The following is a 57,671-nucleotide window of genomic DNA, read 5'->3' on the forward strand; positions in this document are numbered from 1 at the left end:
TCCTGGCCATAAATGGAGACTTCACCAATGCGTCCTTTGTGCGCTTCGATGAAACTGTCAGTTTGCACAAAAAAACCACCCGAACCCATGGCTGGGTCATAGACACGGCCTTTGAAAGGCTCCAGCATTTGGACGATTAAACTAACTATTGATTTAGGCGTGTAGTACTGTCCGCCTTTTTTACCTTCTGCCAGAGCAAACTGGCCCAAAAAGTATTCATACACATGACCGAGAATGTCTTTGGAATCCAAAGACTTATGTTCAAAAGGAATGGTCGCGATCAAGTCGATCAATTCACCCAGCTTGGTTTGATCGATTTGTAAGCGTGTATAAAGTTTGTTGAGAACCCCTTTCAGTTTTGGGTTGACCACTTCGATGGCATCCAAGGCATTGTCGATTAAATGACCGATTGAACTGAATTTCTTCTTTGTACCATCTTCTAGGGTTAATTCAGCACCGCCAATAACCGTTTTGTTGTTATCTTGAAGAAACTTCCAACGGGCTTGTTGTGGGACCCAGAAGACATTGGCTTCGGTGTAGTAATCGCGTTCTTCCAGCTCTGCATTGAGCTCTTCTTCGTACTCATCAGAACCAGCCCCACCGTAATCATCAGGATCAAGGTAATAATCATGATCAGGATCCTGAAATTGTTTTTTTAATTCTTCATGCCTAATATTGAATGAATCAGACACATATTTCAAAAACACCAGGCCCAACACAGTGTGTTTGTATTGCGCCGCATCGAGTGTGGATCGTAATTTATCAGCTGCATTCCACAGCTTTTTTTCTAAGTCAGTTAAGAATTGTTGGTCTTCCAATGTTTCAGTCACACTTGCTCCCGGACTATTCTATATTTAATGAGAAAGGATGTTGTGTGCGGGAATAGAGATAATTTTACTTTTAGCTCCCTTAAAGACAAGACGAACCCAAAGCTGCGTCTCGAGGTTTTTCTTTTGATCTTCGGTCATTGAATCCCTTGTTCCTTTGTTGGTACACACGTTTGTGTATTGATGATACCTGCTCACCGGCTTTTATTCAATGGGTACATGGATGAACATCAAAGTCACATTCAGATTAATCCTAACGAATCATTAAACCTGGAACTGACTTATTTTTTTAAAGCTGATCATGCTTTTTTTTGTCCACAAGACTTTTGATCGTTGCCAATTCACCTTTCAGCAAGTCACTTTGGGCTCTGTCGGGCATTCTGTCGATCATTGGTTCATATTGAAGGATATTCAATTCTTGTTTTACCCGCTCACCTTGATGTGGGTATTCCATCATCATATCTTCTATCAATTTCCGGGTGTCATCTAAGTCCAGCTGGACAGCTCTGGTCATTTCATTTGACGAGATTTGTGCTGTATTTAAATCATTGAGAGCGTCTGCCCTTTGGTTCATAATTGATATTGGGGTCTCTGCTATGTGATTGTATATTTCAGCTGAATCACTTTCGCTGTTGATTGAGTCAGAATAATGAGCCAGTAACTGATGTTTCTTTAAAGGATCATTCAAGGCATCGATTTGCTTCAAGGTCTTTAAATAAAGGGTGTTCAGTTCTTGTCTTGCCTGCTCAGCTTGTTCTGGGGATTCCATCATTTTTTCTTTAATTAATTCCCGGTTGTCATCAAAATCAAGCTGAACAGCCTTTGATATGTCATTCGCTGATGCCTGTGCTGTTTGTAAAACATTGAGAGCCTTTGCCCTTAGATTCATGATGGATTCAAGAGTCTGTCCAATGTGATTGAGTAGCTCAGGTGAATCACTCTCGCTGTCGATTGAGTCATAAAAATGTACCAGTAACTGATGCTTTTTCAAAGGATCATTAAAAGCACTGATCTGATTCCAGGTTTTTAAGTAGTAGATTTTCTGATACAGCACACGACTGGCTAAACGCTTTCCTTGCTCTTCTATTTCACTGAGGTTGTGTCTGCTGATGGCTCTGTTATCAAGCTGTCGCAATAGTTTATTGGCGAACATCCTTAATTGTTGACTCAATGCCAGTGGGGTTTTACTCATTTCTGCGTATTGCTCGAATGATTTGAGGACCATATAGGTGGATATCAGGTCGTACTGATGTTGGCCGTTTGGCCTTACATGATGTCTCTCCAGTGCTGAACTCAGGGCTTTGGCGAAGGACAAAGCAGCAGCATTCACGTCTTCCGGGTTATTCATGGAGTCACTGTTCCACAAACTTCTGACCTCACTGGCGCTGCCCGTGCTGTTCTTGAGTTTATGTAGCACCGTGGAGGTCTGGTCACAGGGCCAGACATAGAGGAATGTCAGCTCACTGTCTGTGTCTGAACCTGTGTTGTGAATCACCACATCAATGGTTTTTAACAACTGATCAGGAATCGTTGTTGTGATCGATTGGTTAGCCTGGACTTCTGCACTGTTGATCAAGGGATTTGGATTCCCCCTCTCTAAAACAGTTATCAGCCCTCTTTTATAATGGTGATCCAATTGTTCAATGTGGATGTCGGCTACACACTCTGCAAAAGATGACCATGGATGCATAATGATCAGTAAGGCCATCGCTTTATGATTGAGGTTCATCCCGTTCTCCTGATTGTTTTGAATTGAGCTGAATACCGAGTGCAGCAGCCAGGATGACAATGGCGGTGTTGGTGGTTTTTTTCAGGGTTTCAACCAATGTGGGTATCAAGGTGTCACCATTTACCAGAACCATTTCATACTTTAATTCGGGTTGATTGGGAAACATCATCAAAACAAGAATCTGCAACAACAAACAAACCATCAGAATTATCACGATGACCATTTCAAACTGATGTTTCTGGCGGCCACACTGGCGCAGAAAATAACCCATGTAAATGGCCGCCAAAGCCGTCAGAAAAGAAGTAATGAAGCTGTATTCTGCAAGCTCAGCAGCTTTTAACACATCAGCCAGGGGAGATAACATAGCAGGTATGTGCCTGAACCAGTCAGGTTCCATCAGGTCCAATGACTGATAAATTTTAATACTGACTGCTAAAAATGAAATGGCAATCATGAAGAAGATATAACAATAGACTCCAGGCTTGTAAGTCAAGCGAAGAAAGTTTTGCATAAAAACACCACCGTTGACAGGCATTAATTGACTCCTTTTGATTGGGTTCAATCAGTAAGTGATGCCGAAAGAAACTTTCTCTCAGTTCGAATGAATGTTTTTTTTCAACTTGTCGTGTCACCTTGCTGAATCAAAGGTGTCAGGAATCAATGGGGTCAGAGTCGTTGATTTTCTGGCCTTTTGACTACTGTCATTTGTTTTTTGACTTTGCAGGTATACATCGACTGAAGTCGCCGCCCCGGGATGATGGCAGGTGCCTGGCAAATTCCTATAGTGACAACAATTTCAATCAATGAATTAATTGTGAATCAATGGGTCAGTGCTGATTGATTATTTGTTCCTGGTTTTTGGCGGGCTGAGCGAATGGATGTACTTATTGACCAGTCTGGCGCATCATGCGGGACATTGACATCAGCCGACGGTTGGTTCTATTGCTGAGATTTTGGATGGATTTGGAGCCTGGTTAGGAGATTCCTCCACTCGTTTTACTCGGTCGGTATGACACGTATTTTATGCAGGCTTCTAAACTCGTTATTCTCGGTCGGAATGATACGTATTGTATGTTGATTTCTCTACTTGTTGCACTCGGTCGGAATATCTGGGTGTTTTGGGAGATTGCTCTGCTTGTTTGGTTCAGTCGGGGTGGTCGTTTGAGTATGAGAGCTCGAATATAAAAATATTTCAATTTTCCATGTCATAAGTTCTGAGGGTTTAACGAACCATAAGTATTGGCATTTCGGAGTTCAGGCGATAACTCCTGGCCATCGTTGCTTTGACTGACTTGGATCAAGTTCGGTTTTGAAGATTTTAAAACTACCATACAATAATTGAGGTAAACATGAATGACACAATGAGACATTTACTTAACATACCCGTCCGGGTATTGGCTATTGGGGGGTTCATGTTTATGGCGGCCTGTTCTGATGCAGATCAGTCCAGTCAGACCTCCACCGCTGTTCCAGCCAAGGCCATTGCTGAATCGGCCATTGTGGCTGCTCAACTCGACTTATCGACCACAGCGATTAATCAGCCGATGTTTTTAGGGCAAGTCGTACCGGAAGTTCAAGCAGCAATGCCTTGTCCTTTTCTGTCTGATGAACAGGCGATGGCGATCATCAAATCAAAACGTGAGTTAAAACGCAGGAACACGTCAAATACACAATGTTATTGGTCTATGAATGCTGGGTTTTCAGTCAAATTAACCCTGGAACCCTTGGCCACAGCTAAACCAGTGCAACAACGCAGCTATAACATGGACAGTCCACCGGTGTTGAAGCCTCAGGCTGGCCCAGGCAACAACGCCACGATTCTATATGACACGGTTTGGGATAAAGAACGGGCTTATGCCATGTCTTTTGAACAAGGACAACAGTTGGTGATGATTTATGTCACGGGCATGGCCACCGATGCTGAACTTTTGACCACTGCCGCTGAAACAGTTTCAGCTCAAATGCAAGCTGGTGCATCCCTTGAGCCACAAGCAGAACGTACGGATGAATTTAATATGTGTTCAATATGGAGCGAAACTGAAATCGCGGCCATCATTGGATCACCCGTTTCCGCATCTTCAGGCAAACTCGAGTGCAAATGGTCATCAGAATCAGGCGATGAGTTAACACAAATCAGGGTAAATGTGTCATACGGCAAGAACCACACCTGGGATTATTTACGTGAGATTGGTGGAGTGGACGTTCCCGGGATCGGCGAAGGTGCCATGTTGAATAAAATGCGCAAGAAAGGCAACAGGCCTGGTCATGTGGTGGTCACAACCTTGTATGCAGACAGTTTGGTTAATGTGAGCGTCACAGATAACATTGCGGACTTTAATGGTGTGGCGGTGGCTTTGGCTGAAAATATTGGTAGTCGGTTTTAATTCAAGAGGTAACGTCATGAATCAATGGGGTCAGAGTCGTTGATTTTCTGGCCGTTTGGCTGCTGCCGTTTGTTATTCTACTCTGTGGGTATACGTCCATTGAGATCGACGCCCCAGGTAAAGGAGCACCGGCTTCAGCCAGTGTTGCTATTGTAATGGTCAATCCGCCAGCTGTACCCGCATCAATGGGCTCATGATCATGTGCATGAGGTATTTGGTGTTGAGGTGGATGGAACTGGCCATGTCGATGGTGTATTGTTCCAGGGCCATCAGGGCCTGGTGGTCATAGAGGTGGCCGTTGAGCAGAACGGCCTCGATGGTTTGGGTGTTTTTGATGTCATCCAATGGGTTGGCGCGGAGGAGGATGAGGTCTGCGCGTTTGCCAGGATCGACGCTGCCTGTTGAGTCACCGACGCCGCTGACTTGGGCGGGCCACAAGGTGGCGGCTTTTAACGCATCGGATGTCGGCATGCCGGCATCGACCAGGTGTTGCAGTTCGTGGTGGACGCTCAGGCCGCTGTATACGTGGGTGTCTATGTTGTCGGTACCGACCAGGATCTTCACTCCCTGCTGATGGGCTTGTTGGATTTGGGTTTCGACCAGTTGGTAATAATCCTGGTGCACGAAGCGCCCCTCATGATCCTCACCTGTGGCGGCTCGTTGGCGGTCCGGTTGCCAGATCAGTTTTTGTACCACCGATGGGATGTACCGCAGGTGGTTGTCATCAGGCTTGTCTTCTTTTCTGGCATCCGCACTCATCTTCAGGGTGGTCAGGGTTGGTACCCAGGCAGTGTGGCTGTTGGCCATGGCCTGCATCAGTTGATTACATTTCTGTTTGTCCTGTTGGTTGATGATGGCTCTGATTTTGTCTGCGTTGTAGGCGGCGATGGGGTCAGGCAGCGCCCTGAAGTCGTCAATGTCTGCATAACACTCGAAAGCAAACAACCGGCCATGTTCAATGCTCAACATTTGACTTTCCAGGGCCTCTCGCAGGGGAATTTTGAGGGGCTTGTGGCCAGCCAGTGCCATGCCCTGCTCCGCTGCCTTTTCTGCCAGCCAACTGAATTGTTCCGTGCTGAGTTCGCTGTAGGTCTTGATGAAGTCAATGTCCTGTTCCATATAAAAATCAATCATTTGTGAAGCATTATTTATGCTATTTATTCGAAAAAAGTCAGCAAATCCATCTGGCACTTCATTGCCTCCGTTGGTTTGGTAGCTGCTTTGTTGGTGGTACATCGGCGACACCACTTCGCCGGCATCGGCCAGCGCTGACCATTGTTGTCTGTCTTTGGGACACGCCCAATACGGATCGTCCTGCTCCAGACAACCGGACATATCTCGCACGGAGGTCACACCATAGCGGATGAACAGGGGGTGATGGATGTGGGGCGAGATTTTCAAACTGTGGGTGTGCATGTCCCACAAGCCCGGCATCAGATAACGACCACTGCCTTCGATCAGTCGGTGGTCACTGAAATCGACGTGCCTGAGTGTCGGTGATATGGCAGCAATCCGCCCATCGGTGATGACCACGTTCTGCTGTTCCCTGATGCGCGCATTGACCACATCGACCACGTGGATGTTGGTGATGAACACATCACCTTTCGCTGGACGCACCTCCGGACCTTTCAATGGCAGTTCGTACAGCAAAAAGGCCGCTGCGATGAGGAGCACGATCATTGCCAAAAACAGCAAGCCCGGCTTTTTAATCATTTTCTTCATAATTTCAGAGTCAACGCTCAAAGCACAAAGTCAGGTATGGGCAGAACACATCTACCCACACCTTTAACCTATGGCAGTATATCGGGTCTTTGCCAACGCACCAAGTCATTGCAGTTGTGCCAACAACTCCTTCGCTTCACTTAAATCAGGGTGGCTGGAACTGAGCTCGGTGAGCAGCGCCCTGGCTTGGGTGTTTTGATCCAGTTTCAGATGGGCTTTGGCGATTTGCAGGTTCAGTTTGGGGTGGTTCACATCTCCTTGGGTCAATTGCATCAGGGTCAGGGCCTGTTGGTAAGCTTCACTGGAGTCAGCAGCTTCAAAATACATGTAACCATACATGCCCATCAACATCGGTTCATAACTGCTTTTGTTGTTCTGAAATTCCTCAATGGCCTGCTCATCTCCCTGCAGGATCCGGGCAACCAGTTTCAAGGTTAAATCATCGCTGTATTGATTGTCTCCGTTCGGAATAACACCCATGGCAACCAGCAGAGCCTCTGCGGTGTCGACCGTTGAGGCGGGGTTTTGGCCGGTCACCAGGCGCTGATCAACTGCCACATGGCTGAGCATCATGGGACTGCTCTGAAAGTGGGCCTGTCGTTCATTGAATTTATCTTCCAGTAAAAAGTCAAAATGCTTGACCCACTTTTTACCAAACACCTGTTCTTCGATGTTGGTGAAGGCGTTGATTTTTTTGCCGGTCACCAGGTAACTGCCGTTATTCAGCTTCACATCCACCAGTGCGGCCGGTCCATGACACACCGCCCCCACAGCTCCGCCTGCCTGATAAACGGAGGCAATGATCTGTTGCAGGGCTTGATCATACGGCAGATCAAACATCGCGCCTTTACCGCCAACGACAAACACCGCTGCATATTTCTCACTGTCCACATCGGACAAGGCCAGGGTATCGGCCAGCTTGTTCATGGCCTGCCCGTCTGCCATGAAGGTTTGGTTATAACTCTTGTCAGGGTCGTACTGGTCGGCTTCAACCGCACCACCCTGCGGGCTGGCGATGTCCACCAGCACGCCGTTGTCACGGAAGGTCAGATAGGCTTTAGACAGTTCATCAAATTCATAACCAGGTTGGTCTTGGCCCTGGTTGACGCCGTAACCACTGAGCACCATCAAAATTTTCTGCGGTTGATCTGTCTGATCCACGAGCGGTCCGGCTTCGGCCTGATCAGCGGGGCTGAACATCACCACCCATAACGCGGCAAGCCACAGGGTTGTGCTTTTGTTTTTACTGAATGTGCATTTCATGTGTGTACCCTTGAGTTAAAAACAATGACTTTATGCCGTCACTTGTGAAATGACTGTTGTCTGGATTTCACATTCATTTCACGAAACCGAGGGTGAACTGACGTTCTGAGTGTTGATGACTGATTGGCCATGAATTATCCGGACCAGGGGTTATAATTGATACCATTGAATCGAGTAACCGCTAGCGCCTGCACAATGAGCCTGGCATAACATCAATAAAATTCCATGCAAGCTGAAGACAACATATCGGTACTGGTCATTGAAGACCAAAGAGAACTGGCGCACAACATCAGCCGCTATTTTGAGCCGCTGGGCTACCTGACGGATTTTGCCTACACCGGCACCCAGGGCCTGAACTTGGCTCTGGAGAATTATTATGATGTGATCATTCTGGATGTTATGTTGCCGGGCCTGGATGGCTTGATGGTGTGTTCTGTGATTCGGCAAAAATCCAAACGCCACATCCCCATCATCATGCTGACGGCCAGGGACACCCTGGATGACAAGGTTCAAGGCTTTGAAAACGGTGCCGATGATTACCTGACCAAACCATTTGAGCTCAAGGAGCTGCACATGCGTTGTCTGGCCCTGGCCAAGCGTAACGGGTTCAGTAAAAACAGTGTGCTCACCATTGGTGATTTGTCAGTGGATTTGAAACAGCAAACAGCCCATCGGGCTGGCACCTTACTTGAACTGCATGCCATGAGTTTTAAACTCCTGGCATTATTGGCTGAAGCTTATCCCCGGGAAGTGACCCGATCAGAAATCAGGCAAAAACTGTGGGGGGATGAACCCACGGAATCAGATGCCATTCGCAGCCACATCTATCAACTGAGAACGGTGGTGGACAAACCCTTTGAATTTGCCATGATTAAAACCCACCACGGTGTGGGCTTTTCGCTGCAGGCAGATCCATAAACCATGGCCAAAGGAAGCAACACAACCAGTCTGCGCGGCCTGATCGTCCGTAACTTCATTGGCTTTGCGGTGTTCAGCGCAGTGATGTTCAGTGCAGTAAACTTTATGATCGCTTATGTGATTGAAGATAAATATTTTAACTTGCACCTGCAGGCTGAGGCCGATTATTTAGCCAGCCAGCACAGCACCCATGGCAGCTGGCCGGAGCCACGCTTTTCCTACATGAAGTTTTACCCAAAGGCTGATGAATTACCTGCTGAAATAAGCCTGGTTTTGGCCACTGAACCTGATCGGGTTGAATTTCCAGGCACTGGAGAAAAATACTTCCACATCCATCGGTTTAACCGCAACCAGGGGCCTTTTTTGGTCTCCGAAGTCAGCGACATGCTGATGGTGCGTTCACACACCCGGTTCATTGTATTGGTCTTATCGATCATCGCAGCCCTGGTGACTTTACTGGCTGTTTATTTTGCATTCAAGCTGGCCAACAGAACGGCCAGGCCGATGAGTCAACTGGCCGATTCTGTGAGTTCTCTGAAACCCGACAGCCTGCCGGCACACTTTCCAGCCAATCAACCGGAAGACGAAGTGAGGGAGCTGGCCGGAGCCATCGATCAAATGATCAGTCGGGTGAACCATTTCATCAACAGGGAACAACATTTTACCCGCGATGTCAGTCATGAGCTCAGAACCCCCATTTCGGTCATCAAAAGTTCCGTGGAAGTCTTGTTACAACATACTGAACAACTGGACAATGAACAACTTAAGACCCTCAAACAGATTGACTTTGCCTGTGTACAAATGGAACAAACCGTGGTGACTTTGTTGTCCCTGGCCAGGGAAAAAAACCACCATCAGACTCCAGGCACCAAACTGTTGCCACTGGTTGAAAAAAGCGTTTTACAGCAAGCAAATTTGCTGCGGGATAAAACCGTTGAGGTGGAGATCGAGGTGGCTAAGGGCGTGCAATTGTTGATGCAGGAAGCTGAAATTTTGATCCTGTTATCAAACCTGATTGGCAATGCCTTTCAATACACCACCCAGGGAACCGTCCGCATTGCCTTTCATGCCAGAGAACTGACCGTCACTGACACTGGTACCGGCATTGAAGACGCCATCCAGAACCGGGTGACTGAGCCATTAATGAAAGGCAAAGCCAGCCCGGGATTCGGGATTGGGTTATCACTGGTCGCCCGGCTCTGTGAACACCACAACCTGACCTTGAAGATCGTCAGCACTGATCAGGGCACCACCGTCAGCATAGGTGATTTACCGATCAGGTAATTGTCTCAGCACAACTGATGAAGGACTGATCAACACCATCTTGGCCCAAAATCATTGGGCACCTTGTGGCTTGCTTCGAAAAGCTCAGCCAACAACTGTTTCTATATGCTGAGTTTTTAACAGATATGGAGCACTTGTCAGAAAATTTCTCCGCTCGTTTAACTCGGTCAAAATGATCAGTTTTCTTTTGGAGATTGCTCTGTTTATTAGACTCAATCGAGATGACCTGCAGAACACAATGACCTGACTAACCCGCTCATTGAACATTTACTTCGGTCAATGTCATCTGTATGACTGATCATTAGCTTTACATGTGCCCCTTATACAAAAACATCAAATCAAGCAAAACCGGATTCATATCAGTTGTCCTTATACCCATTGACAACGAAATTGTGTTGAATTATTTTGGATATCATGAATGAGCGGCTATCATCAATAACCTGAACCCATTTGATCATGACTGAAAACCACGAATCAACAGCAACTTTATTGGCCCGTGTAAGGCGAGGAGATGAAGGTGCGCGGGACCACTTGTGCGCTGTTTATTTACCCTTGCTGCAAAAATGGGCCCATGGCCGACTGCCAGAATATGCCAGGGACCTGGCTGAGACGGATGACATGGTGCAAGCCTCACTGCTCAAAGCGCTGGATAAGCTGGATTCGTTCAGCCCCATGCATGAAGGGGCCTTTTTGGCCTATTTAAGAAAGATCTTATTAAATAAAATTCGCGACGAAATTCGTCGCTTCAGTCTCCATGGCAATCAATACCAGTCCATATCAGATTCAGTTACTGTTCAAAATGAATCGGCTTTGGATCAAGCCGTTGGTGCTGAAATCATTGATAAATATGAGCAAGCCTTATTAAAAATGAATGAACAAGCCAGAGAAGCCGTGATACTGCGTGTGGAATTTGGTTTTTCATACCCTGAAATCGCCACAGCGATGAACTTCGCCACCGCCAATACAGCCCGCATGAAAGTATCCCGAGCACTGCAAAATCTGGCAGAAATGATGTGACTGGTGACGAAAAAAACAAATGGGACCGTCTGGCATCAGACATTGTCGATGGGCACACCACGGCCGATGAAATCAGCGATGAACGTATTGAACTGGTTGATAAACTCAAGCAAATAGCGAGCATCGCCAACGCTTTCAAAACCCAAAATCAGGGCCATCAAGTCGGTGTTCAAACTGAACCCAAATCGATACTGTTCACCTGGGGCCACCTACAGGTCAAAGAAAAGGTTGGCGAAGGCAGTTACGGTGAGGTCTTCCGTGCCTATGACGCAGTATTGGACCGTGATGTGGCGCTGAAATTGCTGAAACATGACAAACTGGCACCCTATCAATCCAGGGCATTCCTGCAAGAAGCCAGACACTTGGGCAAAGTCAGAAACCGCCATGTGCTGGCAGTGCATGGCGCCAGTGTCAATGATGGCCGTGCAGGCTTATGGTCTGACCTGATAGAAGGCCACACCATCAAAACCAAACAGTTCACCCATACTGACGACTTGTTACACCTGCTGAAATCAATCAGTCATGCCTTGGTTGCCATCCACGAGATTGGCTTGATACATGGCGATATCAAACCCAATAATGTGATGCAAGATGCCAAGGGAAGAATTATTTTGATGGATTTTGGAGCAGGACTTCAAAGCCAACCAGAGCAAAAGTCCAGTGGATTCCTGAAAGGCACCCCACTGTTCATGGCACCAGAATTATTCAATGATCAGCCATTAAGTGCAGCCAGTGATGTCTATGCACTGGGAACCATGATGTTGGTGTTGATGGCAGATCGGTATCCGATCGATGCCAGTAACCTGGCTGATATTAAATATGCACATAAAAACCACCAGCAACACCTCCTCAAACCCTCAGAACACGGCCACCCCAAAGCATTAAACTCTTTGGTCAATCAAATGATTGACACAAACCCCAATAAAAGGCCCACCGCTGTTGAAATTTCTGAACAAATTGATTGGATCAGCAACGCGCCACAAAGACGACAAAAGAACATGGCTTTAGCCGTCATTTTTTCTTTGTTGATTTTGGGCATCACTTTTACCAGCTTGGGTTTTTATCGGGCAGACAAAGCGCAAAAATTAATTGCAACAGAAAAACAAAAAACCGATGCCGTCAATGAATTCCTCGGCAACATGTTGAATTTAACGTCAGCTTTAGGCAGAGGAAGAGATGCCAAAGTGGTAGACATGCTGGCCATCGCGGAAAACCAAGTCAATGAACAATACACCGACCACCCCCTGGCCAAAGCGGCCATTCTCGATGCCTTGGGTAGTTCATACAACAGCCTGGAGATGTCCGAAAAGAGCCTGGAGCAACTGAACGAAAGCCATCTGATCAAAAGTCAGTTGCTGAATGAAAATCACCCCGAATTGTTGGAAACCCAATTGATGTTGGCCTTATCACACCACAAGCTTCGTGATTTCGATCAGAGTACCCAATTAAACCGACAAGTCATCGAACGGGCCGGCAGTCATCGAAAAATCAATGAACTGGCTAACATCAGGTTGGCTGGCAACCACAATGAAATGGGACAATATGATGATGCTTTACAATTGTTGTTACCCATAATAGAACTGAATCCAGACCCTTATACAGCCACCAACAACAACCACTTTTTGGCCTTGATGGTGTTAACCAATGTATACACAAAACAAAGTAATTACTCTGCCGCAGAGCACACCGCCAAGCAGATGATCGCATGGTTGAACGACTATCCTGATGCTTTGTTGTTAAACATCAACATTGCCAACACCTGGCTGGCAGAAATATTATCAAAACAAGGCAGGAACCAGGAAGCTGAAGTCATCTCAAAACAGGCATTGGCCGTATCAGAAAAGATCTATGGCAAACAAAACCATGGCTTTATAATCAGCCTGGTAAACCATTCAGCCATTCTCTATGAATTAGGCCGCTCCGAAGAAGCCAACACCATCCAACAAGAATCCTTGGTACTGGCAAAATCTATCATAGGACCCAATGACATCATTACCCTGACCATTGCTTCGAATCTGGCTAACAGCCATGTCAGCTTAGGGCAATTCGATGCCGGAGAACAATTGATGCGAGACACATTGATTAAAGCGAAACAATCATTGGGTGAAAATGAAATACTGACCTTTCAGCTCGAATACAACCTGGCAGAACTGTTGAACAACCTGGGCCGGCCTGATGAAGCAGAGGAATTGGCAAGAGTCACCAATCAGAAAATGGCCGCCACTTTGGGTGAGACTCATTTATATACCTTGTTATCCAATGACAACCTGGCTGTCAGTTTAAGTCAGCAAAAACAATTTGCTGCAGCCATTGAAATACACCAATACCTGCTTCCAATCATTCAAAAACACCACACCCCACTGAGCCCTTATGCCATTTTGGCCCACCAACACTATGTGGACACCTTGCTGTCAGCAGCTCAAACCAACATTGCCAAACAAGAATTGGAGTCATTAATTAAATACCAAACCGAAACCCTGGGAGCAGATCACAATGACACCCGGCAAAACATCAATGTCCTCAAAAAGCTCAGCCTCAACACAGGCAACTAGTTCTGTTGTGGCTCTGCCCCATCCATAAAGATGATGTCCAGCCATGCTGACTCAACCGCCCCGATATCGACCCTGCCCTTCTGTACCCTGGTATCGCCCTCCAGGTCAGCTGCACCCACACTCCAGTTTTCACCAAAAACAGGAATTGGAAATGACAAAGGCTCGATACCGGCATTGATCATCAATGAACCTTCAGCAGGGGTGAAATTCAGGACCCCTGGTTCGAAATCAGGGTCCACTGAAAAATTTTTGGCAGAGAGACTTGCTGTTCCGACCACGTCTCCAATGTTGTTGTTTTTCAAACTGGTCACCCCATCTCCAATGAGTTCAAGGTCGGCGAAATCATTACCCCAAAGGATGTTATTCGCAACCAGTGCCTGGGATGTGCCCAATACAGCTATCCAAAGACCTTCAGTGGCACCAGAACCAGATCCCTGGTGGGTGTTTTGATACACGGTATTATTGATGACATAAATACCTTCGGCATCTTCACTGAGTAATTCCAGGCTGCAGCACTGGAATGATTTGTTTTGGGTAAACAAGTTGTTTCTTATGGTAATCAAATCGCCAATACCCACACTCAGCGCAGCACCAAAATCTGCGGTGTTATTCACAAATGCATTGTTTTCAATCAAAACATGACCCGCATAATTGGGGCTGGAAAATATTCGTAAACCGCCACCTCTTGCGGCTATGACATCATCGGTGATGAAGGCATTGGTAAAAAACAAAGCTGATATACGGATGTCACCGAAGTTGTTTAATGTGATCCTCAGTATCTGTTCGGTACCACCACCATCCAATACAGTATTGAATGCATTTTCACTCAACTGAATTCCACAAGGTATATCAATTAATTCAATCCAATTACCACTGATAGAAACATCAAAGTCTTCTGCATGAGTCAGCAAAAACCCGCCTGTTGGCACGCTGTAAAATCCTTGTGCTATTTTGATGTCATCGGCTTCACCGTTGTTTCCTGCAGCGATAAGTGCAGCGCTTAAATCCTGGCTGCTTTGAACACAAAATGTCTCCGCAAATGCTGGACCCGTCAGTATCAATAATACCCCCAATAATGTTTGCATGTTCATTCTCATAAATAACTCCTAACAGCATTTCAGGCAATCCAGAAATGGGAGGTTCATACGCAGCCAATCACAATATAATTTCAAACCCACTGGCAAAGATCACATCCATTTGAGCTGACTCAACAGCCCCAATATCCACTGCACCCATTTTTACCCGGGTATCCCCGATCAAGTCACTGGAACCCACATCCCAGTTTTGATCAAAAATTGGCAATGGAAATGGTGGAGAATCTAATCCCGCATTGATCATCAGTGATCCAGCCGCAGGGGTGTAATTAAAAATCCCCACTTCGAAATTTGGATCGGCTGAAATGTTGCTGTCAAACAGGTTGACAGTACCCTCTAACTCCTCTATGTTGTTGTTTTTAAAATATTTAAACCCATCACCGTTGAAGCTGATGTCAACAAAATCATTCTCCCAGAAAATGTTGTTGGCAACAAATGCCTGAGCTGTACTGCTCGCTGATAGCCAAAGGCCACTGATGTATCCTGCATCATTTCCAACATGGTAGTTTTGGTAAAAGGTATTGTTGATGATATAAATACCATCCGCTTGATCACTTACCAAAACTTCAACCGCACAACACTGGTTGGTTTTGTTGATGGTGAATAAATTGTTTTTGAGCGTCACCAGGCGACCTGCAATTAAACTGATGGCAGCTCCATAATCGGCTGTGTTGTTGATAAAAGCATTGTTTTCAATCAATATTTCACCACCGTAATTGGGCGCAGGAAAAAAACCAATGGCACCTCCTCGGCCACCACCGTTGGTAGTGGTGTAATGCGCATTGGCAAAAAACAAGTTGGAAATGATTAAATCTCCAGAGAAGTTCATAAAAAAATTGATGATGCGCTCCACACCATCACCATCCAACACTGTATTGAAGGCATTGCCATTGAGTTGTTGGCCACAAGGATTATCAAAGAATTCAGTCCAGTCACCACTGATGGTGACATCCATGTTATCTGAATTGTTCAGACTAAACCCGCCAGAAGGTACGGTGTAAAGACCTTGTTTGATTTTAATGAGGTCAGTCTGTCCATTGCTGCCAGCTGATGACAGTGCAGCTGTCAAGTCACTGCTGCTTTGCACACAAAACTCGGCAGCCCAGGAAGGAGATGCAATCAGCAATAACCCCATTAATGTCAGTAGTTTAGTTTTCATCATTTGCTCCAATAATCATTTTATGAATGGCTTGTATCTGTAACAACGATGGCTTCTGCAAAAACAACACAGGTTTTTTTCACTGATTCAAAGTCATCATCAACAATAGACAATTCAAGTGTTTAATGAGCAATCAAAGTGATGGTGGCGTCATTCAATGCCATGATTCTGCAGCAGAAAGTCAATACACCGCAGCAAAAAGTTGAACCGTAACTGAGTTCAGCAATGAGACATCGAACATCGAATCAATGGGACTGAGACCCATTCGTTCCTGACCATATAGACTCATTTGCATTGCTCAACCTGGCGAATGGTACCTGTAGAATAATCATCACATCTGATTCATCAATTGAAAAGGGCTTCAACAGGCCCAACCAACGGCTATTCAGTATTTTTATTTTTCATTGTATTGGCGCCTATTCAGGAGATTTGTCCACTCAGTGAACATGGTTGGCTGGACATGACTGTGAAGTGAAACTTTGGCGATTGCTTTATTCAGGTTTTTTGCGCTATGATGTTATTCATTATTTCACAGTCTGCCTGTTTACCAATGTGCATATGGCTGTATTGATTTCATCATAAAAGAGAGGGGAAAATCCATGAAAGTATCGTCTGTATCCGGTTATTTTAAGCCAGTATTTTTAATCATTCTGTTGTGTGGGGTGATGTTGCCAATGTCATTGTGGGCCGATGAAGCCAACAAGAAAGCCAAAACCACACCTGCCGAATGCACCACATCACAATACAACGGGCTGAACAAAGCCAAGGCATTTTGTGCCGCCGACAGTTACGCTTGTGTATCCACACCTTACGGTGGTTGTTCACCCAAAAACAAACCCTGGAAAAGCAGCCAGTGCACCACCCAGTGCAAAGTAACAGATAAGTCGCCCTGGCTGGATCCATCCATCCCCAAACCGACTGGCAGCACCGATCGCACCATTACCTACACCAACAGTTGTGGTTTTGATGTCTGGGCAGGATATACCGGTGGAGCAATTGATGGCGCGCCTTCCTGCAAGAAAAATTCAGATTGTGGGATCACTGGCGCGGTGTGTGACACCAAAAACAAGCAGTGTTTCTGGGGCATTCCGTCAATGACCAATACGGACAACACCATCAAGCGCTTACACCTGCCCAAGGGTGGATCCAGTAAAAACATCACCCTCAACAGTCCCATTCACCAAAAGGATGCAGCGAATGCCTGGGTGAAATGGAGCGGAAACAGTTGGGCATCAACCAACTGTACCGGCACCGGGGCTGCCATGGTTTGTGAAACCGCGGCTTGTCCATCAGGTGGCTGTACCCCATTCACCGGACCCAAAGGGGTGCTGAGCCTGGCCGAATTCACTTTGCAGGCCAGTGCTCAGGATTATTATGATGTCTCTATCATTGGCGGCTTCAATGTACCGGTGTCCATGCAGCCCACAGCTGGCCAGAGCTATGCAACCACGCCAGCCGGTCCTACCCAGCAAAAAGATGGGCTGGGTAACACAGTCACCGTTAATCCATCGGCCTACTGGTGTGGTGAACCAGGTTCGGCATCAGCCTCCACTGCCCTGACTGCCTGTAACTGGGCCCCGGATGCCAAAGCCACTTACGGCAATGCCAACCTGCGTTCGGTGTATCCACCCAATACGACCACCACCACTGCCTGTAAAAAGGACAGCGACTGTAAAGCAGTCACCGGCGGCAAGTCATGTGGTTTATGGGAAAACAGCAAGAACAAAATAGAACGGGTTTGTGGATCACCACGCGGCTGGTGGTCAGCCAATCAGGTCTGTGCCATTGATCCCAAAGGCACCATAGGTAGCACGGTGTTTGGCTGTGAAACCGCGGTTACCGGTCAGGGAACTCAGGAAAACCTGTATGCCTGTAACGGGGTAAACAATACCTCAGGATATGCCGCAGCATCTGGTATCACTTCAACCTTATGCGGCTGTGATGACTGGGATTTACCGGTGAATGGCCATGGCTGTAATGGCAGCAACGCCCAATGGGTGAACATCGCGCAACCAGCGGCCAAAATCAAAAAGGACGCCTGCCCGACGGCCTACAGTTTCCCGTTTGATGATGAAACCTCGACCTTCAACTGTCAAACCGACCCTAAACCGATCGCAACATCAGGTGCCATCACTGCCAATGCCGTTGATTACACCATCACCTTTTGTCCGGGTAACCTGACCGGACGTTGAAGTTTTTGACGATCAATGCGGTCAGCTTCATTGATTGATGACCCCTCATATTGACCCAGAAGCCCGGCAAGGATGCCGGGTAACTGTGATCCTGAAGGGTGAAGGCAATCACCACATCCTTGTGGTGTGCTCATGTGAATCCTGTTCAGTTGCTGCTGGACATCTGTTTAATGACCTCCAGTGCAGTGGTCAGGTACTCATCATTGCCATTGAGGATGCCGGCTTTACTGACTTCGACCGGGTGGTCAGGTTCATAGCCAATCAGGTGGAGTTGGCTGCCATCGTGTTTTTCTACTTTCATACCGGTGAACATGGCACGGTAGCCATTAAGCATATAGATGTAATTGATGTTGCCGTTGCAACCGGCGGTGGGTTCACCAACAAATTCAGCCAAATCGTAGTGGTCAACCATGCCTGAGAAAGTCTCACCTGAGCTGACCACGGACGGAAGATTGATGAACACTTTCTGGCCCTTGAAATAGGGAGTTTTGGGGGCCACATCCCAATTATTGATGCTGAATGTCACGTCTTTTTGGTCCGGCTGATGGATTTGTGGAATCTGCCAGTTACCAGAGGTGATGGTGGTGTCTGTCAAATGAGGCAACAGGTCGCTGATGACTGAGAGGGGCTGTCCTTCATTGTTGCGTTTACCATCCCACCGCTGGTCAAAAATAATGCCTTGTGCACTGGCCAGTTGGTCTAGGTGATCAGCAAACTGTTGTTTGGTGATTTTTTTCAGGTTGACATAAAAGATGCCTGGCTCCAGTTCATCAATACTCATAAAGTCCTGCTCACTGACGGCATTGAAAAACAGATTTGACCAGCCTGATTGCTCAGGAGTCCGGGTATAGACATGATCAAACAGGTCAGTCCCACGTTGTACAGAGAGCGTCACATTGTCATTCATTTCACCCAAACCCAATTGGTTAAGTGCACGGAATTGAACCAGTTGAGGTGAGCCGGACACCCGCAGTTTCTGTTCGTGAAAATAACTCATGGCAGCCGTACCATCAACTGCGGTAATGACGTCTCCCCTTTGAATGGCTTCAAGGCGGCTACCGGTCACCACCAGCTCATCACCAACCAGTTGCACAGCCACCGGAACGCCTGTGAGCTGAACTGACTCCGGTGCAAAAACCACCCCATGACCGTCCTGGATTCTGGCCATCAAGCGCTGCAATGAGTTGATGTGGTCGATTTCATTCTGATCGTTAAGCGCATCAGTCAGTGCGGTGTGTAAGGCAGCATCCCAATCGACATCCACGACATCAAAATAGGGATAAAAATGATTCAACACCGCCCACATGATGATGGTGTTGGCAATTCTCAGGGCCTCATCAGTACCATCCATGGCTGTCATGTCAGTGTGGGTCAGCTGTAGATTCAACAATTCATATGCCGTGTTAAGTTGTTCACCCGGCATGTCCCAAACGGTGATCGGCAAGTGCACTTTCCAATCTTCATTCAGCGCTTTTTCCTGCACGGTATAAACCATGGACTCCTGTTGTTTGAAAATGGCTCCGGGTTTGGCCCATTCTGAGCCAGTAATCTGCATGACTTTATTGTCCTGCTCATTCACAACCTCAAATTGATAGAGCGCTGAATCATTGAACCTCCATTGCCCGGAATCATCATCGGGATCTGCATTGAATTGGTGATTGGGTACCGGTATGGATTGCCAGTGTTCGCCATCAGCTGAGACTTCAAGCGCAAAATCGTCCACCCACATTTGGCCTTTTCCAACCAGCTCAGCACCAACAATGAGAAATATCGCATCTTCAGTGAGTTGACCCGTTAGTGTTACGGTTTGCCATTCATTGTCGGTGATCAAATGATCAGTCAGGGTGTTTTGCCCAAATGTCTGATACGCAGGACTGAATGCAGAAAAAGTCAGACGCCCTCCGGCCGCGACTTGATCAGTCATCACTTTGACCCGGGCTGACAGGCGGTATTGGTGATTGGCGATGTCTTGAACTTCCAGCCAGGTTGCGAAGGCATTCAGTGGAGTTGCAGGAACATCCCCTACCCGACTGCTGTGGTATGCCGCTGGTGCGTCGTCACCCAGACCATGGTGCTGCCAGTATTTTAGCTGGGCTGCTTTGGTGGGTTGTTCAAGCTTGGTGATGGGTGTTGAGTCATATATGGAAAGCACCTGGACATGCTGGGTGATGGGTTTAAACAATTCATCCAGGGTCTTATCAAGCGGTTGTTCCTGTTTTTTAACCTCATTGATGCTGTGGACCAGGAAAGCGTCCCAATCTACGACCATGGCTTCATCTGTGGGATGAAAATAACGCACATAACCATACAACTTGGCCAGCGCCAACAATTGATCATTGAGGTCTGTGCTGGGCTGTTTATTTTTGCTGACTGATGATTTATTGAATGTGCTGGTGCAAGCCACCAGGGTGAATAATGCGATTGTAGTTATGATTGATTTCATTGCCTCTCCTCTTTTCCGTATTGCTATACATGACCCGGATGTAATCACCGGAATCTTCAAATTGAATCACTCCTCCATGGTTCGGACATTAATACACATAATAAGTTTAATTAAATTAACACGTCGAGCACAGCTGTCTTTGTGATTTATCTTTGTTCAATCAGTTGAGCAGCTGAATGATGATGCCGGCAAAATAATTCGATTCAGCAATGATTATCTGATGCTGATTGGATGGCAGAGGCCGATGGATGGTGTTCGGATCAGGATGACAAAAATTGCCATAAACCACTGGTTTCTTGGTCAGTAAACAGGTTGCAGGCTGTGGTGCTGGACAGGTTTTTATCATTGTTCAGAGATATTCCAAATAAATCGCATGACTGCAACAATATTTCACCTTCATATGAGATTACTGGCTTTATAATCCATTGTCATTATTGGCCAACCAAACATTTAACCACCGCATTCCTGATGAGTAAAAAACAATTAGACATTCGTGATAAAACCATTTTTGATGGGGTCATTGGCAAGTACTTCCTGAAAGTAATTTTTAAAGTGTGGTTTAAACTGTCCGGTTGGCAGCCAATTAAATCGGATTATGAAGGCGCTGGCGTGACCATCGCCGCTCCACATACCTCGAATTGGGATGTGGTGTATGCCATGGGTGCGGCGATCTTACTGGACATCAAGATATATTTCACCATCAAGGAAAGCTGGTGCCAGATTCCAGTCATTGGCCGCATCATGTTGTGGCTGGGAGCCATCCCGGTTTCCAGGCAAGCCGGTGGTCAGGGGCAGATTGCCAGAATCACGCGGTTTGTTGACAAACACAAAAACCAGCAAATCTTTTTCCTGTTTACACCCGAGGGCACCCGTGGCAAGGTGAACAAATGGAAAACCGGCTTTTATCATACTGCCAAAGGCTGTGATTTACCGATTTTCCTTGCCAAAGTGGATTTTAAAAACAAGCAATCCGGCGTATTCCACACTTTTCAGTTAACCGATAACATGGATGATGACATCCGTTCAATCCAGGAGTCATATAAAAAAATCCGTGGCAAATACCCGGAACTCCAATACCCGGCATACACCGGTCCGCTGCCTGAATTTTCTGAGCTTGAAGCGAAGATTCTCAAAGCCGTATATCTGGCCAGGGGTGTGGTTTCTCAAGTGGACATCGCAGCTCGCCTCAAGGCACAGCAACTGTCGAAAGCGATGCTGGATTTCCTGATAGAAAAAGGCTTCCTGGAAAGCACTTCAGCAGACGGTTCAGAGCCAAGATACAGACTGACTTTTGCCGGCAAAGGCTGTCTGCTTCACTTGTATCCGGCTCTGCATGAAAGTGGCTGATGACATACTCAGGCTGTTCTCAAGTTCAATCACCTTCAATCCAACCTCCGCAAATGCGCTTCTGTTCCTTCAGTAAATTCGGTTCATCAACACGATAAAAGTATATGGATTGCTTGCTTACCTCAAATGCAGGTAAGCATTTATTGACTGCCTGTTCAGAAATTGCCTACAGCGCTCAGCCCGAAAATTTTGTAATGATCAAATCAAGCAAGATTGAGTGAATCAATTTTGCTGATCAGGGGTTGCCTTTTAAGCACCACGCTATGGACCTCTGACTTGTGCTGTCATGCATGCAGATCAACCTGACGTGGACACATACAGTGGGTTTCATCACTGCCTGGCCAATCAAAGTTGAGCTTCACCGCCATCACAGAGCGATACACAAGGGTGCAAACACAATGTGGGTAGACCCCAGGAGCCATCAAATGAACAGTTCACAACACATATCAATCGATCAATTAACCATAAACAGCCTTCATGGACACGTGCCTGAAGCTCATGAACGAAAAATCAAAAACCTCATCGATCGATCGATGAAAGAATTCACCGCGGTGTTTGGCCAATCCAGTGAAGAGGAACAGTCCATGAATGGCATTGTGGCCATTGACTTGGATGTCTGGTCAGACAAGGCCGTCGACAGACAAGTGCTTTCAACGGCTTTCAGTGTCAGAGAACCGGTAGACTGGGGACCCAAGCCCAGAAAACCAGTCAGGTGTGGTGGTTCAAAATGCTACACCATCAAGTTAGGTGATTTCACATACACCATTTGTATTGATTGGGAAGGCCCTTGCGGGAAGCTCTCCTTGTAAGCCATCTGAGTCCCGTGACCCACACATGAGCCGCCTGAAGAAGTCTTCGAATATTTTCATCCATCCAGATGTATGTTGAAGTTAATAAACAGGTAGCCTGGTGGGTTTCGGCTGAGGGTAACCGGGGTGTTTTTCTTGACCAACCGTGAGGCTTTGACTTTGGCGATCAGGTCGGTGTCATTGCGGTTTTTCAGGTCTTTATTCATAAATATGATGCTTTCACCGCGAATGCCATCAAAATGCCATGATTGATAACACGCCGGGATATCGTCAAAACAGGATTCCAGCTGAAACAGTACGGTGGTTTCAGGGTCATGGGGGATGTGGTTAAAATCTGTTTTCATGTCATTACCTCTTTATCATGTGTGGGTGTGGGTGTGGGTGATGCCGCTTTGAATCAGGCGTCCAGTTCAATGAGTTCGACCTGCAGGTCATCGCTGTCAGTGTCGTTACTGATGCGTTGACCATTCACGCCGATATCGGCGAAACACAGACCAGAAATCAGCGCCATGTTAATGTCCAGTTTGGCTTGTTGATTGTTGGCCTGGGCGATGTTCAGGTAATCACGGGTGGCTTCAGGACTGAGTTTAATCACGAGTTGTTGCATGTTGCTTTCCGGTTATTGAGTGGTTACATGATCTCACCCGGTTTTCGCAAATCCTGAGAATGGGAAAAATAATTTTATTTTTTTAAAACCAGGTGATTGCGGCAAAGGTTACAACCCAGTGTCATTTACGTGGACTGAAGACCACGCTCCTGCTTAGTGATGAACGCTCATCATTGCAAATCTTCATCATGGCGAGCCTAAGGTGTGGCAATCACCACCGTCCTTCACTGTGACTGAGCAGGTGATCGCTGAAATCATCAATGCCCATGGTTAAGATAAGCGCTGATGTCGCGGTTGCGTTCATTGTTGTTAATGGCTTTGATGCGTTCAAGTATGATATGCAGTTGATCACGGGTCAACAAGTGGCCATGGACGATGACCGCATCAATGCTGCGGGTGTTGTTGATGTCATCAAGGGGATTGGCATTCAAGAGCACCAGATTGGCCGGGTCCCCTGCCCTGATCTGGCCACTTTGCGCGCCTTTGCCAACCTGTTTAAGCCATTGTCCGGGAATCACGGTGGCGGTGCGCAGTGCCTGGGCGGGTGTCATGCCGAGCTTGACCAGCGACTCAAGTTCATCGTGCAGGGAAAATCCAGCCACTCCTCCGGTGACCACAGAATCGGTCCCAGCGGTGAACGGCATCTCATGTCGCACCAAGGCACGGGTCATGATGTGAATGGCATCGACATAGGTGTCCCAGAACAGCTTAATTTTTTGCCGGCGTTCTTCGGTTTCCAGCCAGTATGGTGAGCTGGCATAGCTGTGGTTACCCGGCAACCAGCCTCTGGCCATTTTCCAGCCCTCCAGCTCATGCGGATCAACAAAGGCCAATTCCACGGTGCCAAGGAATTCCTCCAGCGCCAGCTTTTGTCTGACCAGGCTTTCCATCAACCACACCACTGAGGTGATGTGGATGCCTTTGGCTTTGATCACCGGGGCCACCTCTTCACTGCGGCTGCGCACATAATCCAGGTATTCGGCTGCGGTTTGTGGGGTCAGGTCACTGAATGCCAGTCCATACTCACGGTCAAAGGCTTTGGTGATTTCTTCGACATGGGCGATCTCCTGTTGACCCAGCTCGAACACATCATCCAGGCTGACACTGTTTGGGATGTGGCCGGTGACCAATAAGCCTTGCTGATGCGCGGCACTGACCAGACTGCGGTATTGTTCTGCCGTCAGACCATTGCTGATCTTCAGACCATCAAAACCACGCGTCATCAAATCCCGGACAATGTCATCGCCCTGACCGGCATCACTCATGGTGATGCGGCTGCGGGTCCAGTTCATGTACCACACCTGCCACCAGGGTGTGTCATAGACTTTTTCTGAGGACACGAACACATCAGGTCTGAGCACTTCTGCCGGATCGGTGTCTCTGACAGACAACTGGTAATCAGTGCCGCCCATATCGCGCACGTGGGTCACACCATTGGCCAGATAAAGCCAGAGGTTATTGCGGTTTTCCTTGAGGTGAACATGACCATCCATCAAGCCGGGAATCAGGTATTGTCCACTGCCATCAATGACGGTGGCATCAATCGGCACAGTCAGTTGTGGCCCCAACTGTTTGATCATGCCATCATCAATCAATACATCCTGAGCAGCAGTGAATGCAGTGGCATCTGGTTGCAACACCTGGCTGTTTTTGATGATGAAAAGTCCCGTTTTAATGTTGAGATCTGCGGTTTCTATTTCCGGCGTAAACTGGCCTTTCATCAGACGCATTTCATACTCCACCCAGACCACCACGCCGAGCCCGATGACCAGGCTCAGCAACAGCAGCCATTTAGTGATGCGGACGATGAAAGTGCTGTGTGTGCTTTTGTTCATATTTGCTTGATATTGAAAGATGTAGAAAATGCACAGATTACTGATTGATCGGTTGTTACACCTCTCAAATCATGAAATGAGAATGAAAAAATCAATGGTCTTTCTGTTGCGTGGCAAATTGTAAGGGGGTGATGCCAACAAACTTTTTGAACGCCCTGTAGAAACTGGCCTGAGAATTAAAACCCGCTTCCATAGCCAGATCAAGGATGCTGTTGGTGGAGAGCTTTTCTATGGCAGTCCGTTCTTTGATCAGCGATTTTACAACATCGATGCGGTATTGATTGAGCAAGTCCCGAAAACTGACTTTGAGTTTGCGGTTCAATAAAAAAGACAAGGTTTCAGCTGGAATGTTCAGGGCTTCGGCCACCTGCTGACTGCTGAGATCAGGTTCCAGGTAATGTTGCTCCACAAACAAATATTGATGCAACTGTTGCCTGAGCTGCTCATAGTCATTGGCCTGGCTTTTGTGTTGATGGACTTTGATGGACTGGATGGCTTCAAACAAACGCGGGCTTTGTAGGCGCATACCCAGTGAGCCCAGGTAATATGTGGTCAATGCCAGATAGATGTTAAAACCCATCCAGCGGGGCCAGCGGTATTCAGTCCAAATTCCCAGTAAGTCCAAAACATTATTCAGCATCAGGAACAAAGCCAACATCACCATCCAGATGAGTATTTGCCATACCCACCGATACAACACCTGGCTTTTGGCATGATCAAGCTGATCCATGTGATGACTGAAGTGCAGAAATCGCCGAAGCCCCAAAATCAGATACAGCCAGGTGGACAACAGGATCAGTTTATCTTCCACCAGATTTACAGATTCGTAATAAAGTGCAATAGCCAGGTGGTTTTGTGTTGCCGTATCCGGTTGGATTAATGTCAGGACAAATACCACCAGATCATAACTGAACCACACCACAGGCAACACCAGGTGGTTTCGATGTGCTGGCTGTTGAGCGCCGGAAACCGCGGTGACCAGACACACATAAAAATACAACAACGGCGGCAGAAATAATTCAAGGCCCAATGGGGCAAACCGCAACCAATGAATGGCATCCCAATTCAAACTGTATACCAACGCCCGCATAATGACCGTGACAAACACCACCACAATCAACCCCAACAGCTTCTGATGCGGCTGAAACTGCCGGCTGCTGATCATCAGAACACTGGCAACCAAGCCTTGAACAATACCGGTGATGAGAATCAGGTCATACAGACGAAAAGACATGGGTGGATTTTACCATGAAGTGTGTCTCTGAATATCGACTATTGGGGGACAGCGATGTGGCTACAGACGATGCCACCGATGGTCATGACAGAAGGTTCCTCACTCCCCAATACCATCATGGCCTGATCACCGGCATCATCAATTTGGGGCAGAAAAAACGTTTTAGTCTTAGACAACCAGGCTCACAGGACACCGTCAAAACCATTGGCAAACAACACGTCTGCATCCATTTCATAAGCACCGGCATCACAGGTCACACCTGATGGTCTGATGAAACCACGTTGATCTTCACCCAATGAAGCGCCCATGGCATCAACACAACTGGCCAACGGTACTGCATCAATGGCCGGACTTCCCAGGGACAAGGCATGTGTCGGCCAGGCACCACCATTGTTCGCCAGACCCAAAAGATTGGCTTCAGTGTTCTCCTGATCACCGGTGGCCATAAACGAGCAACTGTCATCATTGACCACGTTGTGGCCCAGTGAGGTGGGTTTATCGCCAGCCTGACAATTAAACTGAGGCTGATCTGAGCCGGTGGTCAGCACCGATGAACCAATGAACAACACATGAGTATCATCGAAGCTGAAATGCGACACATTGGCTCCAATGGTGCTGTAGAAGGTACTTGCACGCACACTGCCGCTGGCGTTGGCAGTGCGTAATCCGCCACCATCGTTACCACTGACTGTGGAATTGGTCATGTAAATCTCACCTCCTTCGACGCGAATGGCCTTGGTACCTACATTATTTTCAGTGAATGTGCTGTTGCGGATGGTGATGATGCCACTGTTGACAAAAATGCCTGGGCCGAATGGATTGGTGAACCCCAATGATTCTGCGGCATTGCCTTGTACCAATGAATCCGTCATGATCACATTGGCGCCTGAGACAAACATGCCACCACCGGCGTTGGCGGCGTTATCCAGGATCACCACGTCCTGGAACATGGCGCTGGTTGAACCACCTGCAATCAGCAGACCACCTCCAATGTTATGCGCAGCTGTATCAGCACGGCCCCCGGTCACAGTAACTCCGGTGAGGCTGAAGTTTCCTTCGTTGAACACATGGAACACCCGGTGCAAGTCATTACCATCAATCACTGTGCTTGCAGATCCCTGTCCACTGATCTGAACTTCAGCGCCAAATAAATCCAAATCTCCTGACAGCCCGGCATCTTCTTCACCGGTCAAGGTGATTTGGTGGATGCCAGTTCCCAGGTTAATGATGTGGTTACCGCCCAGGACATTGATTTCATTGAAGGCAGCCCGCAGACTGCAATCCCCGGTTGCGGGGGTGATTTCACACACCCCATCACCCGGATTGCCATCAACCCCATCAATGAGCGTATTGACATTGAACGTTGCTGAACTGGCCGGTAGTAACCACCCACACAGCATCCCATAAAGAAATAATTTCTTCATCATAAAGCCCCTGTTTGTATAGATACCCTTTACTTCGTCAAAACGCTGAAATTCATGACACCTGAAAAATTGGCTGACACCCAATGAAAAGCCACGACAGCCTCAGCCAACGCACGGAAGCTTTTAGCTGGAAGCTTGTAGCCAACCCCAATGGCGCGTTGACTTCAGTCGACCTCATCAGCAAAGCTGATCATCATCTGAATCAGCCAGGCTAAGGGCAACTACCCGGGTATATGGGTGTGGACAAACTCATCCAGCGACAAACATGAATGGCTGTTTCGCCCTGGCTGCAAAGCATCAAAGTCAACCAACCGTGGGAGCCAAGTCGTTACTCAGTGATTTTTAATTCTGCAAAGAAAAAAACACTGGGTCCCTGCTCGAAGGCTGAAACAATGGTGGTTGGCTGACGGAGAAGTGTTCACTGAGTAAATCAAGAGATGTTTTGCTCACAGACTTCAAGACTAAAATCGTCGGTTGTAACCAATGCGCCAAGGACAACTGATGATCAGCCCTCTTCTGTATTTTTCTGATACGGCAAACCACAGGTGGCCGGATCGACCGCCTGATCAGGTTTTGTCTGAAGCAGATAGTGGTAACTTAATTGGGCCAACGCTTCCATGGTCTTGCCTTCATGTTGGCTGTTGGTTAAGGCGTCCAGGTACTTGATATCAGTCAGCGTGTATTCCCAGGCTGGCTCCATCACTTTGGAGAGACACATGATTTTTTGGTTTCTGTTTTTACCCTGGAGTTCCAGAACATCAAGTTCTTCAGTTCGACCCTGGGTGGAATACACCAGATTGTGCAGGTTTTGTCCGATGGTCTGATAAATGAAGCTGTCACTGTTGTGCAACAGCACATCACCAATGGTTTCGCAGGCTGCTAACCAGAGCCGGTCTCCATTGCATAATTCGGTCAACGGTCTGAACTCGTAACCTATCAGCATATGGTTTCCAGACAATTTCAACATCATGAGCTCCATGCTCAGCAACAACTGTTCAAGATTAACCTGCTGTTTTTCAGCGGCATCCACCATTTCTGGCAACGCGTCTGGTATCGGATGAGTCATGACATAAGCGGCCATCGCAGCCCTGATTGGGTCATCAATCTGAAATAAGAATGAGGCTTGTGAGGTTTCAGACATGCGTTCAAGAGTGACCACGATGGTTTTTTCCTCTTCTTCCTGATAGGCGCGGTTTAATAGCCACAGATAACTACTGAAATCGTGGGGTCTGAGGCTGATGAGGCGATCATCGATGAAGGATGCATCACAGGATTCTTTGTATGTGTCACTCTGGCACAATCGTCTGATGATCATCAGCGATTGCCAACTGGCCTGTGGATCTTTGATGCCTTGCTGAATCAGATTAAGCAGGGTCACTTCATCGATTTCATGTCGGTCAACGACCTGATTGTTAATCAAGTCATAGGCATCATCCAGTACGCCGGCTACTGTGATCCTGACATTGATGTCGTCATGATTCTGCAAACTGCGATACATGTCATAACGCCATGCTTGATACTCAGCTGAATTTTGTGTTTCATGATCATTGTTGAGTTCTGTAGCCAGAAGACCAGCAGACACAAAGATCAAGCCCAGAAAGGAAAACATTCCAAATTGTTTCATCACGTTACTCCATTCAATGATATGGGTTGATTATAGCCAATGAACAAGGTCACAGTCATGTGCCTTTGTTCACACAACACCCATTTCTGTCAGGCAATAACAAACCGGACTGTTCGGCCATGCAGGTAACACAACGTGGCAAGAAGACACTGGGTCCCGGATCAGGGTCCAGGATGACGTTATCAGTATTAATGGCAATGCCGGGATGAAGCCAACAGAGTTAACAACAGGTTCCGCATGACGGTTTTTATGAATCCAACAGTCGGTAATATCACGGTGTTGCTGTTTCAACAACCAACATTCATTGCAGGGAGCGTGGCCTTCAGTCCTCGTTTATGGAGACACTGGATTGTGGCCGGTGCCACGACAAAGAGGTGTTCACTGCGTTCATCAACAGGCAATTGACCAATGATTTATTGACTTTAAAAGCTGGCTGAAGCTGAGGCTCCAATTACTCTGCAACGAGGTGTGGTTAAAGCCTGCAATTGCAGCGCAGATCGCGAGAGGTTTTTTTTTGCAGACTGAACTACACGCTTCAAACGCACAGCAATAGTTAAAGATGACATCTCAATACCTTGTGATGATGCAAGCCTCATAATTAATGACAGGATCATTTTTCACCATGCAAAGCCAACCGCAGCTTTGTTGGTAAGTGAGCCAATACCCCCCAGTGTCTTTGGCTGATCAGCCAATCAATCCTTCACCAATTCGATTCGATCAGGATGGATGATGATTTTGCGCTGTTTGTACAGTGCGCCTATGGCTTTTTTGTAACTGCCTTTGGAAACCTTCCAGCGGGCTTTGATGTCATCTGGTTGGCTTTTATCTGTCAACTGCGACACACCGCCGGTGGCTTCAAGATCAGCCAGGATGCGTTCTGCCAGTTCACTGAGTTGCGCTTTGTTAGGCAGGTGCAATGCAAGGTTCACCCTTCCGTCGGGATTAATTGATTTCACAAAGCCCTGCTTGGTGGTGCCAATCATGATGTTCTGATAAGCATCACTGTGATGCAACAGGCCCAGGTAGCGGCCATTGATCACGGCTTTGTGGCCCAATTCACTGCGTCCACAAAACAGCAGATCCACCGGCTGTCCAGGCTGTAATGGGGTGTTTTCTTCTTTGAGGTATTTATCCAGTCTGGCCGAGGCAGTGATTCGCCTGGAGGCTTTGTCCAGATAAACATAAATCACTTTGTGCATACCCGGACGCAATGCATTGGTTTGTTCAGCAAAAGGCAACAACAGGTCTTTGGGTAAGCCCCAATCAAGGAAGGCCCCCGTTTTGTTCACATCAATCACTTTCAGGTATGCCACCTGGCCGACCATGACTTTGGGGGTTTCGGTGGTGGCCACCGGCTGATCCTCTGAATCAAGGTACACAAACACTTCAATTTGTGACCCTTCCTGTAAGGAATCTGGCATGTGCTTTCTGGGTAACAGCAAGTCACCCATTTGCCCACCATCCAGGGTTGCACCCATACCAGTAAGGTGTTTAACAGTGAGGCGGTTGAGTTGGCCCAGTTTGGTTTTTTTATCCATGTGTACGCTCGAATTCCTGCATAAAGCTGATCAACGCCTCAATCCCGGCTTCAGGAATGGCGTTGTAAATACTGGCCCGCATGCCACCGACGGCTTTGTGACCTTTGAGGGCTTTCAGACCAGCAGCCGCACTGTTGTCAAGAAAGGCCTGGTTGAGGCTTTCATCGGCCAACCAAAAAGGAACATTGACTTCCGAACGACAATTTTTGCTCACCATGTTCTGATAAAAATCACTGCGATCCACATATTCATACAACAAACCGGATTTTTGTCGGTTAATCCGCTGAATACCAGCCAGTCCGCCCTGCCCCTTGACCCACTGCAACACCAGGTTCATCACATACCAGGGAAAAGTCGGAGGGGTATTGTACATCGAACCGCTGTTGGCATAAGTCTGATAATCGTTCATCATTGGGATCAGGTTAGCTGACTGTCCAATCAGGTCTTTACGCAAAGCCACAAAAGTAATGCCGGCAATGCCCATGTTTTTTTGCGCACTGGCGTAAATCATGGCATGCCGGTTCATGTCGAATTCACGACTCAGCAAATCTGATGTCATGTCACAGCACAAAGGCACAGCACCGCATTCAGGAGGCTTTGACCATTGCACACCTTCGAGGGTTTCATTGCTGGTGTAATGAAAATAATTGGCTGTCTGAGGAATTTCATCAGCCTCATAATCTGGAATACTGGCATACGTGGTTTCACTGACTGGTGCGGTGGTGATTGCCTGAGTGAAGCGGCCTCCTTCTTTGAGTGCCAGCTTTCCCCAATGACCATTGACGGCATAGACTGCCTGACCCTGCGGAGATGACAGGTTCATAGGCAACATGGCGTACTGCGTTCTGGCTCCGCCCTGAATAAACATCACAGCATAATCATCAGAAATACCAATCAACTCACGGGCCAGTTGTTCAGTGTGTTCGGCCAGGTTGACAAATTCAGGGCTGCGGTGGGACACTTCCATCACCGAACAACCGGTTCCCTGCCAATCAAAAAGCTCATCAGCGATCTGTTGTTTTACAGCCATGGGCAAAGCAGCAGGTCCTGCTGAAAAGTTATAAACGGTCATTTATTTGTAAGGATTTTCACGTTTGAGTGTCTTGAATTGTAGTACATTTAAAAAAAATACCAAGCTAAACCAGAGATGAAGTTTAAAAACACCCACAAAGACCACCAGGTCACCGACGAATCCATTTACCAAAGTCGCCGCAAATTGATCAAGGCTGGTCTTCTTGGCGCAGCCGGACTGGCCGCCTCCCCGGCATTCAGCCTGACCTTACCCACGACAACTGATAAAAACGAACGCTTTGTGATCGATGAAATCACTCGCGAAAAAGATGCTACCACATACAATAACTTTTATGAATTTGGCCTGTCCAAATCTGATCCGGCAGAGAACGCCCACACGCTGAAAACCGAACCCTGGACGCTGGAAATCGGAGGGTTGTGTGAAGTTCAGGGAAAACTGGATTTACAAAATCTGGTCAATGGCATCAATGTTGAAGAGCGCATTTATCGCATGCGTTGTGTTGAAGCCTGGTCCATGATCATTCCCTGGATGGGCTTTAAACTGGCAGACCTGATCAAGATGTGTAAACCTTTGAGTTCGGCCAAATATGTGTATTTTGAAACTTTGTACGACCCCAAACAAATGCCTGGCCAAAACGGCCGTTCCATACCCTGGCCTTACCGGGAAGGATTGCGCATGGATGAAGCCATGAATGAACTGACCCTGATGGCGGTTGGCATGTATGGCAAAGAATTACCCAATCAAAATGGCGCACCCTTGCGACTGGTGGTGCCCTGGAAATACGGTTTCAAAGGCATCAAATCAATTGTCAAAATGAAATTCCTTGATCAACAACCAGTCAATTCATGGCAGGCCATTGCGCCTCAGGAATATGGCTTTTATGCCAACGTCAATCCAGAGGTGGACCATCCACGCTGGTCACAGGCCACAGAGCGTCGCATCACAGGCGGGTTTTCTTTGTTCAACAGCCGCATCGACACGCAAATGTTCAATGGTTATGGCGACTACGTGGCTGATCTGTATAATGGCATGGATTTAACCCGTTATTATTGATGAACCGATACCTGACTGCGGTCAAAGCAGCTCTTTTTTTGCTGCTACTTGTGCCCTTTGTTTTGATCATCTTGGATGGTGTTCAGGACAACCTGACGGCTGACCCCATCGAAGAAATCCTCCACCGCACTGGCCTCTGGTCACTGCGCATCCTGCTGATCACCCTGCTCATGACACCGCTGAAGGTACTGACTGGGTCAGCCCTGTTTATCCGGCTCAGAAGAATGCTCGGTTTGTTCACGTTTTTTTATGCCAGTATGCATTTACTGGTCTATGTGTGGCTCGATTTGGGCCTGGACTGGGCACATTTTTTCGAAGATGTGATCGAAAGGCCATACATCACCGTTGGTATGCTGGCCTGGTTGCTGATGCTGCCCATGGCCATCACATCAAACCGCCATATGGTCCGGAAATTGGGTCAAAAATGGAAACGCTTGCATCAATCAATCTATCTGGTCATTGGTTTGGGCTGCCTGCATTTCCTGTGGCTGGTGAAATCTGATGTGACTGAACCTTTGATCTATACAGGAATCGGGTTAACATTGCTGTTGTTCAGAATCATTCACCACAAGCATGTCCAACGAAAAGCAAGAATCGCTCAAAGCAGTCGTTCGTAAACGGGACCGACAGACCCGCCGCAAACAAGCCAATATTCTGCTGCACATCTGTAAAGCCATTTCAGAGGCTGGAGCGCCGGCCCATCGTCTGGAATCTTATATGCAAGTCATTTCAGAAAAATTTGAGCTGGAAGCCAGTTTTTTTGCCATGCCCACAGCCGTCCTGGCCAGCATTGGTGAAGATGAATACTCTCAACGATCATACATGATCAAAACCAATCCCAATGACATCAACCTGAACACCATGCACACCATCAACTCGGTGATCAATCAATTGGAAAACGATGACATAGATCTGGATGTTGCCCTCAAGTCAATCAAAGAAATCACCACCAAACCTGCTGATTATCCCAATTGGTTGTTTGCTTTGTGTTTTGGATTGGTGGGTTGTGGCTTCACCACCCTATTCTCCGGCAGTTGGTATGATGTGGCAGTGGCTGGCTTGTTGGGGCTGACCACCGGCATCATCACCATTTACAGCGCTCCTTATAAATACCTGTCACAATTGCTGGCGCCATTGGCTGCAATGATGGTGGGCCTGTTGGCCGTGACCATCAGTCACTACTTACAAACCATCGATCATTTTCTGGTGTCTTTGGCGGGTCTGATTATATTGGTTCCAGGTTTGGGTATCACCGTCGCCATGCGGGAATTATCAACAGGACACCTGGTGTCAGGCAGCAGCCGCATGGCCGGTGCAGTGACCACCTTATTTTTATTGTCCTTTGGCCTGGCCCTGGGTTATATGATCGCACAAACCATTTTTGGTGCAACAGAGGTCAATAAACTGCCGGGAGTACCTGAGTGGTTCACCTACCTTGCTCTGGTGTTTACAGCCTTGTGCTTTGGGGTTTTGTTCAAAGCACGTATTGCCGACACTTTCTGGATTTTTCTGTCCATCGGTTTGGCTTACTCAGGCTCCAGCCTGATTGGTTTGTGGATTGAGCAGCCGTTTAAATCATTGGTTGCAGTGATGCTGATTTCTGTGGCCGGCAATGTCTATTCCCGCATCAGCTCTAACCCGGCATCAGTGATGCACATACCAGGTATTATTCTGTTGGTGCCTGGCAGCATTGGCTTCAACTCACTTTCTGCGATGTACACCAATGATACCATGAATGGAGTTCAGGCCGCATTCAATGCAGTGCTGATCGCCGTGGCCATTTCGGTGGGTTTACTGGTTGGCAACCTATTGGTTCCACCGAAAAAAGACCTCTGAACACAAGCAGTCAGATCATTTCTGCCAAACATTGTCAATGGCTTAAACGCAGATGTAAAAATCTTTACAAAATAAACGATTACATACCTTTTAATCACTTTTTATTGCCATGGAATTGTGGGCTTTTTCACAATAATTTTCAAAATCAGAATGTCTTGAAAATTAATGAAAATCATCCTTGCGCTTTATATTCATGTTAACTAATATCACTGACCTGAAAACAACAAAAAGAGGAGTATCAATGAAATTCATCATCACCGCCGTCATGATAGTGACCGCATTTTCCACACATGCAGAAATCAGACAAGAGCTGGGTATAGACCCCTCTGTTGACTATGCCTCCCTGGCCGAAATGGGTCCCTGGGACGACAGAAACTACCAATTAACCAAAGAAGACCTGGACGTGTTGCCAGACAATGATCAATACCTGAGAAACGTCCCTGTATTTTTTAAAGTCTGGGCCCGCAGAGATAACCCCAACATCGGTAAATATTACCCCCGGGAATTGTATCAGTCTTTTCTGATCCATCATGGCGGACTGATCGTTGATGGTCATTGGTACAAAGAAGGTCTGGGCCTGTATCACCATCCTGACGGCCTGGATGGTAAGCCAGACCCCAACTTCCGGGGTGGTCAAGTCAACCCTGATCTGGAAACAGTTTTGACAGCTGGCGCAGAATCAACCATCGAATTCAACCCGGACAACAACATGCAGGCCGTTGCCGGGGTAAATGCCAATGGTGGTCAATCCATGTATTACAGCACAGACGGTGGTCAAACCTGGAGTTTTTCACAGGTCAACCCCAGTTCATGTTGTGACCCCACTGTGGACTGGTCAACAACCGACGTGGTTCCGCAACGTGTTTACCAGGCCGATTTGGCCAGTTGTACTTCTGGTTGTGACATTCGTGCATCATATTCAACTGATGGTGGTGCCACCTGGGCCACCATGATTGAGATCGATGGTGACAATCAAAACGACAAAGAATTCATCCACGTGGATCGTTCACCCACGTCACCACACAAAGACAATGTGTACATCACGTATCACAAAAACAATGTCATGCAATTTGCCCGATCGACTGACTTCGGTGAAACCTGGAGCACACCAGTTGGCCTGAACACCAATGATCGAGGCATCGGTAGTGACATCACCACCGACTCAGCAGGTAACATCTATTACATTTATCCCAGTGTCAGCGGTGCTGGTCTGATTTCCATGAAGTCCACTGATGGCGGCTTGAACTGGCAAAGTCCGGTGCAAATCACTCCTTTGCGCGGTGACTTTGATTTTCCGATTCCTGCCATGGAAACCCGTGAGGTATTCATTTATGCAGCTGCGGATGTCGACTCAAGCAACAACATTATCGTAGCCATCACTGATGAAACGGCAGACAGTGCCGGTGGCGGACAAACCAACCCCAACAACAACCGGGGAGAAATCCGCGTCTTTAAATCAACCGATGGTGGCGCCAACTGGACTGAGCTGGACAAGCCACATGCTGATGATGGCCAGTTAAACTCTGGAAACCCCATTGACCGTTTCCATCCCTGGATGATGATCGGAGAAAATGACGCCATTCATGTAGGTTTTTATGACACCAGAAACTCCACCAACCGAACAGGCGTGGACTTTTATTACAATGTTTCACTCGATGGAGGTGCCACCTGGCTGCCTCAGGGTGAGCAACGTTTTTCAACCCAAACATCCACCAACATCAGTGGCGGATTTGAGTGGGGTGACTACAACGGTTTATCTGTTGTTGGCGACAAAATAGCCATGATCTGGACGGACCACCGGGGTTCACCAACCAATGCCATGGTGGGTACCGATGTCAACCAGTTTGGTCAGCCTTCATTCAACATGACTGCCACACCTTCAAGCATCGATGTGTGTGCCAATGACACCAATGTCGAGGTTGAAATCGGTTTGACACCCACTCAGAATTATCAGGGTGTGATCACCTTGTCTGAAGATGACACGCCTAACTATGTCATCAATGGTAGCTTCAGCCCGAATGGACAAATGGCTCCGTTTAATGCCACCTATGGCTTTGATGTCAATAACAATGGCCTTTCAGGTACCGAAACCGTCACCATTCAGGGCTCAGGCAACGACCTGGGTGACATCACCCTGAAAACGGTTGATTTCACCATTAACTATGCCGATACTGCAGCTGCACCAAGCGCCCTCACAGATCCTTTGGATGCAGCCACCAACGTGCCTTTGCAACCGTCTTTCAGTTGGAGTGCTGACCCAAATTCAACCGACTATTTGATTGAGGTAGCTACCGACAGCGGATTCAACAATGTCATCATCAGCGAACAGTTAGACACCAACTCATATGATGTGACCACTGATCTGGACTCAAGTACAGAGTACTTTTGGCGAATCACCACACTCAACGGTTGTGGTAATGCGGTGAGCAGCACCTCTTCTTTCACCACTTTGGCATTACCTGGGGATTGTTCAGTTGGTCAGCAACAGATTACGTTCTTCGAGTACACTTTCAGCTCACCGGATGACATCATTTTTGAGCATGATTTGGATACACCGGTTGGTGTGGTGGGTGGTTTACCCGAGACTCAGGGCTGGACTGTCAGCACCGATGCCGGAGATGCCAATTGGGCACTTGAACAAGTTGGTTTTAATGGTTCCTATGCCTGGCAGGCAAATGATTTACCAACCACCAACGACACCTCGGTGGTTTCGCCTGTTATGAGTTTACCCAGTGGTTCAGGCCCATTGACCCTGCGTTTCTGGAATGAGCAATCATTGGAATCACGTAATGCGACCAGTTGCTGGGATGCCGGTCAATTGCTTAAATCTGTGAATGGCGGTGGTTTCACACAAGTCACAGATGCTGACATCATCAACGATGACTACACAGGCAACATCAATGCCGGCCCCGCTTCAGGTGAACCTGGTTGGTGTGGTGACCCATTGAGCGCAACAGTGTTTAACGTCGATGTGAATGCCGATGCGGGCAATGATGTGCAGTTTGCATTCCGCATCTCTTCAGACACTTCTGTTGGCCGACCAGATGGTTGGGTCATTGACAATGTCAGAGTGACCGGTTGTCAGGCTCCAGACTGATTAACCTTTTCAGGCTAAATACAGGCACCCTTCCGAGGGTGCCTTTTTTTTAGGTATAATTCAATATATGATCAGAATAGACAAATGGCTTTGGGCAGCCAGATTTTTTAAAACCCGTTCACTGGCCAAGAAAATGGTTGAACAAGGCAAAGTCAAAATTGGTGGCCAGAAGTGTAAACCCTCCCGTAACCTTGAAGTCGGTGATCAGCTCACCATTCAAAAAAGTGAGACCACCTGGATCATTGATGTGGTGGAACTCTCAGAACGCAGAGGACCGGCCAAAGTGGCTCAAACCTTGTATCAGGAAACAGCTGAAAGCGTCAAACAGCGTGAGTCAGCTACGTTACTCAGAAAAATGGAATTTCAATCCACACCCAGACCGGAAAAACGTCCCACCAAGAAACAACGCAGGGACATCAAAAAATTCAGGAACGAATGAAACTGGCTGTGATGACCTACATCACAGCACTGTGCGGAGATTCAGCCAATGGTCAGATGTTGACCCAATCCCGGCTTTTATCACCAAAAACCATGAAGTGCGGATTCAGCAATGAATCTTTGCTGTTGTATTGTAGCGGTTCGCCATCCAGGGTAACCACCTGACCGCCGGCTTGTTCAACGATACACTGAGCTGCTGCGGTGTCCCATTCTGAGGTCAGACCCAGTCGTGGATACAAATCTGCCTTGCCTTCTGCAACCAGACAGAATTTCAGTGAACTGCCCATGCTGACCAGTTCATGCTGACCCAACCTTTCCAGGTACTCTTTCACTTCATCACTCATGTGTGAGCGACTGCCCACCACGGTGGGTTTAAACCGGCTGTTTTTCATCACACCGATTGAACTGCGTTTACCACCTTCTACTTTGAATACACCCACACCCTGTGCAGCGGCATAGGTCACATGGGTAACCGGAACGTAAACCACCGAGAGAATGGGTTTGCCGGATTCAACCAGGGCAATATTGACTGTAAATTCACCATTTCTTTTGATGAATTCTTTGGTCCCATCCAGCGGATCAACCAGCCAGTACTTCTCCCATTTCTGACGCTCTTCAAATGGAATGTCAGCAGATTCCTCTGACAACACCGGCACATCTGGTGTCAATGAATTTAACCCATCGACAATCACCCGGTGCGAAGCCAGATCAGCCTTGGTCAATGGTGAATCGTCAGATTTGTGGTCCACGCCAAAATCGCCAGATTCATACACGTCCATGATCGCCTTCCCGGCAGTCACTGATAATTGTTCAATTTCCTTCAATAAATCTTTCATTTAAAACCCTCAGTCCCAAAGCATGGGTTAATGATGTTCCTGCCAGAATGCTGCAGGTATCCAAAGTGATTGGTGCACCTGTCAGATCAGTCATGATCCCCCCGGCTTCCCTGATAATCACAGTCAAAGCTGCGATGTCTAATATGTTGACATCAGACTCAATCACCAGATCAATTTTACCCGCTGCCAACAAATGATAGTGATAAAAATCACCATATCCACGAATTTTACTGAACCGACTCAGTAACCGGCCCAATCCTTCCCAATTACCATTGATCATTGACTGGATGTTACCAGTAGACACACAAGAACTGTGTGCTTCCAATTCTTTCGCCACGCGTACCTGTTCATTATTGATAAATGCGCCCTGACCAAGTGCAGCCCAGGCCATTTCTCCAAACATCGGGGCGTTGGAAACACCCAGAATCAATTCCCCCTGATACATCAGGGCAATCTGAGTGGAAAAAAACGGGTATTGCCGCACAAAACTTTTGGTACCATCAATGGGATCAATCAGCCACAGGTAATCACTGTCTTCATGGTCACTGCGACCCAATTCTTCTCCCCAAATACCATGATCAGGAAAGGCATCCCTCAAATGCGCCCTGATGACTTGCTCAGATTGTTTATCAGCCATGGTTACCGGTGTCATATCGCCTTTCACTTCGGTTTCCAGTCCGGCATCCTGATAGTGACGACGAATCACTTTTTCTGCCAACCCGGCGGCTTCCTTAGCCACCTTCAGCAATCGCTGCAGCGTCTCCTGGTCAGGCTTTGGCTTGTTGCTCATCGATGCGTCCGTATATGTCTTCAAATCGTTCAATGTCATCTTCACCAAAGTACGAACCGCATTGCACCTCAATCAGGGCGATGTCTTCATCGGTGGGGTTTTCCAGACGATGCAATGTTTCCACAGGGATGTACACTGATTTGTTTGCTTCCAACAAAAATTCATCATCGCCCACCCTCACTTTGGCTGTTCCGCTGACCACCGTCCAGTGTTCACTGCGTTTGTGATGCAACTGCAATGACAACACCTGTCCCGGCTTAACCACCAGACGCTTGACCTTACAGTCATCTTCGTCTTCAAGAATGGTATAACTGCCCCAGGGGCGATGAACTGTCTTGTGGAATACCGCGGCTTCATCGTCTTTGGCCTTAAGGAATTGCACCACGTCTTTGACACCCTGTGATTTGTCTTTGTGAGCAATCAAAACAGCATCTGTGGTGTCCACCACCATCAGATCATTGACGCCAACCACGGCTACCAGGCGGTCTCCAGCGCGAATGTAACAATTTTCAGAATCAACGGTCACTGCCTTACCTTCAATGCGGTTACCCGATTCATCTGAGTCAGACAAGCTGGCCATGGCATTCCAGGATCCAATGTCATTCCAGTCAAACCGTGAATCGACGACCGCCCGTTTACTGGCCTTTTCCATCACCGCGTAATCGACAGAAATGTCCGGCAATTGCTGAAACAGATTGGCATCGAATTCAATTTGAGTGCCTGACGTATCAGTTTGAGCAAAACACACCCGAGATTGGCTGAGAACGTCTGGAGCCGTTTGTTGCAATGCATCCAGCAAACTGCCAACACGAAAACAGAACATTCCGGAATTCCAGCTGTACTCACCGGAAGCCAGGTATTGTTGCGCAGTTTCCAGGTTGGGTTTTTCCACAAAGCTGGCTATTTCAGCAGCCTGTTCATTCAGCTTGCTACCGGCTTTGATGTAACCATAACCGGTTTCAGGGGCCGTCGGAAAAATACCAAAAGTGGTTAAATAACCTTCAGCAGCCAGCTTGGCAGCTTGTTGTACGGTGCTGTTGAAAGTAACACTGTCTTTGATCAGGTGATCTGAAGGCATGATTACCATGATTGCATCATCGCCATGCATTTGTTGTACTTGCAAAGCCGCCAGAGCTATTGCCGGTGCGGTATTACGGCCCATTGGTTCCAACAGAAACGTTTGTTTGTCGAGATCACATTGTGGGTGTTTTTTATACAGGTCTTTACACAGAAAATAATAATCTCTGGAAGTCACTGTGACCACTGAACCATCACTGGAAATGTCCATGGCCCGGTTAAAAGTTAATTCGGCCAGGGTCTGACCGCTGGCCAGTTTCATGAAGGGTTTGGGGTAGGCTTTTCTGGACACCGGCCACAATCGGGTGCCGGCACCGCCAGATAAGATAACAGGTATGATGTTCATGATTTCATCCTTTGCATGCAGAGTTGTAAAGTGTTTTGCCAGTGAGGTAATTTGACATTAAAAGTCCCCTCAAATTTCTGACAATTAAGCACCGAATATTTGGGTCTTTCGGCTGCTGTGGGAAAATCTTTGGAAGAGATGGGGATCAGTTCTGGCTTTTGCTCCAGTAACCCAATGCGTTGGGCCTGAGAAAATATTCGTTGAGCGAAACCAAACCAGGTTGTCGAGCCATTGGATGTCAGGTGGTATAACCCGGTTTCCGGGATGTTCAACGCCAGCATGGTGGCCAGCGCGATGGTGGCAGCCCAGGTGGGCGAGCCTTGTTGGTCATTGACGATGCGCAATTGCGGATGTTCAGCGGCAAGCCTGAGCATGGTTTTCAGAAAGTTTTGCCGACGCGTGGAAAACACCCAGGCCGTGCGAAAAATCATGTACTCACAACCGCTGTCAATCACAGCCTGTTCGCCATCAGCTTTGGTTTGTCCATATACCGACTGCGGGTTGATCTGGTCATTCTCTTTCCAGGGAAACTTATGATCGCCGGAAAAAACGTAATCAGTTGAATAATGGACCAGCAGTGCTTTGATCTCCCTGGCCTGTGCTGCCAATTGGCGAACCGCATCTGTGTTGATCCTGCGGGCCATCTCATGGTCTTCTTCAGCCTGGTCTACCTGGGTGTAAGCCGCTGCATTGCAAATCACATCAGGTTGGATCACTTCCAGTTTTTTGTTGATGTCATCGGCATCCGTCAAATCCAGCTTGATGGTGGTCATGCCATTCACTTCACGTCCATCAGAAGTGGTGGGAATCACTTCCCGATTGAATTGCAGAGTTCGCCACAACTCATACCCCACTTGGCCTTCGGCACCAGTCAACAATACTTTCATGGTTCAAACACCGGTAATTTATTTTCATCAAAGTCACTTAATTTCAGTGCTTTGGAGTCTTTTTCTGATAATTCAGGTGAACTAACTGGCCAGTCAATCCCCAATGCCGGATCATTCCATAACAACGATGCATCAGCCTCTGCATGATAATAATCAGTACAGAGGTAACAAAAGGTCGCGGTGGCCGACAACACACAAAAACCATGGGCAAAGCCCGGCGGGACATAAAACTGGCGGTGATTGTCCTCACTCAGAATAATGGATTCATGCTGGCCAAAAGTGGGTGATCCCCGGCGAATATCCACCGCCACATCAAACACTTCTCCAGACAGCACGTAAACCAGTTTTCCCTGAGCATGGGGATTTTGAAAGTGCAATCCACGGAGCACGCCTTGCTGGGATTTGGATACATTGCTTTGAACAAAAGTCTCTTTGATGCCTGCCTCACGATACCTGTTTGCCTGCCAGGATTCCATGAAATACCCACGGTCATCACCAAATACCTGAGGCTCGATGGTCAACACTCCAGAAATGGCCGAACGGGTAACTTTCATTGGTGTCCCTTGATCAGCGTCAACAGGTATTGTCCATAACCATTCTTTTTGATGGGCTCGGCCAGTTTCAATACCTGTTCATCGTTGATCCAGCCCTGCTGATAAGCAATCTCTTCTGGACAGGCAATTTTGATGCCTTGCCTTTTTTCAATGGTGGAAATGAAGTTGGTGGCTTCGGCCAGTGAATCATGGGTTCCGGTATCCAGCCAGGCATATCCACGTCCCATCAATTCAACATTCAATGCCTGATTGGCCAGATAAACTTTATTGAGATCTGTGATTTCCAGCTCTCCCCGGGGAGATGGTTTCAATGATTTGGCAATGTCTGTGGCCTGGCCGTCATAAAAATACAAGCCAGTAACTGCATAGTTGGATTTAGGCTTAACTGGTTTTTCTTCTAAATCAATGACCACTCCATTGTCATCAAATGCTGCCACACCATAACGTTCCGGATCATGGACCCGGTAACCAAACACAGTGGCTCCGGAGGAACGTTCATGGGCATTCTTCATCAATGCCCGCATGCCGGCACCATGATAAATGTTGTCACCAAGAATCAGGCAAGATGGATCACCAGCCACAAAAGAATCACCGATCAGATAAGCCTGAGCTAATCCGCCCGGATCGGGCTGAACCGCATATTGCAAATTCATCCCCCATTGAGAGCCATCTCCCAGCAACTGTTGAAACAGGGGTTGTTCATGCGGGGTATTGATGATCAAAACATCTTTGATTCCGGCGGCCATGAGGGTGCTCAACGGATAGTAAATCATTGGCTTATCATAAACCGGTAATAACTGTTTGCTGATCGAATGGGTCAATGGGTACAGCCGGGTACCCGATCCACCGGCCAATATGATGCCTTTTCTGCTCATGATGATGCTCCTGTGTTGTCACTGCCCAGTCGTTGCCCCTGATAACTGCCGTCTTTTACGCGGTCAGTCCATGTTTGGTTGTCCAGATACCATTGGATGGTTTTTCTGATGCCGGATGAGAAGGTTTCTGTTGGTTGCCAGTTAAGTTCATTGGCCAGTTTGCTGGCATCAATGGCATAACGACGATCATGACCAGGCCGGTCTTTCACATAAGTGATCAAGTCCCGTCGGCTGTGATCCAACGGCCTGAGTTCATCAAGGATGTCACACAGGGTGTGAACAATTTCGATGTTTTGCCGCTCTTCGTTTCCACCCACGTTATAGACTTCTCCTGGCTTACCACATGCAATCACCGTTTCAATGGCCCGGCAATGATCTTCCACAAACAACCAGTCGCGGACATTCTTACCGTCACCGTACACAGGTAATGGCTCTCCGGCCAGGGCCTTTTCGATCATCAAAGGTATGAGTTTTTCCGGAAACTGATAAGGGCCATAATTATTCGAGCAATTGGTGGTCAGCACCGGTAAACCAAAGGTGTGATGATATGCCCTGACCAGATGGTCTGAACCGGCCTTGGATGCCGAATATGGGGAGTTAGGCGCGTAAGGAGTGGTTTCACTGAATGCTCCGGTCTCTCCCAATGACCCATACACTTCGTCTGTCGAAACATGCAAAAAACGGAACGATTTTTGCTTCTCTGCAGACAACTGCTGGTAATAGCGCAGCGATTGCTGCAACATCTGAAAGGTTCCCATGACATTGGTTTCAATGAACACCTGAGGCCCTTCTATGGATCGGTCCACATGAGATTCTGCAGCAAAATGCACCACTGCATCTGGCTGCTCTTCTTCCAGTAACTGACTCAGTAATTGACTGTCATTGATGTCGCCATGAATGAACCGGTGATCCGGGTGATCTGCCAAAGCAGCCAATGTGTCCAGGTTACCGGCATAGCTGAGCTTGTCCAGGTTGATGATTTTTCTGTTGTTTTTGAGTACTTGTCGCAGGACAAAATTACCCCCGATGAAGCCTGCCCCACCGGTGACCAACCATTTTTCTGACATATGATCGACGTGAATTAAAACCGCGCATTATAACATGTCTCAAACACATAAAAGCGTCCCACTGGTTTAATTTCTGAGCGTCAGTTATCAGTCATAAAGGCCTTCCGGTATGACCCTGAACAGTGGCTTAATCAAGCTGTTGCAAACCTGCCAGCCAGTTCACTGTATTCAAGTTGATTGATAAACTTTCACCCCTGACAAATCCAAAACAGGTAATATAATAAACCGTGACCACAACACAGCAATACCCATCAATGAACAACCAATCGCCCCCACATAATGATTCTCCAGGGCTGGCAGATGACCACTTAGACCAGGTGTTTTCCAGTCTGTACCCAGAGATCAAAAAGATAGCATATGCCCAGTTGCATCAATTGCAGGCTGGGCAAACCATTTCTCCCACCGTCCTGGTCAGCGAGTGTTACCTGAAACTGCAAAACAAAGACAACCTCGGATTGCACAGTGATAAACATTTTTACTGCCTGGTGGCCAAATGCATGAGGCAATTCCTGATTGATCAACTGCGGGCCAAAAACACCGACAAAAGAAACGCTGCCCTGCAAACCAGTCTGATGACCCAGTTAATGGGTGAGCGCAATGTAGACCTGAACTTCATGGAAGTTAACCGGGCGTTACTGCAACTTGAAAAAATTGATCACGGACTGTCAGAACTGGTTGAGTTACATTGTTTTGGCGGACTGACTTTCACCGAAATGGGGCAATTACTCGGTTATTCAAAACGACAGTTATTGCGTAAATGGCAAGTGGCCAAAACCATGCTGGTGACTTTATTGGGAGCCACATCGTGAACCAGGATGAGCAACACATCATAGACTGGCAATCGGCACGGGAAGTGTTTGAAAAAAGCCTGCATCTGAACCTTGCTGAATTGACCGAACAACCTGTGTATCAACAATTGACAACAGGTGCACAAGAAAAAGTCCGACAGCTTTTTGGTAACAAGCTGCATGAACTGACATTGCTTGACCAACCCGAACTACTGTTCCTCAGGTCCCTGAAAAATGCCGACCTCAGTGGTTCAACTCTGGGATCATACGAATTGACAGAACTGTTGGCACATGGCGGCATGTCATCAGTGTACCGGGCCAGAAAAAAAGCCGTTGAAGCTCAGAAAGATGTTGCCATAAAACTCATACCAGCCAATTTACGGACCCGTCAGACCATCGCACTGTTTAAAAGTGAGCTGGACACCCTGGCCCGCCTCTATCATCCCAACATCATAGCCATGCACCATGGTGATGTGGACGACTGTGGTACGCCATATCTGGTGATGGAGTTGGTCGAGCATTGTCTGCCCATCGATCAATATGTCCAACAGCATCAACTGACACCTCAACAAGTGATCAGTCTGTTCATCACCCTTGGACAGGTTTTGGATTACGCTCACCAAAATCAGATCATTCATCAGGACATCAAACCCAGTAATGTGGTAGTTGATCAGCATGGTCATCTGAAAGTACTGGATTTTGGAATCGCCGCTTTGACAGGGGCAGTACCCGATCACCGGGCTTACACCCCTGGTTATGCGGCCCCCGAACAACAGCGCAATCAGCACAGCCCCACAGCATCCAGCGACATCTTTGCATTGTGTTCATTGTTGTTACATTGCCTGACAGGTCACAATGATCAACAACGGGATTGGCAGCAATCAGCTTTACAGTCAGACTTGCTGGATGGCGATTTAAAAATGATCATTGCCAAAGGCCTGAAACAAAATGAGTCCCATCGCTACCGCACAGTTTCTGCCTTGGTGCTTGATCAGAACCTGTGGCAAAAAAAACTACCCATCAGAACCTTCAGCAACAGCTTATTCTACCGTGGTAAAAAGTTTCTGCAACGTCAGCCCCTGACCTTTGCTTTGGGTCTGTTGACCATGGTGTCGATGGTGACAGGCCTGCTGTTCTATCAGCATCAATATGAAATTGCGGCACTGGAAACTGCCAATGCCAGGCAAATCAAGCAGGTTTTGCTCGATGCCATTAAACAAACCGATCCGGAAATCAGTTTGGGTGAAGATTTAACGGTCAAAGACATGCTTCATCAGGTTGAAATTCATAACCTGCAAACTCAGCTAACAGACCCAAACATTCGACAGGAACTGCTGTTGACACTGGCTCAGGCCTTTTATCAATTGGGTGCCTATGAATCTGCCAGCAACAACCTCAACCAGGCCCTTGCAAACCAACCGGATGACCGTGAAGGTTTGCTGCTGATGGCTGAACTGGGACTGGCACAAAATGATGCAGTAATGGCGCAACAATACCTGCAGCGCTTCATCAATGTGAATGACGAAGCAAACACACCTCAGTTACTCAAAGGAGCCTTGATCAAAGCCGGTATTCTGGTGGCTGATGCCAATTTCAGCGCAGCTGAACAGCAATTTTCCTTGGCCAGGGAACTGACCACAATCAATGATGACATCCAGGCACAAGTTGATGTGCTGGCGGCCCATGCTGAAAGCCTGCTGGAACAGGATGAAGCAGAACAGGCCATCACATTGATCGGTCAAGCCATTCAACTCAGCGAAGAACACACCGGCCCGGAACACCCACTGACCCTCAACCTGAGGGCTCAATTGGCAGAAATGTTCCTCAGTTCGAGTGGCAACAGGGTCAAGCAAGCGGTCACCATGTTTGAGGCCATCATTCCTGCACAGCAAGCGCTGATGGGCGAATATCATCCAAGGGTAACCAAATCTCAGTTCTTACTATCCACTGCATTCAGAGCACTTAACCAACTGGACCAAGCCGCTGAGTATGCCAATCAAGCTTTGACAGGAGCCCAGCGAACATTTGGCGATCAGCATGTATTCACGGCCAAAGTAATGATGAGCCTGGGCGGGACTTTATTGGCTCAGGGCAAGTTGAAAGCGGCCATTCAACATGCCAGCAAAGCCGTCGGGATTTATAACAAACAATTGGGGGAAACACACCACGAAACGCTGCAATACAAGACCTCATTGGTAGCCATGTTGGTTAAGAACCAGCAACATCAGCAAGCACTCGATGAATTGTTGCAGATATTACCTGCTCAACAGGCCAAACTTGGTCCTCAGCACCGTGCCACTTTATATGTTGAAGTCATCCTCACCAAAACCCATACTGCATTGCAACAACTGGACAAGGGTGTTGCTGTGGGTGAACGCTGTTTGCGCAATGCCCAAAGTGACACCAGCCGCAACATCATGGAAGTCTATTGTGCTCTGGCACTTGAAGACGCTTATTATCAGCAAGGCCAGTATCGCGATGCCCTGAAGTTAATTGAAACTTACCAGAATGACCCCCTGATCACCAGCCAACCCCTGGCCCTTGAACAGTTCACCAGTCATAAAAAACACATCAAAGAGATTTCACCGCCAGTTAACTGATTCCTCCAGCCAGCGGTGAAATCGCGCCACCTAGTGTGTTAATCAAAATCATCAGCAAAGAGTACATCACTGCGGTAAGTTTCATCAGCGCCGGCATCAAATGCACCATGAAGGTTGGCCACATCCGGGTCGTCTAAAGCCCAGTCCTGCCCATCTATGTCAACATTCCAGCTGGTTGAGTCGGCACACAGATCAACCGCAGGAGAAGCAGGATCAAGGTGATAGTCCCTGCCTGCTGAGTCAACAAAATGATCAACGACAGACTGGACATTCTGTGTATTGATGTCGGCCCCGGAAATAGACTGGATTTCGTGCAATACAGAACATTTATAACTGGAAAACACCGGCTGGCCTGAATCATTGAAAGATTCCAGTACATCCGCTGAGGCATCGGTGATGATGCTGTACTCAACATCCATGGTGGCACCAAATGCCAGCAGCATCAGCGATTCATTGATCTGATTGTTGGCCAGGGTGACATTGCCCAATGTTATCCGACTGTCATCATCAATACTCAGCAACAGATAATTGTCACTCAAACCAGCCTGTGCGGGACCTCCATTGTCTGTGATCAGACTGGAGGCATAACTGATATACCCACCTGAGTTCACTGCGGCCACCACACCACTGTCCGCCCGATGCTCCTCAATGAGGCTGCGAACCACCCGCATATAAGCACCCGTTGTGGCATAAAACGCCCCGCCTGCCCCGACTGATACGCCACTGACATTAGCCCCTGCGGTGTTGCCTGTAAACCGGGTACAAGGTTGATTCATGGCACAAGAGGTACTGGCAGGATAAATGTTCACCCGACCCAGTAGTTCAGCCGCCACTGCCCCACCATTGGCAGCCGCATTGTCAGTGACAACTGCCTGATTCAAGGTGGCCACTGAACCATCACCAGTGACATACACCCCGCCTCCGAAGCCATTGCCATCGTTGTTGCTGTCAGCCAGGTTTTCCTTGATGACAGGAATGACATCAGCCGACAGCCTGACGGTGGAGAACAACCCCTGACCCTGAACATAGACCCCTCCTCCATGGGTACTGGCCTGGTTCCCCACTATGCCAGCGAAACCAGCCACCGACTGATCACCAGTATACAGCGCCACAACGCAACCAGAATCGGCATATACGCCACCACCATTCCCTTGATCAGGCAAGCCGGATGCTGCGGTATTAAACGCAATCCCGGTTTCTTCGAACAAGGATACCCGGCTTAATTCACAGGCCAGGCCGCCACCGTTTTGGGCGGTGTTATTGAACATGTTCACATGGTACATATTCACAGTCTGATTAACCCCACGGGCAAAAAAACCACCCCCTTTCCAACCACTGTTTTGACTGATGGTGACTTCATTCAATAACAGCCTCAACTCATCCCCGATCACATTCAAACCTCCGGATCGCTCATCCACCGGATCAAACAGACCATTTTTAATTACCAGTTTACTTAAGTTAAGACTCTGTGTGTCGCCATCACCGGTGATTTGAAAAACCGGACCATTGCTTCCCCCGTCAATGGTCACTGGGGTGGCAATGAAATTCCCCTCACAACTGTCATAACCGCCCTGAATCAGCATGGAACCAGGGGCATTGCTCAGGTCCAGGGTCAGGTTTTCCAGATAAACCCCATTGTTGATGTTGTTAGCGATTTTAATGACACTGTCTGAACCGGTCTCCAACAGATTCAATGCGCTTTGAATGGACTGAAACTGACAATTGTTATCAGCACCAACCCAGATGTCTGCCCGGGCAGGTTGAAATGCGACACAGCTGACCATCAGCCATAACAGGTGCATACGATTGTTCATGAACGACTCCTTGATTATTGATATTTACGATGACTTGGTTAACACACGGGAATCTGAAGTGCCCCGAAATAACCTGCTCACTTGTACATCCGTGAAAGGCTGCAAAGTGGTGACATAAAAAAATAAAAAAACATCATCCATGCTCAGCAATTGATGGCCCAAAATCAGACATCAGGCCAACAACCACTGAATCTACTGATCGAAAACGACAAAGGCTGTAACAAAATATATCGTATAATGCCCTTCGCTCATGCCCGATCTATGATCATCCTAAAACCGCAAGTAAGCAAAACGCCATGAATCAACAAAAAGCTTTATCCATCATCATTGTGAACTACAACAGCTGGGAACCAATGAAATCATTGTTCAAGACACTGGCCAAACAGACCATGAAGGATTTTGAAGTGATTGCTGTAGACAACGCATCTACATTGTCACAACCTGAGGGTATATTCGCCCCCCTGAAACAGGCAAGCATTGACCATCAGTTCATTGCACATGATCACAATGCTGGATTTGCTGCGGCCAATAACATCGGGGCCGAAGCAGCCACCGGTCAGTACTTGTTGTTTTGTAATCCAGACATCGAGATTCCTGGTGATGGCCTGGACACTTTGTTAAGGGTTTATCAGGACAATGATGTTCACATACTCAGCTGTGGTCAAAAAAACCAATTGGGACAAGCCAAAGAAACCGGCGGCAGTTTTCCAGGAATTGCCAGGTATGCCCCCTTGTTGGGTGGTTTCTTCAAAAAACACAAAGCCGCGCCAAGCCAGGCTCAAATCCATCCGGTAGACTGGGTTTCGGGGTCCGTGGTGCTGATCGGCCGCGATGAGTTTGACCGCTTGCGTGGGTGGGATGATGACTTTTTCATGTACATGGAAGATGTCGACCTGTGCCACCGAGCGCACCGACAACAAATGACCGTAGGCAATACCATGGATACCATCTGGGTGCACCATCATGGCCTATCAAGTCAATCAGACACCGCTGACAGGGTGCGCAGTAAAACTTCTGCGATCATCTCCAAACACACCTACATCAGCAAATACTTCAACGGCCTTCGGCGTGCCACAGGACATGCATTTGTGTTCATCAAATATGCGCCAGAATTGGTCCTGGCCGCATTGCTTTCATGGCTGATTCCGGCAAAAGAATTGCGCCTCAGAAGACAAATCCTCAGTAGCTATTTGCGTAAGTTACAAGAAAAAAAATGATCGGCGGCATGCATAATTATGTCGAATGGATAAAACACATTTCCCTGCCTGCAGGTGAAATATAGCCTATTTGATAGCCGGCATCCCGCAATTCTGCCACCGCATTGATGGTTTTTTCTTTACCAATGCCTTTAAAACGGTGGTGAAACTCAACCATGATCATTGCTGGCCGGATGCCTGATGAAAGCACGCTATCAAGCACTTCATATTCAGCCCCCTCAACATCCATTTTCAACAAATCGATGTGATCGTGCTGCATCTTTGTCATGGTTGAACTGACCGTCAGCGCAGGCACTCGAACACCGTCATCACGGTCTTCTTCCTGTTGGTGAAAACTGAACATGATTGCAGATTTGCGACCATGCTTATCAAGCAAAGGGTAAAGAAAATATTCGCCATCCTCCGCAGCGCAGGCCAATGGAGTAAAGCAAAACTGATCCGGTAATTGCTGTTGAGCAATCCACTCAACAGCGTACGGGGTGGGATCAAAAGCAAACACCCGGGCTTGTTTCTGCTCGATCAAGGCCAATTCAAAATCGATGTCGTCACACACCCCAAAAGTGTATACCACAGGTTCATCCGGCAACCGGTCTGCCGGAAACCCCCAATCACCAATGATGGTGTTTTTCACCTTCAGGTCTTCGTCAAACCGGGGTTCACGACCATACATCTGCCGCATGCGCAGTTTGGCCCGTTGAAAAAAATCACTCTTTTCAAACTTTTTCCAGTAATTGGTCGCCATGCAATTAAACCCGTTTTAAATGCGGTATTCTAGCAAAACCCAGAGACAAAATCGCAGCCTTGTGAAAGTTCTGTAGCAGAAGCGATTGAAACCCCGATAAATATTGATTTGCGAGCCCTTCACTAGTGATATTCAAAGACCAAAGTGATATAATCCCACGCCTTTTAACAGACCTAAAATAACTCACATGAAAATTCTTGTAGCTATCAAGCGTGTGGTTGATTACAACGTGCGCGTTCAGGTTAAACCTGACGGTTCGGGTGTCGCCACAGATGGGGTCAAAATGAGCATCAATCCTTTTGACGAAATCGCCATTGAAGAAGCCCTGCGCATCAAAGAGCAAGGCAAAGCCGACGAAGTCGTGGTGGTCACCATTGGTACCAACGACTCACAGCAACAACTGCGCACCGCCATGGCCATGGGCGCTGACCGCGCCATTCTGGTGGAGAGTGATGTCGCTGTCCAGCCATTGCAAGCCGCACAGGTACTGTTAAAAGTCATCGAGCAAGAATCACCAGGACTGGTCATTACTGGCAAGCAGGCCATCGATGATGACAACAACCAAACTCCGCAAATGTTGGCCACACTGTGGAACAGACCACAAGCCACTTTTGCCTCAAAGATTGAATTTGTTGACGGTGGCCTGCAGGTTACCCGAGAAGTGGATGCCGGCCTGGAAACCATCCAGGTTGAACTGCCTGCTGTGGTATCAACTGACCTGCGTCTGAATGAGCCCCGTTTCGTGAAATTACCGGACATCATGAAAGCCAAACGCAAACCACTGGATGTCAAAGCCATTGGCGAACTGGCTCCTGACCTGCAAGGCAAAGCCATTGAAGTGACTCAACACGAAGCCCCTCAACCCCGCCAGAAAGGCATCATGGTTGAGACTGTGGATGAGTTGATCGAGATTTTGAAAGACAAGGGGTTGGTATCATGAGCAAAGTATTAATTCTGGCCGAACACAACGGCAATGCAATCAATCAATCAACTGCCAAAGTACTGGCAGCCGCTAAACAGCTCAACCCTGAAGCGATTGACGTGATGTTGTTTACCGGCAACACCGGGCTGGCAACACAAATCGCCGGACACGAGGGTGTGAATCAGGTTTTTTGTGTGGCTTGTGAAGACAACCACGACCAATTGGCCGCTTCCATTGCACCTACGTTGGCTGACAAAGGCAAAGAATACACCCATGTCTGGGGACCATCGACCACTTTTGGTAAAGATGTGATGCCACGTGTGGCCGCACTGCTGGGTGTTAATCAAGTCAGCGATGTGATGGAAATCATCGACGCCCATACCTTCAAGCGCCCCATCTATGCCGGCAATGCAATCATCACGGTAAACACCGACACCGCACAAATTGTAGCCACAGTTCGAACCGCTTCATTCAGCGCTGATAAAACCACCGGTGGTTCAGCATCGGTAGAAGAAAGCACACTGAATACCGCCGCCAATCACACATCTTTCGTGAAATTGTCCAGCGGTGACTCTGATCGTCCAGATTTACAGACTGCTGACAAAGTCATCTCTGGTGGCCGTGGCGTGGGCAGTGAAGAAAACTTTGCCATCGTCTATCAACTGGCAGACAAAATTGGCGCAGCCACAGGAGCCTCAAGGGCTGCCGTGGACGCCGGCTATGTACCCAATGACATGCAAGTGGGTCAAACCGGTAAAATCATCGCCCCTGACCTGTACATGTGTTTCGGCATTTCCGGTGCCATTCAACATTTAACCGGCATCAAAGACGCCGGCACCATCGTGGCCATCAACAAAGACGGTGACGCGCCGATTTTCGAAGTGGCCGATGTGGGCCTGGTTGGCGACTTATTTAAAATCATTCCTGAAATGATGGAAAAACTCTGAGGTATCAACAATGGATTTTTTAAAAGAACTCGGTCTTAAAGATGTCAATTTCGGCACCTGCACAGATCACAATGAATGGTCAACTGATGAATCAGCTGGCCTGATTGAATCACACAATCCTGCCACCGGCGAGTTGCTCGGCAAAGTGGTTTCAGCATCTGAAGCTGACTACGAAAATGTCATCAGCAAAGCGCAAGCGGTATTTAAAGAATGGCGCAAAGTCCCTGGCCCGCAACGTGGTGAAGCGGTTCGACTGGTCGGGGAAGCCCTGCGTAAACACAAAGATGCCCTGGGTTCACTGGTGGCCGCCGAAATGGGTAAAATCAAATCCGAAGGTGACGGTGAAGTTCAGGAAATGATCGACATGGCTGATTTTGCCGTTGGTCAGGCTCGCATGATGTATGGCAACACCATGCATTCAGAACGCCCGGGTCACCGCATGTACGACCAATGGCATCCATTGGGTGTGGTGGGCATCATTTCAGCCTTCAACTTCCCTGTGGCCGTGTGGTCATGGAATGCTTTTGTTGCAGCCATTTGTGGCAATGTGTCAGTATGGAAGCCCAGCCAGAAAGTACCGCTGTGCTCAATCGCTGTGCAAAACATCTGCAACCAGGCACTGAAAGACGCCGGTTTCCCACCGATCTTCCTGCTGTTTAATGACGACAGTAATGAACTGGCTAAAAAGTTCGTTGATGACAAGCGGGTAAACCTGGTTTCATTCACCGGATCAACACAGGTTGGTAAACAAGTGGGGGTTCAGGTGGCCAAACGCATGGGTCGCTCATTGCTGGAACTGGGTGGCAATAACGCCCTGATCGTTGACAAATCGGCTGATCTGAAATTGGCAGTGCCGGCCATTGTGTTTGGTGCTGTGGGAACTGCAGGACAACGCTGCACCACCACCCGTCGTTTGTTTGTCCACGAAGACATCGCAGAAGAACTGACAGAAAAAGTGGTCAATGCTTATAAACAAGTTCCCATTGGCAACCCATTGGATACCAACACACTGATGGGTCCCCTGATCGATGAAAACTCAGTTAACATGTACCTGAATGCAGTGGAAAAAGCCAAGGCAGCTGGTGGCGAAGTGCTGACCGGAGGAAACCGTGTAGATGGTCCTGGCAATTTTGTTGAGCCATGTGTGATCAAAGCACAGGCTGACTGGGATGTGGTAAAAACCGAAACTTTTGCCCCCATCCTGTATGTCATGACATTCAGTGATCTTGACGCAGTGATTGAAGCGCAAAATGACGTGGCACACGGCCTGTCATCAGCCATTTTCACCAACGATTTGCGCCAGGCCGAGCAATTCCTTTCATCGGCGGGTTCAGACTGTGGCATCGCCAATGTCAACATCGGGACTTCTGGTGCTGAAATCGGTGGCGCCTTCGGCGGAGAGAAAGAAACCGGTGGCGGACGTGAAGCCGGATCCGATGCATGGAAAGCCTACATGCGTCGTCAAACCAACACCATCAACTACTCAACCGAACTGCCCCTGGCACAAGGCATTAAATTTGATATCTGAGGGTTGAAAACTGTTTGATGAAAAAGGGTCCTGCGGGGCCCTTTTTTATTGCTCACATCGCTGTTTATTCATACTGATTGAATTCCTCATTCTGCTCATGTCAAACTCAGTCATGACAACCACACAGAACCAGAACTGTCTCTTAACAATTATTAATACATTAAACCAATCACGCCCCCATTAGGCACACCAATATACAAATGAACATCCACTTTGCTGCAACAACTGTGTCTGCTGCATGTAATGACTGCCGTTGACAGATGATCACAACAGAAAACCACCGTCAATTGACTCAGACTTATTGTCCGGATACCAACTGCTGATGGCAATTTAAACCAATGTTTGACAACAGTCAAAAACAGCCTCTGTTGGGGTTTAATTTACCCGCCAAATCAGTACAATGCACAGGCAGCAATACACAGAAGCTGAAGCGATTTGACCAGTCGCTTTATTGAAAAACAATTACCGCCAGGTGTACCCATGAATTTACCCAACCAACAAGTGGCTCCAACCACCGAAACCAATGCCACTGAAGTCAGAAACGCCTATCCCGAAGTGGTCACTGAAGTGCACCATTGGAATGATAAATTATTCTCTTTCCGCACCACCAGAAATGATGGGCTGCGGTTTGAAAACGGCCAGTTTGTCATGGTCGGTCTGGTGATCAACGGCAAGCCAGTGATGCGGGCCTATTCCATAGCCAGTCCTAATTACGCCGAGCACCTGGAGTTTTTCTCCATCAAACTGGAGCACGGACGACTGACATCTCATTTGCAAAATCTGCAGCCCGGAGACACGGTCTGGATCAGCAAAAAACCCACAGGAACCCTGCTCCTGCATGATGTGCATCAGGCAGATAATCTGTTCATGCTGGCCACCGGGACTGGCCTGGCTCCGTTCATGTCATTGATTCAGGATCCTGAGGTCTACGAAAAATTCAAACGGGTCATTCTGGTACATGGCGTCCGACAGAACAACGACCTGGCCTATAAAGACTTCATTGAAAAAGAATTACCTGAACACGAATACCTGGGTGAGATGATCAGAGATCAACTGATCTATTACCCCACAGTGACCCGTGAACCAGCCTTGCATGCCGGCCGGGTGACTGAGATCATCAGCTCTGGCCAATTGACCTGCGACTTGGGATTACCAGCACTGAATCCACAAACTGACCGGGCCATGTTGTGCGGCAATCCAGCCATGCTCAAAGACAGTTGTGCACTGCTGGACGAGCTGGGCTTTAATATATCCCCACGCATTGGTTATCCGGGCGATTATGTGATTGAGCGGGCCTTTGTCGATAACGGCTGAGTGAATCATCTGGCGCTTGCTGAACCCAGGGGTTTCTCGGCACGCTTAAATGCATTAAAATTCAACCACACTTTCTGAAGATGGTTTGATTTCGCTATGTTTGAATGGCTCGCCCGCAACACCCTGCAACACCTGCCGCCGGAACTGGCCCACGACCTGGCCATCAAAGCCCTGGGCTCTCCCCTTGCTGTTTTTGCCAAAGCCCCGACGGTGAACAACCCGGTTGAGCTGATGGGCATCACTTTCCCCAACCCAGTGGGGTTGGCTGCCGGCTTTGATAAAAATGGCGACGCCCTTCACGGACTGAGCAAACAAGGTTTTGGATTCCTGGAAATCGGCACCATCACTCCCAAACCCCAAGCCGGTAATGACAAACCCAGGTTGTTCAGACTCTCAGCAGATCAAGCCATCATCAACCGCATGGGCTTTAACAACAAAGGCATTGATCACCTGGTTAAACAAGTCAAAAAATCTTCTTATCAAGGGGTATTGGGGATCAACATCGGAAAAAACAAAGTCACCCCAAATGAACGGGCGGTGGATGATTATGTGCACTGCTTTGAAAAAGCCCACACCTTGTGTGACTACATCACCGTAAATATTTCATCTCCCAACACCCCGGATTTACGTGAATTGCAAAACGATCAGGCATTGACTGACCTGCTTAACGGTGTCAAAGCCAAACAGCTCGAATGTGAACGCAAAGACGGAAAATACACCCCCATTCTGGTGAAAATTTCACCGGATCAAAACCCTCAACAATTGGCTTTCATGGTTGAGCAAATCAAAGCCGCAGGTTTTGACGGGATTATCTGTACCAACACCACCATTGACCGGCCGGATTCACTACAAAGCGAATCCTCACTGACCAGGGAAAGTGGCGGTCTCAGTGGCAGGCCATTACAACA

At 47.8% G+C, this 57,671-nt stretch carries 47 protein-coding genes (2 of these 47 only partly in view); 22 read left to right on the plus strand and 25 right to left on the minus strand.

Annotated features, from left to right (window positions below):
• The 3 genes from B0475_RS03530 to B0475_RS03540 all read right to left on the minus strand — a co-directional run.
• Positions 1-830, minus strand: the 5' portion of a protein-coding gene (locus B0475_RS03530) for a class I SAM-dependent DNA methyltransferase (protein WP_077410062.1). The gene continues 895 nt to the left of window position 1, outside the view; 830 of the gene's 1,725 nt are visible here — the first part of the coding sequence; its start codon is at positions 828-830; its stop codon lies off the left edge, out of view.
• Positions 831-1,116: 286 nt separating this feature from the next.
• Complete coding sequence (locus B0475_RS03535; protein ID WP_077410064.1) at positions 1,117-2,556, minus strand: hypothetical protein; 1,440 nt, start codon at positions 2,554-2,556, stop codon at positions 1,117-1,119.
• Positions 2,540-3,091: a hypothetical protein gene (locus B0475_RS03540; RefSeq protein WP_077410066.1), complete on the minus strand. Its 552-nt coding sequence runs from the start codon at positions 3,089-3,091 to the stop codon at positions 2,540-2,542. Before B0475_RS03540 ends, B0475_RS03535 begins: the two co-directional genes overlap by 17 nt.
• 814 nt (positions 3,092-3,905) lie before the next feature.
• Between B0475_RS03540 and B0475_RS03545 the strand changes: the two genes are divergently transcribed.
• On the plus strand, positions 3,906-4,940 hold the full coding sequence (locus B0475_RS03545; protein ID WP_198538101.1) for a hypothetical protein: 1,035 nt from the start codon (positions 3,906-3,908) through the stop codon (positions 4,938-4,940).
• 159 nt (positions 4,941-5,099) lie between these two features.
• Here the strand turns inward: B0475_RS03545 and B0475_RS03550 are convergent, their stop codons facing one another.
• Together B0475_RS03550 and B0475_RS03555 are read right to left on the minus strand one after the other, a co-directional pair.
• Positions 5,100-6,662: an amidohydrolase family protein gene (locus B0475_RS03550; RefSeq protein ID WP_077410069.1), complete on the minus strand. Its 1,563-nt coding sequence runs from the start codon at positions 6,660-6,662 to the stop codon at positions 5,100-5,102.
• Between the two features lie 105 nt (positions 6,663-6,767).
• Positions 6,768-7,925 carry a DJ-1/PfpI family protein gene (locus B0475_RS03555; RefSeq protein WP_077410071.1) on the minus strand — a complete coding sequence of 386 codons (1,158 nt, stop codon included), beginning with the start codon at positions 7,923-7,925 and terminating at the stop codon, positions 6,768-6,770.
• A 225-nt stretch (positions 7,926-8,150) separates the two neighbouring features.
• On the opposite strand from B0475_RS03555, the gene B0475_RS03560 reads away from it, so the two are divergent.
• The 4 genes from B0475_RS03560 (at position 8,151) to B0475_RS03575 (ending at position 13,696) form a co-directional block, all read left to right on the plus strand.
• Entirely contained in the window at positions 8,151-8,843 is a 693-nt protein-coding gene (locus B0475_RS03560; RefSeq protein WP_077410073.1) for a response regulator transcription factor, read from the plus strand.
• Between the two features lie 3 nt (positions 8,844-8,846).
• On the plus strand, positions 8,847-10,127 hold the full coding sequence (locus tag B0475_RS03565; protein ID WP_077410075.1) for a sensor histidine kinase: 1,281 nt from the start codon (positions 8,847-8,849) through the stop codon (positions 10,125-10,127).
• A gap of 456 nt (positions 10,128-10,583) precedes the next feature.
• Positions 10,584-11,144: an RNA polymerase sigma factor gene (locus B0475_RS03570; protein ID WP_077410077.1), complete on the plus strand. Its 561-nt coding sequence runs from the start codon at positions 10,584-10,586 to the stop codon at positions 11,142-11,144.
• Positions 11,141-13,696 carry a serine/threonine-protein kinase gene (locus B0475_RS03575; RefSeq protein WP_077410079.1) on the plus strand — a complete coding sequence of 852 codons (2,556 nt, stop codon included), beginning with the start codon at positions 11,141-11,143 and terminating at the stop codon, positions 13,694-13,696. The genes B0475_RS03570 and B0475_RS03575 overlap by 4 nt, the downstream gene beginning before the upstream one ends.
• On the opposite strand, the gene B0475_RS03580 is transcribed toward B0475_RS03575, so the two are convergent.
• Together B0475_RS03580 and B0475_RS03585 are read right to left on the minus strand one after the other, a co-directional pair.
• Positions 13,693-14,781 (minus strand): hypothetical protein, encoded by a 1,089-nt coding sequence (locus tag B0475_RS03580; protein ID WP_157892681.1) that lies wholly within the window; start codon positions 14,779-14,781, stop codon positions 13,693-13,695. The two genes, B0475_RS03575 and B0475_RS03580, sit on opposite strands and share 4 nt — an antisense overlap.
• A 70-nt stretch (positions 14,782-14,851) precedes the next feature.
• Positions 14,852-15,952, minus strand: coding sequence for a right-handed parallel beta-helix repeat-containing protein (locus B0475_RS03585; protein WP_157892682.1), 1,101 nt, complete (start codon positions 15,950-15,952; stop codon positions 14,852-14,854).
• A gap of 596 nt (positions 15,953-16,548) precedes the next feature.
• On the opposite strand from B0475_RS03585, the gene B0475_RS03590 reads away from it, so the two are divergent.
• Positions 16,549-18,141 (plus strand): thaumatin family protein, encoded by a 1,593-nt coding sequence (locus B0475_RS03590; RefSeq protein WP_077410094.1) that lies wholly within the window; start codon positions 16,549-16,551, stop codon positions 18,139-18,141.
• A 145-nt stretch (positions 18,142-18,286) separates the two neighbouring features.
• Here the strand turns inward: B0475_RS03590 and B0475_RS03595 are convergent, their stop codons facing one another.
• Positions 18,287-20,584, minus strand: coding sequence for a S41 family peptidase (locus B0475_RS03595; RefSeq protein WP_077410097.1), 2,298 nt, complete (start codon positions 20,582-20,584; stop codon positions 18,287-18,289).
• A gap of 468 nt (positions 20,585-21,052) precedes the next feature.
• On the opposite strand from B0475_RS03595, the gene B0475_RS03605 reads away from it, so the two are divergent.
• Both B0475_RS03605 and B0475_RS03610 read left to right on the plus strand, forming a co-directional pair.
• Positions 21,053-21,931 carry a 1-acyl-sn-glycerol-3-phosphate acyltransferase gene (locus B0475_RS03605; RefSeq protein ID WP_077410101.1) on the plus strand — a complete coding sequence of 293 codons (879 nt, stop codon included), beginning with the start codon at positions 21,053-21,055 and terminating at the stop codon, positions 21,929-21,931.
• A gap of 425 nt (positions 21,932-22,356) precedes the next feature.
• Positions 22,357-22,740 (plus strand): hypothetical protein, encoded by a 384-nt coding sequence (locus B0475_RS03610; protein ID WP_157892683.1) that lies wholly within the window; start codon positions 22,357-22,359, stop codon positions 22,738-22,740.
• A 56-nt stretch (positions 22,741-22,796) separates the two neighbouring features.
• Here B0475_RS03610 and B0475_RS03615 read toward each other — a convergent pair whose 3' ends face one another.
• The 5 genes from B0475_RS03615 to B0475_RS03635 form a co-directional block, all read right to left on the minus strand.
• On the minus strand, positions 22,797-23,084 hold the full coding sequence (locus B0475_RS03615) for a hypothetical protein (protein WP_077410104.1): 288 nt from the start codon (positions 23,082-23,084) through the stop codon (positions 22,797-22,799).
• 53 nt (positions 23,085-23,137) lie between these two features.
• Positions 23,138-23,347 carry a hypothetical protein gene (locus B0475_RS03620; protein WP_077410106.1) on the minus strand — a complete coding sequence of 70 codons (210 nt, stop codon included), beginning with the start codon at positions 23,345-23,347 and terminating at the stop codon, positions 23,138-23,140.
• A 257-nt stretch (positions 23,348-23,604) separates the two neighbouring features.
• Complete coding sequence (locus tag B0475_RS03625) at positions 23,605-25,182, minus strand: amidohydrolase family protein (protein ID WP_077410108.1); 1,578 nt, start codon at positions 25,180-25,182, stop codon at positions 23,605-23,607.
• A gap of 91 nt (positions 25,183-25,273) precedes the next feature.
• Positions 25,274-26,416 carry an AraC family transcriptional regulator gene (locus B0475_RS03630; RefSeq protein ID WP_077410110.1) on the minus strand — a complete coding sequence of 381 codons (1,143 nt, stop codon included), beginning with the start codon at positions 26,414-26,416 and terminating at the stop codon, positions 25,274-25,276.
• 182 nt (positions 26,417-26,598) lie between these two features.
• Entirely contained in the window at positions 26,599-27,843 is a 1,245-nt protein-coding gene (locus B0475_RS03635; protein ID WP_157892684.1) for a choice-of-anchor Q domain-containing protein, read from the minus strand.
• Between the two features lie 80 nt (positions 27,844-27,923).
• Here B0475_RS03635 and B0475_RS17960 point away from each other — a divergent pair, with 80 nt between their 5' ends.
• Positions 27,924-28,055 carry a hypothetical protein gene (locus tag B0475_RS17960; RefSeq protein WP_269799115.1) on the plus strand — a complete coding sequence of 44 codons (132 nt, stop codon included), beginning with the start codon at positions 27,924-27,926 and terminating at the stop codon, positions 28,053-28,055.
• Positions 28,056-28,345: 290 nt separating this feature from the next.
• Here the strand turns inward: B0475_RS17960 and B0475_RS03640 are convergent, their stop codons facing one another.
• The 3 genes from B0475_RS03640 to serC form a co-directional block, all read right to left on the minus strand.
• Positions 28,346-29,464, minus strand: coding sequence for a hypothetical protein (locus B0475_RS03640; protein ID WP_077410114.1), 1,119 nt, complete (start codon positions 29,462-29,464; stop codon positions 28,346-28,348).
• Between the two features lie 692 nt (positions 29,465-30,156).
• Complete coding sequence (locus tag B0475_RS03645) at positions 30,157-31,002, minus strand: CvfB family protein (protein WP_077410117.1); 846 nt, start codon at positions 31,000-31,002, stop codon at positions 30,157-30,159.
• Positions 30,995-32,074 carry a 3-phosphoserine/phosphohydroxythreonine transaminase gene (gene serC / locus B0475_RS03650; RefSeq protein ID WP_077410119.1) on the minus strand — a complete coding sequence of 360 codons (1,080 nt, stop codon included), beginning with the start codon at positions 32,072-32,074 and terminating at the stop codon, positions 30,995-30,997. Before serC ends, B0475_RS03645 begins: the two co-directional genes overlap by 8 nt.
• A gap of 75 nt (positions 32,075-32,149) precedes the next feature.
• Between serC and msrP the strand changes: the two genes are divergently transcribed.
• The 5 genes from msrP (at position 32,150) to B0475_RS03675 (ending at position 38,460) form a co-directional block, all read left to right on the plus strand.
• A complete protein-coding gene (gene msrP / locus B0475_RS03655) occupies positions 32,150-33,088 on the plus strand; it encodes a protein-methionine-sulfoxide reductase catalytic subunit MsrP (protein WP_077410121.1) in 939 nt (312 codons plus the stop codon).
• Positions 33,088-33,705 (plus strand): protein-methionine-sulfoxide reductase heme-binding subunit MsrQ, encoded by a 618-nt coding sequence (locus B0475_RS03660; RefSeq protein WP_077410123.1) that lies wholly within the window; start codon positions 33,088-33,090, stop codon positions 33,703-33,705. The genes msrP and B0475_RS03660 overlap by 1 nt, the downstream gene beginning before the upstream one ends.
• Positions 33,662-34,924 (plus strand): threonine/serine exporter family protein, encoded by a 1,263-nt coding sequence (locus B0475_RS03665; protein WP_077410125.1) that lies wholly within the window; start codon positions 33,662-33,664, stop codon positions 34,922-34,924. The genes B0475_RS03660 and B0475_RS03665 overlap by 44 nt, the downstream gene beginning before the upstream one ends.
• Positions 34,925-35,165: 241 nt before the next feature.
• Positions 35,166-38,021, plus strand: a complete 2,856-nt coding sequence (locus tag B0475_RS03670) for a sialidase family protein (RefSeq protein WP_077410127.1) — start codon at positions 35,166-35,168, stop codon at positions 38,019-38,021.
• Positions 38,022-38,088: 67 nt separating this feature from the next.
• Complete coding sequence (locus B0475_RS03675; RefSeq protein ID WP_077410129.1) at positions 38,089-38,460, plus strand: RNA-binding S4 domain-containing protein; 372 nt, start codon at positions 38,089-38,091, stop codon at positions 38,458-38,460.
• A 52-nt stretch (positions 38,461-38,512) separates the two neighbouring features.
• On the opposite strand, the gene cysQ is transcribed toward B0475_RS03675, so the two are convergent.
• Genes cysQ through rfbB form a run of 7 tightly spaced genes read right to left on the minus strand, consistent with a single transcriptional unit; the run spans position 38,513 to position 44,891 of the window.
• Positions 38,513-39,295, minus strand: a complete 783-nt coding sequence (gene cysQ / locus B0475_RS03680; RefSeq protein WP_077410131.1) for a 3'(2'),5'-bisphosphate nucleotidase CysQ — start codon at positions 39,293-39,295, stop codon at positions 38,513-38,515.
• Positions 39,270-40,085, minus strand: coding sequence for an inositol monophosphatase family protein (locus B0475_RS03685; RefSeq protein WP_077410135.1), 816 nt, complete (start codon positions 40,083-40,085; stop codon positions 39,270-39,272). The genes cysQ and B0475_RS03685 overlap by 26 nt, the downstream gene beginning before the upstream one ends.
• Positions 40,063-41,508 (minus strand): mannose-1-phosphate guanylyltransferase/mannose-6-phosphate isomerase, encoded by a 1,446-nt coding sequence (locus tag B0475_RS03690; RefSeq protein WP_077410138.1) that lies wholly within the window; start codon positions 41,506-41,508, stop codon positions 40,063-40,065. Before B0475_RS03690 ends, B0475_RS03685 begins: the two co-directional genes overlap by 23 nt.
• Entirely contained in the window at positions 41,505-42,395 is an 891-nt protein-coding gene (gene rfbD, locus B0475_RS03695) for a dTDP-4-dehydrorhamnose reductase (RefSeq protein ID WP_077410142.1), read from the minus strand. The genes B0475_RS03690 and rfbD overlap by 4 nt, the downstream gene beginning before the upstream one ends.
• Positions 42,392-42,949 carry a dTDP-4-dehydrorhamnose 3,5-epimerase gene (gene rfbC / locus B0475_RS03700; RefSeq protein WP_077410144.1) on the minus strand — a complete coding sequence of 186 codons (558 nt, stop codon included), beginning with the start codon at positions 42,947-42,949 and terminating at the stop codon, positions 42,392-42,394. Before rfbC ends, rfbD begins: the two co-directional genes overlap by 4 nt.
• The gene (rfbA, locus tag B0475_RS03705; RefSeq protein ID WP_332835497.1) at positions 42,946-43,827 is read right to left on the minus strand and encodes a glucose-1-phosphate thymidylyltransferase RfbA; all 882 of its coding nucleotides are present in this window, start codon (positions 43,825-43,827) and stop codon (positions 42,946-42,948) included. Before rfbA ends, rfbC begins: the two co-directional genes overlap by 4 nt.
• A complete protein-coding gene (rfbB, locus tag B0475_RS03710; protein ID WP_077410147.1) occupies positions 43,821-44,891 on the minus strand; it encodes a dTDP-glucose 4,6-dehydratase in 1,071 nt (356 codons plus the stop codon). The genes rfbA and rfbB overlap by 7 nt, the downstream gene beginning before the upstream one ends.
• Before the next feature lie 254 nt (positions 44,892-45,145).
• On the opposite strand from rfbB, the gene B0475_RS03715 reads away from it, so the two are divergent.
• A complete protein-coding gene (locus B0475_RS03715) occupies positions 45,146-45,700 on the plus strand; it encodes an ECF-type sigma factor (RefSeq protein WP_077410149.1) in 555 nt (184 codons plus the stop codon).
• Positions 45,697-48,279: a serine/threonine-protein kinase gene (locus B0475_RS03720; protein ID WP_198538102.1), complete on the plus strand. Its 2,583-nt coding sequence runs from the start codon at positions 45,697-45,699 to the stop codon at positions 48,277-48,279. Before B0475_RS03715 ends, B0475_RS03720 begins: the two co-directional genes overlap by 4 nt.
• Positions 48,280-48,317: 38 nt before the next feature.
• On the opposite strand, the gene B0475_RS03725 is transcribed toward B0475_RS03720, so the two are convergent.
• Complete coding sequence (locus B0475_RS03725) at positions 48,318-50,093, minus strand: hypothetical protein (protein ID WP_077410153.1); 1,776 nt, start codon at positions 50,091-50,093, stop codon at positions 48,318-48,320.
• A gap of 296 nt (positions 50,094-50,389) precedes the next feature.
• Between B0475_RS03725 and B0475_RS03730 the strand changes: the two genes are divergently transcribed.
• Positions 50,390-51,310, plus strand: coding sequence for a glycosyltransferase family 2 protein (locus tag B0475_RS03730; RefSeq protein ID WP_077410155.1), 921 nt, complete (start codon positions 50,390-50,392; stop codon positions 51,308-51,310).
• Between the two features lie 16 nt (positions 51,311-51,326).
• Here B0475_RS03730 and B0475_RS03735 read toward each other — a convergent pair whose 3' ends face one another.
• Positions 51,327-52,052 carry an FkbM family methyltransferase gene (locus B0475_RS03735; protein WP_077410157.1) on the minus strand — a complete coding sequence of 242 codons (726 nt, stop codon included), beginning with the start codon at positions 52,050-52,052 and terminating at the stop codon, positions 51,327-51,329.
• Positions 52,053-52,239: 187 nt separating this feature from the next.
• Here B0475_RS03735 and B0475_RS03740 point away from each other — a divergent pair, with 187 nt between their 5' ends.
• The 5 genes from B0475_RS03740 to B0475_RS03760 all read left to right on the plus strand — a co-directional run.
• Positions 52,240-52,992 (plus strand): electron transfer flavoprotein subunit beta/FixA family protein, encoded by a 753-nt coding sequence (locus B0475_RS03740; RefSeq protein WP_077410159.1) that lies wholly within the window; start codon positions 52,240-52,242, stop codon positions 52,990-52,992.
• Complete coding sequence (locus B0475_RS03745; RefSeq protein WP_077410160.1) at positions 52,989-53,921, plus strand: electron transfer flavoprotein subunit alpha/FixB family protein; 933 nt, start codon at positions 52,989-52,991, stop codon at positions 53,919-53,921. The genes B0475_RS03740 and B0475_RS03745 overlap by 4 nt, the downstream gene beginning before the upstream one ends.
• 10 nt (positions 53,922-53,931) lie before the next feature.
• Positions 53,932-55,449 (plus strand): L-piperidine-6-carboxylate dehydrogenase, encoded by a 1,518-nt coding sequence (gene amaB, locus B0475_RS03750; protein WP_077410162.1) that lies wholly within the window; start codon positions 53,932-53,934, stop codon positions 55,447-55,449.
• Between the two features lie 480 nt (positions 55,450-55,929).
• Positions 55,930-56,763 (plus strand): ferredoxin--NADP reductase, encoded by an 834-nt coding sequence (locus B0475_RS03755; protein ID WP_077410169.1) that lies wholly within the window; start codon positions 55,930-55,932, stop codon positions 56,761-56,763.
• 96 nt (positions 56,764-56,859) lie between these two features.
• Positions 56,860-57,671: the 5' portion of a quinone-dependent dihydroorotate dehydrogenase gene (locus B0475_RS03760; protein WP_077410170.1), read on the plus strand. The gene runs 211 nt beyond the window's last position; 812 of the gene's 1,023 nt are visible here — the first part of the coding sequence; the start codon lies at positions 56,860-56,862; the stop codon falls past the right edge of the window.

Origin of the sequence: Marinicella sediminis, assembly GCF_002000055.1 — a bacterium.
Lineage (GTDB): Bacteria > Pseudomonadota > Gammaproteobacteria > Xanthomonadales > Marinicellaceae > Marinicella > Marinicella sediminis.

Bases quoted from the DNA above. Each gene is read 5' to 3' on its own strand.
- B0475_RS03535 (WP_077410064.1), bottom strand. From the start codon at position 2,556: ATGAACCTCAATCATAAAGCGATGGCCTTACTGATCATTATGCATCCA.
- B0475_RS03540 (WP_077410066.1), bottom strand. From the start codon at position 3,091: ATGCCTGTCAACGGTGGTGTTTTTATGCAAAACTTTCTTCGCTTGACT.
- B0475_RS03545 (WP_198538101.1), top strand. From the start codon at position 3,906: ATGAATGACACAATGAGACATTTACTTAACATACCCGTCCGGGTATTG.
- B0475_RS03550 (WP_077410069.1), bottom strand. From the start codon at position 6,662: ATGAAGAAAATGATTAAAAAGCCGGGCTTGCTGTTTTTGGCAATGATC.
- B0475_RS03555 (WP_077410071.1), bottom strand. From the start codon at position 7,925: ATGAAATGCACATTCAGTAAAAACAAAAGCACAACCCTGTGGCTTGCC.
- B0475_RS03560 (WP_077410073.1), top strand. From the start codon at position 8,151: ATGCAAGCTGAAGACAACATATCGGTACTGGTCATTGAAGACCAAAGA.
- B0475_RS03565 (WP_077410075.1), top strand. From the start codon at position 8,847: ATGGCCAAAGGAAGCAACACAACCAGTCTGCGCGGCCTGATCGTCCGT.
- B0475_RS03570 (WP_077410077.1), top strand. From the start codon at position 10,584: ATGACTGAAAACCACGAATCAACAGCAACTTTATTGGCCCGTGTAAGG.
- B0475_RS03580 (WP_157892681.1), bottom strand. From the start codon at position 14,781: ATGCAAACATTATTGGGGGTATTATTGATACTGACGGGTCCAGCATTT.
- B0475_RS03585 (WP_157892682.1), bottom strand. From the start codon at position 15,952: ATGATGAAAACTAAACTACTGACATTAATGGGGTTATTGCTGATTGCA.
- B0475_RS03590 (WP_077410094.1), top strand. From the start codon at position 16,549: ATGAAAGTATCGTCTGTATCCGGTTATTTTAAGCCAGTATTTTTAATC.
- B0475_RS03595 (WP_077410097.1), bottom strand. From the start codon at position 20,584: ATGAAATCAATCATAACTACAATCGCATTATTCACCCTGGTGGCTTGC.
- B0475_RS03605 (WP_077410101.1), top strand. From the start codon at position 21,053: ATGAGTAAAAAACAATTAGACATTCGTGATAAAACCATTTTTGATGGG.
- B0475_RS03610 (WP_157892683.1), top strand. From the start codon at position 22,357: ATGAACAGTTCACAACACATATCAATCGATCAATTAACCATAAACAGC.
- B0475_RS03615 (WP_077410104.1), bottom strand. From the start codon at position 23,084: ATGAAAACAGATTTTAACCACATCCCCCATGACCCTGAAACCACCGTA.
- B0475_RS03620 (WP_077410106.1), bottom strand. From the start codon at position 23,347: ATGCAACAACTCGTGATTAAACTCAGTCCTGAAGCCACCCGTGATTAC.
- B0475_RS03625 (WP_077410108.1), bottom strand. From the start codon at position 25,182: ATGAACAAAAGCACACACAGCACTTTCATCGTCCGCATCACTAAATGG.
- B0475_RS03630 (WP_077410110.1), bottom strand. From the start codon at position 26,416: ATGTCTTTTCGTCTGTATGACCTGATTCTCATCACCGGTATTGTTCAA.
- B0475_RS03635 (WP_157892684.1), bottom strand. From the start codon at position 27,843: ATGATGAAGAAATTATTTCTTTATGGGATGCTGTGTGGGTGGTTACTA.
- B0475_RS17960 (WP_269799115.1), top strand. From the start codon at position 27,924: ATGAAAAGCCACGACAGCCTCAGCCAACGCACGGAAGCTTTTAGCTGG.
- B0475_RS03640 (WP_077410114.1), bottom strand. From the start codon at position 29,464: ATGAAACAATTTGGAATGTTTTCCTTTCTGGGCTTGATCTTTGTGTCT.
- B0475_RS03645 (WP_077410117.1), bottom strand. From the start codon at position 31,002: ATGGATAAAAAAACCAAACTGGGCCAACTCAACCGCCTCACTGTTAAA.
- serC (WP_077410119.1), bottom strand. From the start codon at position 32,074: ATGACCGTTTATAACTTTTCAGCAGGACCTGCTGCTTTGCCCATGGCT.
- msrP (WP_077410121.1), top strand. From the start codon at position 32,150: ATGAAGTTTAAAAACACCCACAAAGACCACCAGGTCACCGACGAATCC.
- B0475_RS03660 (WP_077410123.1), top strand. From the start codon at position 33,088: ATGAACCGATACCTGACTGCGGTCAAAGCAGCTCTTTTTTTGCTGCTA.
- B0475_RS03665 (WP_077410125.1), top strand. From the start codon at position 33,662: ATGTCCAACGAAAAGCAAGAATCGCTCAAAGCAGTCGTTCGTAAACGG.
- B0475_RS03670 (WP_077410127.1), top strand. From the start codon at position 35,166: ATGAAATTCATCATCACCGCCGTCATGATAGTGACCGCATTTTCCACA.
- B0475_RS03675 (WP_077410129.1), top strand. From the start codon at position 38,089: ATGATCAGAATAGACAAATGGCTTTGGGCAGCCAGATTTTTTAAAACC.
- cysQ (WP_077410131.1), bottom strand. From the start codon at position 39,295: ATGAAAGATTTATTGAAGGAAATTGAACAATTATCAGTGACTGCCGGG.
- B0475_RS03685 (WP_077410135.1), bottom strand. From the start codon at position 40,085: ATGAGCAACAAGCCAAAGCCTGACCAGGAGACGCTGCAGCGATTGCTG.
- B0475_RS03690 (WP_077410138.1), bottom strand. From the start codon at position 41,508: ATGAACATCATACCTGTTATCTTATCTGGCGGTGCCGGCACCCGATTG.
- rfbD (WP_077410142.1), bottom strand. From the start codon at position 42,395: ATGAAAGTATTGTTGACTGGTGCCGAAGGCCAAGTGGGGTATGAGTTG.
- rfbC (WP_077410144.1), bottom strand. From the start codon at position 42,949: ATGAAAGTTACCCGTTCGGCCATTTCTGGAGTGTTGACCATCGAGCCT.
- rfbB (WP_077410147.1), bottom strand. From the start codon at position 44,891: ATGTCAGAAAAATGGTTGGTCACCGGTGGGGCAGGCTTCATCGGGGGT.
- B0475_RS03715 (WP_077410149.1), top strand. From the start codon at position 45,146: ATGAACAACCAATCGCCCCCACATAATGATTCTCCAGGGCTGGCAGAT.
- B0475_RS03725 (WP_077410153.1), bottom strand. From the start codon at position 50,093: ATGAACAATCGTATGCACCTGTTATGGCTGATGGTCAGCTGTGTCGCA.
- B0475_RS03730 (WP_077410155.1), top strand. From the start codon at position 50,390: ATGAATCAACAAAAAGCTTTATCCATCATCATTGTGAACTACAACAGC.
- B0475_RS03735 (WP_077410157.1), bottom strand. From the start codon at position 52,052: ATGGCGACCAATTACTGGAAAAAGTTTGAAAAGAGTGATTTTTTTCAA.
- B0475_RS03740 (WP_077410159.1), top strand. From the start codon at position 52,240: ATGAAAATTCTTGTAGCTATCAAGCGTGTGGTTGATTACAACGTGCGC.
- B0475_RS03745 (WP_077410160.1), top strand. From the start codon at position 52,989: ATGAGCAAAGTATTAATTCTGGCCGAACACAACGGCAATGCAATCAAT.
- amaB (WP_077410162.1), top strand. From the start codon at position 53,932: ATGGATTTTTTAAAAGAACTCGGTCTTAAAGATGTCAATTTCGGCACC.
- B0475_RS03755 (WP_077410169.1), top strand. From the start codon at position 55,930: ATGAATTTACCCAACCAACAAGTGGCTCCAACCACCGAAACCAATGCC.